The sequence below is a fragment of the Acidimicrobiales bacterium genome, assembly GCA_036270875.1.
Lineage (GTDB): Bacteria > Actinomycetota > Acidimicrobiia > Acidimicrobiales > AC-9 > AC-9.
Genome location: DATBBR010000078.1, coordinates 1 through 56,092, shown reverse-complemented (window position 1 = coordinate 56,092; position 56,092 = coordinate 1). Strand labels below are relative to the sequence as shown.

The 56,092-nt window shown below is 70.5% G+C and carries 59 protein-coding genes (1 of these 59 cut by a window edge); 30 read left to right on the top strand and 29 right to left on the bottom strand.

What is annotated here, in order from left to right:
• A protein-coding gene (locus VH112_09585) for a TlpA disulfide reductase family protein (protein HEX4540485.1) crosses the window boundary here: on the top strand, positions 1-957 show its 3' portion. It extends 81 nt beyond the left edge of the window; the window shows 957 of its 1,038 coding nt (coding positions 82-1,038); its start codon lies off the left edge, out of view; it ends in the stop codon at positions 955-957.
• A gap of 104 nt (positions 958-1,061) precedes the next feature.
• Positions 1,062-1,652 (top strand): hypothetical protein, encoded by a 591-nt coding sequence (locus VH112_09580; protein ID HEX4540484.1) that lies wholly within the window; start codon positions 1,062-1,064, stop codon positions 1,650-1,652.
• A gap of 87 nt (positions 1,653-1,739) precedes the next feature.
• On the opposite strand, the gene VH112_09575 is transcribed toward VH112_09580, so the two are convergent.
• Complete coding sequence (locus VH112_09575) at positions 1,740-2,489, bottom strand: AIM24 family protein (GenBank protein HEX4540483.1); 750 nt, start codon at positions 2,487-2,489, stop codon at positions 1,740-1,742.
• A 132-nt stretch (positions 2,490-2,621) separates the two neighbouring features.
• Here VH112_09575 and VH112_09570 point away from each other — a divergent pair, with 132 nt between their 5' ends.
• The 3 genes from VH112_09570 to VH112_09560 all read left to right on the top strand — a co-directional run bounded on the left by VH112_09570 (position 2,622) and on the right by VH112_09560 (position 6,626).
• Entirely contained in the window at positions 2,622-3,494 is an 873-nt protein-coding gene (locus VH112_09570; GenBank protein ID HEX4540482.1) for a sterol desaturase family protein, read from the top strand.
• Positions 3,495-3,565: 71 nt separating this feature from the next.
• Entirely contained in the window at positions 3,566-5,836 is a 2,271-nt protein-coding gene (locus VH112_09565; protein ID HEX4540481.1) for an arylsulfatase, read from the top strand.
• A 121-nt stretch (positions 5,837-5,957) separates the two neighbouring features.
• Positions 5,958-6,626, top strand: coding sequence for a response regulator transcription factor (locus VH112_09560; protein ID HEX4540480.1), 669 nt, complete (start codon positions 5,958-5,960; stop codon positions 6,624-6,626).
• A gap of 6 nt (positions 6,627-6,632) precedes the next feature.
• Here the strand turns inward: VH112_09560 and VH112_09555 are convergent, their stop codons facing one another.
• Positions 6,633-7,808, bottom strand: coding sequence for a YbhN family protein (locus VH112_09555; protein HEX4540479.1), 1,176 nt, complete (start codon positions 7,806-7,808; stop codon positions 6,633-6,635).
• A 65-nt stretch (positions 7,809-7,873) separates the two neighbouring features.
• Positions 7,874-8,170, bottom strand: coding sequence for a UBP-type zinc finger domain-containing protein (locus VH112_09550; protein HEX4540478.1), 297 nt, complete (start codon positions 8,168-8,170; stop codon positions 7,874-7,876).
• 86 nt (positions 8,171-8,256) lie between these two features.
• Between VH112_09550 and VH112_09545 the strand changes: the two genes are divergently transcribed.
• Positions 8,257-8,664 carry a nuclear transport factor 2 family protein gene (locus VH112_09545; protein ID HEX4540477.1) on the top strand — a complete coding sequence of 136 codons (408 nt, stop codon included), beginning with the start codon at positions 8,257-8,259 and terminating at the stop codon, positions 8,662-8,664.
• Between the two features lie 17 nt (positions 8,665-8,681).
• On the opposite strand, the gene VH112_09540 is transcribed toward VH112_09545, so the two are convergent.
• Together VH112_09540 and VH112_09535 are read right to left on the bottom strand one after the other, a co-directional pair.
• Positions 8,682-10,889, bottom strand: a complete 2,208-nt coding sequence (locus VH112_09540; GenBank protein HEX4540476.1) for an MMPL family transporter — start codon at positions 10,887-10,889, stop codon at positions 8,682-8,684.
• Between the two features lie 34 nt (positions 10,890-10,923).
• Positions 10,924-12,555 (bottom strand): MFS transporter, encoded by a 1,632-nt coding sequence (locus VH112_09535; GenBank protein HEX4540475.1) that lies wholly within the window; start codon positions 12,553-12,555, stop codon positions 10,924-10,926.
• A 119-nt stretch (positions 12,556-12,674) separates the two neighbouring features.
• On the opposite strand from VH112_09535, the gene VH112_09530 reads away from it, so the two are divergent.
• The 4 genes from VH112_09530 to VH112_09515 all read left to right on the top strand — a co-directional run bounded on the left by VH112_09530 (position 12,675) and on the right by VH112_09515 (position 16,869).
• Entirely contained in the window at positions 12,675-13,307 is a 633-nt protein-coding gene (locus VH112_09530; protein ID HEX4540474.1) for a helix-turn-helix domain-containing protein, read from the top strand.
• Between the two features lie 49 nt (positions 13,308-13,356).
• Positions 13,357-14,160 (top strand): adenylate/guanylate cyclase domain-containing protein, encoded by an 804-nt coding sequence (locus VH112_09525; protein HEX4540473.1) that lies wholly within the window; start codon positions 13,357-13,359, stop codon positions 14,158-14,160.
• A gap of 73 nt (positions 14,161-14,233) precedes the next feature.
• The gene (locus VH112_09520) at positions 14,234-16,321 is read left to right on the top strand and encodes an ATP-dependent helicase (GenBank protein ID HEX4540472.1); all 2,088 of its coding nucleotides are present in this window, start codon (positions 14,234-14,236) and stop codon (positions 16,319-16,321) included.
• Positions 16,322-16,401: 80 nt separating this feature from the next.
• Positions 16,402-16,869 (top strand): VOC family protein, encoded by a 468-nt coding sequence (locus VH112_09515; protein ID HEX4540471.1) that lies wholly within the window; start codon positions 16,402-16,404, stop codon positions 16,867-16,869.
• 5 nt (positions 16,870-16,874) lie between these two features.
• On the opposite strand, the gene VH112_09510 is transcribed toward VH112_09515, so the two are convergent.
• The 3 genes from VH112_09510 to VH112_09500 form a co-directional block, all read right to left on the bottom strand.
• Entirely contained in the window at positions 16,875-18,014 is a 1,140-nt protein-coding gene (locus VH112_09510; protein HEX4540470.1) for an epoxide hydrolase, read from the bottom strand.
• The gene (locus VH112_09505) at positions 18,011-18,427 is read right to left on the bottom strand and encodes a PaaI family thioesterase (protein ID HEX4540469.1); all 417 of its coding nucleotides are present in this window, start codon (positions 18,425-18,427) and stop codon (positions 18,011-18,013) included. The genes VH112_09510 and VH112_09505 overlap by 4 nt, the downstream gene beginning before the upstream one ends.
• Before the next feature lie 65 nt (positions 18,428-18,492).
• On the bottom strand, positions 18,493-19,131 hold the full coding sequence (locus tag VH112_09500; protein ID HEX4540468.1) for a helix-turn-helix domain-containing protein: 639 nt from the start codon (positions 19,129-19,131) through the stop codon (positions 18,493-18,495).
• Between the two features lie 59 nt (positions 19,132-19,190).
• On the opposite strand from VH112_09500, the gene VH112_09495 reads away from it, so the two are divergent.
• A complete protein-coding gene (locus VH112_09495) occupies positions 19,191-20,756 on the top strand; it encodes an MFS transporter (protein ID HEX4540467.1) in 1,566 nt (521 codons plus the stop codon).
• A gap of 5 nt (positions 20,757-20,761) precedes the next feature.
• Here VH112_09495 and VH112_09490 read toward each other — a convergent pair whose 3' ends face one another.
• A complete protein-coding gene (locus VH112_09490) occupies positions 20,762-20,962 on the bottom strand; it encodes a hypothetical protein (protein HEX4540466.1) in 201 nt (66 codons plus the stop codon).
• Between the two features lie 139 nt (positions 20,963-21,101).
• On the opposite strand from VH112_09490, the gene VH112_09485 reads away from it, so the two are divergent.
• The 3 genes from VH112_09485 to VH112_09475 all read left to right on the top strand — a co-directional run bounded on the left by VH112_09485 (position 21,102) and on the right by VH112_09475 (position 25,407).
• Positions 21,102-22,373 carry a dolichyl-phosphate beta-glucosyltransferase gene (locus tag VH112_09485; GenBank protein HEX4540465.1) on the top strand — a complete coding sequence of 424 codons (1,272 nt, stop codon included), beginning with the start codon at positions 21,102-21,104 and terminating at the stop codon, positions 22,371-22,373.
• On the top strand, positions 22,370-24,469 hold the full coding sequence (locus tag VH112_09480) for a glycosyltransferase family 39 protein (GenBank protein HEX4540464.1): 2,100 nt from the start codon (positions 22,370-22,372) through the stop codon (positions 24,467-24,469). Before VH112_09485 ends, VH112_09480 begins: the two co-directional genes overlap by 4 nt.
• 134 nt (positions 24,470-24,603) lie before the next feature.
• Positions 24,604-25,407: a 5'/3'-nucleotidase SurE gene (locus VH112_09475; GenBank protein ID HEX4540463.1), complete on the top strand. Its 804-nt coding sequence runs from the start codon at positions 24,604-24,606 to the stop codon at positions 25,405-25,407.
• A gap of 14 nt (positions 25,408-25,421) precedes the next feature.
• Here VH112_09475 and VH112_09470 read toward each other — a convergent pair whose 3' ends face one another.
• Positions 25,422-25,634, bottom strand: a complete 213-nt coding sequence (locus tag VH112_09470) for a DUF2277 domain-containing protein (GenBank protein HEX4540462.1) — start codon at positions 25,632-25,634, stop codon at positions 25,422-25,424.
• On the opposite strand from VH112_09470, the gene VH112_09465 reads away from it, so the two are divergent.
• Both VH112_09465 and VH112_09460 read left to right on the top strand, forming a co-directional pair.
• The gene (locus VH112_09465) at positions 25,633-26,520 is read left to right on the top strand and encodes a methyltransferase domain-containing protein (GenBank protein ID HEX4540461.1); all 888 of its coding nucleotides are present in this window, start codon (positions 25,633-25,635) and stop codon (positions 26,518-26,520) included. The two genes, VH112_09470 and VH112_09465, sit on opposite strands and share 2 nt — an antisense overlap.
• A 32-nt stretch (positions 26,521-26,552) precedes the next feature.
• A complete protein-coding gene (locus VH112_09460) occupies positions 26,553-27,464 on the top strand; it encodes a hypothetical protein (protein HEX4540460.1) in 912 nt (303 codons plus the stop codon).
• Between the two features lie 31 nt (positions 27,465-27,495).
• Here the strand turns inward: VH112_09460 and VH112_09455 are convergent, their stop codons facing one another.
• From VH112_09455 to VH112_09415, 9 genes are read right to left on the bottom strand one after another with little or no spacing between them, the layout of a single operon-like run.
• Positions 27,496-29,055 carry an acyl-CoA carboxylase subunit beta gene (locus VH112_09455; GenBank protein HEX4540459.1) on the bottom strand — a complete coding sequence of 520 codons (1,560 nt, stop codon included), beginning with the start codon at positions 29,053-29,055 and terminating at the stop codon, positions 27,496-27,498.
• Positions 29,048-29,710, bottom strand: coding sequence for a lysophospholipid acyltransferase family protein (locus tag VH112_09450; GenBank protein HEX4540458.1), 663 nt, complete (start codon positions 29,708-29,710; stop codon positions 29,048-29,050). Before VH112_09450 ends, VH112_09455 begins: the two co-directional genes overlap by 8 nt.
• Before the next feature lie 5 nt (positions 29,711-29,715).
• A complete protein-coding gene (fabI, locus tag VH112_09445) occupies positions 29,716-30,483 on the bottom strand; it encodes an enoyl-ACP reductase FabI (GenBank protein HEX4540457.1) in 768 nt (255 codons plus the stop codon).
• Between the two features lie 17 nt (positions 30,484-30,500).
• On the bottom strand, positions 30,501-31,919 hold the full coding sequence (locus tag VH112_09440; GenBank protein ID HEX4540456.1) for a carboxyl transferase domain-containing protein: 1,419 nt from the start codon (positions 31,917-31,919) through the stop codon (positions 30,501-30,503).
• On the bottom strand, positions 31,916-33,169 hold the full coding sequence (gene fabF, locus VH112_09435) for a beta-ketoacyl-ACP synthase II (protein HEX4540455.1): 1,254 nt from the start codon (positions 33,167-33,169) through the stop codon (positions 31,916-31,918). The genes VH112_09440 and fabF overlap by 4 nt, the downstream gene beginning before the upstream one ends.
• Positions 33,166-33,417 (bottom strand): acyl carrier protein, encoded by a 252-nt coding sequence (gene acpP / locus VH112_09430; protein ID HEX4540454.1) that lies wholly within the window; start codon positions 33,415-33,417, stop codon positions 33,166-33,168. The genes fabF and acpP overlap by 4 nt, the downstream gene beginning before the upstream one ends.
• A 28-nt stretch (positions 33,418-33,445) precedes the next feature.
• Complete coding sequence (locus tag VH112_09425; GenBank protein HEX4540453.1) at positions 33,446-34,447, bottom strand: beta-ketoacyl-ACP synthase III; 1,002 nt, start codon at positions 34,445-34,447, stop codon at positions 33,446-33,448.
• On the bottom strand, positions 34,444-34,716 hold the full coding sequence (locus VH112_09420; GenBank protein ID HEX4540452.1) for a hypothetical protein: 273 nt from the start codon (positions 34,714-34,716) through the stop codon (positions 34,444-34,446). Before VH112_09420 ends, VH112_09425 begins: the two co-directional genes overlap by 4 nt.
• Positions 34,717-35,631, bottom strand: a complete 915-nt coding sequence (locus VH112_09415) for an ACP S-malonyltransferase (GenBank protein HEX4540451.1) — start codon at positions 35,629-35,631, stop codon at positions 34,717-34,719.
• A gap of 163 nt (positions 35,632-35,794) precedes the next feature.
• Between VH112_09415 and VH112_09410 the strand changes: the two genes are divergently transcribed.
• Positions 35,795-36,556, top strand: coding sequence for a MerR family transcriptional regulator (locus VH112_09410; GenBank protein ID HEX4540450.1), 762 nt, complete (start codon positions 35,795-35,797; stop codon positions 36,554-36,556).
• A gap of 41 nt (positions 36,557-36,597) precedes the next feature.
• Here the strand turns inward: VH112_09410 and sppA are convergent, their stop codons facing one another.
• From sppA to VH112_09385, 5 genes are all read right to left on the bottom strand, one after another.
• Positions 36,598-38,475, bottom strand: a complete 1,878-nt coding sequence (gene sppA, locus VH112_09405; protein HEX4540449.1) for a signal peptide peptidase SppA — start codon at positions 38,473-38,475, stop codon at positions 36,598-36,600.
• Complete coding sequence (locus VH112_09400; GenBank protein HEX4540448.1) at positions 38,472-38,939, bottom strand: nitroreductase family deazaflavin-dependent oxidoreductase; 468 nt, start codon at positions 38,937-38,939, stop codon at positions 38,472-38,474. Before VH112_09400 ends, sppA begins: the two co-directional genes overlap by 4 nt.
• Before the next feature lie 16 nt (positions 38,940-38,955).
• The gene (locus tag VH112_09395) at positions 38,956-39,255 is read right to left on the bottom strand and encodes a CBS domain-containing protein (GenBank protein HEX4540447.1); all 300 of its coding nucleotides are present in this window, start codon (positions 39,253-39,255) and stop codon (positions 38,956-38,958) included.
• A gap of 204 nt (positions 39,256-39,459) precedes the next feature.
• The gene (locus tag VH112_09390; GenBank protein HEX4540446.1) at positions 39,460-39,663 is read right to left on the bottom strand and encodes a rhodanese-like domain-containing protein; all 204 of its coding nucleotides are present in this window, start codon (positions 39,661-39,663) and stop codon (positions 39,460-39,462) included.
• Between the two features lie 120 nt (positions 39,664-39,783).
• Positions 39,784-41,280 carry a DHA2 family efflux MFS transporter permease subunit gene (locus tag VH112_09385; GenBank protein ID HEX4540445.1) on the bottom strand — a complete coding sequence of 499 codons (1,497 nt, stop codon included), beginning with the start codon at positions 41,278-41,280 and terminating at the stop codon, positions 39,784-39,786.
• A gap of 75 nt (positions 41,281-41,355) precedes the next feature.
• On the opposite strand from VH112_09385, the gene VH112_09380 reads away from it, so the two are divergent.
• From VH112_09380 to VH112_09365, 4 genes are all read left to right on the top strand, one after another.
• Positions 41,356-41,847 (top strand): MarR family transcriptional regulator, encoded by a 492-nt coding sequence (locus VH112_09380; protein HEX4540444.1) that lies wholly within the window; start codon positions 41,356-41,358, stop codon positions 41,845-41,847.
• Positions 41,848-42,099: 252 nt separating this feature from the next.
• Positions 42,100-43,020: an NAD(P)-dependent oxidoreductase gene (locus tag VH112_09375; GenBank protein ID HEX4540443.1), complete on the top strand. Its 921-nt coding sequence runs from the start codon at positions 42,100-42,102 to the stop codon at positions 43,018-43,020.
• Between the two features lie 32 nt (positions 43,021-43,052).
• Positions 43,053-43,508, top strand: a complete 456-nt coding sequence (locus tag VH112_09370; protein ID HEX4540442.1) for a hypothetical protein — start codon at positions 43,053-43,055, stop codon at positions 43,506-43,508.
• Positions 43,505-43,807 (top strand): DUF3817 domain-containing protein, encoded by a 303-nt coding sequence (locus VH112_09365; protein HEX4540441.1) that lies wholly within the window; start codon positions 43,505-43,507, stop codon positions 43,805-43,807. The genes VH112_09370 and VH112_09365 overlap by 4 nt, the downstream gene beginning before the upstream one ends.
• On the opposite strand, the gene VH112_09360 is transcribed toward VH112_09365, so the two are convergent.
• Positions 43,804-44,277: a peroxiredoxin gene (locus VH112_09360; protein HEX4540440.1), complete on the bottom strand. Its 474-nt coding sequence runs from the start codon at positions 44,275-44,277 to the stop codon at positions 43,804-43,806. The genes VH112_09365 and VH112_09360 overlap by 4 nt on opposite strands.
• A 94-nt stretch (positions 44,278-44,371) precedes the next feature.
• Between VH112_09360 and VH112_09355 the strand changes: the two genes are divergently transcribed.
• Entirely contained in the window at positions 44,372-45,124 is a 753-nt protein-coding gene (locus VH112_09355; protein ID HEX4540439.1) for a sulfite exporter TauE/SafE family protein, read from the top strand.
• 8 nt (positions 45,125-45,132) lie between these two features.
• Here VH112_09355 and VH112_09350 read toward each other — a convergent pair whose 3' ends face one another.
• Positions 45,133-45,423 (bottom strand): DUF3039 domain-containing protein, encoded by a 291-nt coding sequence (locus VH112_09350; GenBank protein HEX4540438.1) that lies wholly within the window; start codon positions 45,421-45,423, stop codon positions 45,133-45,135.
• Between the two features lie 216 nt (positions 45,424-45,639).
• On the opposite strand from VH112_09350, the gene VH112_09345 reads away from it, so the two are divergent.
• From VH112_09345 to VH112_09310, 8 genes are all read left to right on the top strand, one after another.
• A complete protein-coding gene (locus VH112_09345; GenBank protein ID HEX4540437.1) occupies positions 45,640-46,278 on the top strand; it encodes a UdgX family uracil-DNA binding protein in 639 nt (212 codons plus the stop codon).
• A gap of 623 nt (positions 46,279-46,901) precedes the next feature.
• Complete coding sequence (locus VH112_09340) at positions 46,902-47,678, top strand: transglycosylase family protein (GenBank protein ID HEX4540436.1); 777 nt, start codon at positions 46,902-46,904, stop codon at positions 47,676-47,678.
• A 181-nt stretch (positions 47,679-47,859) separates the two neighbouring features.
• Complete coding sequence (locus tag VH112_09335) at positions 47,860-48,384, top strand: universal stress protein (GenBank protein ID HEX4540435.1); 525 nt, start codon at positions 47,860-47,862, stop codon at positions 48,382-48,384.
• Between the two features lie 38 nt (positions 48,385-48,422).
• Positions 48,423-49,601, top strand: a complete 1,179-nt coding sequence (locus VH112_09330; GenBank protein HEX4540434.1) for an acyl-CoA dehydrogenase family protein — start codon at positions 48,423-48,425, stop codon at positions 49,599-49,601.
• Positions 49,598-50,551: a bifunctional MaoC family dehydratase N-terminal/OB-fold nucleic acid binding domain-containing protein gene (locus tag VH112_09325; protein HEX4540433.1), complete on the top strand. Its 954-nt coding sequence runs from the start codon at positions 49,598-49,600 to the stop codon at positions 50,549-50,551. The genes VH112_09330 and VH112_09325 overlap by 4 nt, the downstream gene beginning before the upstream one ends.
• Entirely contained in the window at positions 50,551-51,669 is a 1,119-nt protein-coding gene (locus tag VH112_09320) for an acyl-CoA dehydrogenase family protein (protein HEX4540432.1), read from the top strand. The genes VH112_09325 and VH112_09320 overlap by 1 nt, the downstream gene beginning before the upstream one ends.
• The gene (locus VH112_09315; protein HEX4540431.1) at positions 51,666-52,103 is read left to right on the top strand and encodes a MaoC family dehydratase; all 438 of its coding nucleotides are present in this window, start codon (positions 51,666-51,668) and stop codon (positions 52,101-52,103) included. The genes VH112_09320 and VH112_09315 overlap by 4 nt, the downstream gene beginning before the upstream one ends.
• Positions 52,100-53,284, top strand: a complete 1,185-nt coding sequence (locus tag VH112_09310; GenBank protein ID HEX4540430.1) for a lipid-transfer protein — start codon at positions 52,100-52,102, stop codon at positions 53,282-53,284. The genes VH112_09315 and VH112_09310 overlap by 4 nt, the downstream gene beginning before the upstream one ends.
• Here VH112_09310 and VH112_09305 read toward each other — a convergent pair.
• From VH112_09305 to VH112_09295, 3 genes are all read right to left on the bottom strand, one after another.
• Positions 53,281-53,778, bottom strand: a complete 498-nt coding sequence (locus VH112_09305) for an SRPBCC domain-containing protein (protein HEX4540429.1) — start codon at positions 53,776-53,778, stop codon at positions 53,281-53,283. The two genes, VH112_09310 and VH112_09305, sit on opposite strands and share 4 nt — an antisense overlap.
• Positions 53,750-54,118 (bottom strand): metalloregulator ArsR/SmtB family transcription factor, encoded by a 369-nt coding sequence (locus tag VH112_09300; protein HEX4540428.1) that lies wholly within the window; start codon positions 54,116-54,118, stop codon positions 53,750-53,752. Before VH112_09300 ends, VH112_09305 begins: the two co-directional genes overlap by 29 nt.
• Before the next feature lie 62 nt (positions 54,119-54,180).
• Positions 54,181-55,836, bottom strand: coding sequence for an AMP-binding protein (locus VH112_09295; GenBank protein HEX4540427.1), 1,656 nt, complete (start codon positions 55,834-55,836; stop codon positions 54,181-54,183).
• Positions 55,837-56,092: the final 256 nt, after the last annotated feature.

The following is a 56,092-nucleotide window of genomic DNA, read 5'->3' as shown; positions in this document are numbered from 1 at the left end:
GAGCGACTGGTCGACGCCCTCGGCTGGGAGCTCAAGCCTGAGGGTCTGTGCCAGGAGGACGTTTGTGTACCAGTGCGCGATCGGGCGTCGTTGTTCGTGGGGAACGACGTGGACCTGGCGGGTGTCGCCGGCGCTCTGGGGCGAGCGGCCGTCGTCGACACCGTCGCGGGGATCGCCGCCGTGGCGATGGATGCCGGGGGCCGTCGTCAGGCGCTCGACTCGCTCCGCGCGCCCACCTTCGCCCTCGACGACCTCGATGGCCACCCGCGCCGCCTCGAGGAGTGGCGCGGCCGCAAGAAGCTGTTGGTCGCCTTCGCGTCGTGGTGAGGCTGCCGCTACGACCTGCCCGGGTGGCAGGCGCTGCAGGACGAGCTCGCCGGCGACGGCCTCACGGTGGTCGGTGTCGCCATCGACGACTCACCTGACGACGTGCGCCCCTGGGTCGAGAACATCACGTTCCCGGTGCTCATCGATCCCAACCACGTGCTGACCGAGATCTACGCCATCAGCAACGTCCCGACGGTCATCTGGATCGACGAGGACGACCAGATCGTGCGGCCGAACGGCGTCGCCTTCGGAACGGACATGTTCAAGGACTTCACGGGCGTCGAAGCCGCCCCGCACATGGAGGCCGTGAGGCGGTGGGTTCGCGGCGGTGAGGTGCCGATCGTGCCCGACGACGCCCGCCGGGCGGTCGGTGACCTCACTCCTGACGAGGTGCTGGCCCGCCTGCACTTCCGCATCGCCGCGCAGGCCCGCCGGCAGGGCGACGAGGTGACGGCGCGCCGCCATTTCCAGGAGGCCGGGGAGCTGGCCCCCAACGACTTCACGATCCGACGTGCCACCATGCCGCTCGTCGGTGAAGACCCCTTCGGGCAGGAGTTCTTCGACCTGTACCAGGAGTGGCAGCGGGCGGGCAGCCCGTACCACGGCCTCTCAGCGGGCCAAGCCACCTGAGCGCGACCCGCAAGCCCGCGACAACTCAACCGGACAAGGCGGCCAGGCCGGCGCGCCGGGCGACCCCCGCCGCCGCCGCCCGCGAGCTGGCCACCAGGGACCCGGTGATAGCCCGCTTCCTCGACGCCGTCGGACCGCCGCGGTTTCGAAAGCCGATGGACAGCCACTTCGCCGCCCTGGTGCGGTCAGTGACCTACCAGCAGCTCGCCGGGGCGGCAGCGGCCGCCATCCACGGCCGGCTCGTCGCCGCCCTCGGCGGCGACGTCACCCCCGAGGGCGTGCTCGCGCTGTCCTCGGAGGCCCTGCGGGCGGCAGGACTCTCGGGCAACAAGGCGGCGTCGCTTCGGGACCTCTCGACGAAGGTCCTCGACGGCACGGTAGTGCTGGATCCCCGAGGCCTGTCACGTGAAGGCGACGAGGAGGTCATCACCCGGTTGTCGAGCGTCCGCGGCATCGGCCGCTGGAGTGCCGAGATGTTTCTCATGTTCCAGCTGCGCCGTCTCGACGTGTGGCCCACCGGCGATCTCGGGGTACGCCGGGGTTACGGCCTGGCGTGGGGCATCAACATGCCGACGCCCCGCCAGCTGGAGCCGCTGGGGGACCCGTTTCGGCCCTATCGCACCGTGGTCGCCTGGTACTGCTGGCGGGCTGCCGAGCTGTACGCGGGCACGGCCGCGAGCGCCGTCACCCGGTAGGCGTGAGCATGCCGTGGCGAGCACGGTGTCACTCCTTCGATGCTCGTCGATACCACCTCGACGAGCACGCCACCCGGCGGGCGGCTCTCAGTCGTTGTCGCTGCCGAAGTGGATCCCGCTTCCGCCTCCACCGTTGCCCTTGGCCTCCGGGTGGACGATGTAGGGGTTGATGGCGGCGGCCAGGTTGGGCAGGGGCAGCGTCTGCAGCCACACCTTCCCGGGGCCGGTGAGGGCGGCCAGGAAGAGGGTCTCGGCCCCGAAGACGATGTTCTTCACGCCCTTGATGCGATCGATTGTGAAGCTCACGGTGGCGTCCAGCATGCCGATGTGGCCCGGATGGACCCGCATGGTCTCGCCCGGCCCCAGCTCGTAGGTGACGACCTCGCCGTCGAGCTCGACCCACGCCTGTCCCTGTCCACTGACCTTCTGGAGGACAAAGCCGGCCCCGCCGAAGAGGCCGGCCCCGAGCTTCTGCTGGACGGCGATGCTCAGCTCGACGGCGGGCTCGCCGCACAGGTACCCACCGCGGTGGATGAGGTACTCGTTGGCCCCCCCGACCTCGACGGGCAGGATGTGTCCCGGCACCTTGGTGGCGAAGGCCACCATGCCGGCGCTGCCGTTGGCCCGGTACTCGGTCATGAAGAGGGAGCCACCGCCGATGGCGCGCTTGACGGCGCCGAACAGACCCTTGGACCCCGCCGTCTTGCCAGCCGATGTCGACAGCTCGATCGAGCCGTTCATCCACGAGAGCTCGCCCGACTCGGCGACGACGCTTTCGCCCGAATCCAGCTTCATCTCCAGGACGGGCATGACCGTCCCGATCACCTGATGGTCCACGACTTCGCCTCCTGCTCGTCGGCGCCGCTTCAGGGTAGCGATCCAGGAGGGCGCCGGCCCGGCCACGACCTCCTCACGCGATGCTCATACTTCTCTGCGCCCTACCTCACACCACATTGGCAAGATCGATCCGTGGCGTTGACCGAGGCCCGCGTCCCTAGGCAAACCGCGGCCGACAACGCCAGCGAGCGCCCCCGGGTCGTTCCCACCGTGCTGACGCTGGCTCTGCTGGCTGTGGGCGTTGTGGTCCGCGGTCACCTGCTCTTCGGATTCGTGGTGCTGGTCGCCATCTTCGTGCCCATGGAGAAGCTCTTCTCCCTGCAGCCCCGGAAGGTGTTCCGACGGGGCTGGGCCACAGATCTCGTCCACTTCTTCGTCACCAACCTCTTCATCACGGCTGGCTTCCTGGCCGCGGCGGCGATCTTCGCCACGGTGCTGCGGGTCGCCCTCGGAGACGGGCTCGCCCGTGTCGTCCACACGCAGCCGAAGGGCGCCCAGGTCGCCGAGGGCCTCCTCCTCGCGGAATTCCTGTTCTACTGGGCCCACCGCGCGAGCCATCGCCTCGGCCTGCTCTGGCGCTTCCACGCCATCCACCACAGCATCACCGAGATGGACTGGCTGGCGGCAGCCCGCCAGCACCCCCTCGACGCCGTGTTCCACCGGGTGTTCGTCGCCATCCCGCTGTTCCTCCTGGGCTTCACCCGACTCACAGTCGGCGTGGTGGTGCTGTTTGCCGCCTTCAACGCGCTCTTCATCCATTCGAACGTGCGGTTCCGCTTCGGACCTCTCCGCTGGGTGGTCACCACGCCCGAGTTCCATCACTGGCACCATGCCAACGAGGCCGAGGCGGTGAACAAGAACTTCGCCGGGGGACTGCCGCTGCTCGACGTGCTGTTCGGCACCGCCTACCTCCCGAAGGGTCGGGTGCCGGCGGCATACGGCATCGACGAGCCCGTCCCGGGCGAGTACCTCCGTCAGCTGACCCATCCATTTCGCCGCGCCTAGTGTCCCCGGGTAGTCGGCCCGGGAGGCCGGCTGAGGGAACGGCGTTCGGACGAACAGGGGGTGCGGCATCCGTGGAGCCAGGGGAGTTCAGAGGTGTCATCGGCCGCGACTATGCGGAGTCGACGGCGTGGTGGCCACAGCCGGTGCGGGCGCCCGAGGGCGCGCCCAACATCGCCTTCATCGTCCTCGACGACGTCGGGTTTGCCCAGCTCGGCTGCTTCGGCTCCGACATCGACACACCGGTCCTCGACGGGCTCGCCGCCCGAGGGCTCCGGTACACGAACTTCCACACCACCGCCTTGTGCTCGCCGACGCGAGCGTGCCTGCTCACCGGGCGCAACCACCACGTCAACGGCATGGGCCGGATCATCGAGCTGGCGACCGGCTTCCCTGGCTACGACGCCCGCATCCCCGCCGCCAACCGGTTCCTGCCGGAGATGCTCGTCCCGCACGGCTACGCCGCGTACGGGGTGGGGAAGTGGCACCTCACACCCGAAGAGGAGTGCCACCCCGCCGCGCCCCGCCACCGCTGGCCGTTGGCGCGGGGGTTCGAGCGCTTCTACGGCTTTTTCGGCGGTGAGACGCATCAGTTCGTACCGGCGCTGGTCTCCGACAACCACCATGTCCGGCCGGGAAGGAGTCCCGAGGAGGGTTACCACCTGACCGAAGACCTGGCGGACCACGCCATCGAGGTCGTCCGGGACCTGCGGGCCACGGACCCTGACAAGCCGTTCCTCCTGTACTTCTGCACCGGCGCCTGCCACTCGCCGCACCAGGCGCCGCCGGAGTGGATCGAGCGCTACCGCGGCGCGTTCGATTCGGGATGGGACGCCTGGCGTGCCGCCACGCTGGCCCGCCAGGTCGAAGCCGGCATCCTGTCGGAGGGGACCGAGCTCTCGCCGCGTCCGGACTGGGTACCGGCCTGGGACTCGCTCTCGGCGTCGGAGCGCCGGCTGTATGCCCGCTACATGGAGGCCTTCGCCGGGTTCTTGTCCCACACGGACCATCACGTCGGGCGGCTGCTGGGATATCTCGACGAGATCGGCGATCTGGACAACACCATCGTCTTCGTGCTCTCGGACAACGGGGCCAGCTCGGAGGGTGGCCCGACCGGGTCAGTGAACGACCTGCGGCTTTGGAACATGGCTCCCCGCGACGTGGACGAAGCCCTGGAGCGGATCGACGAGATCGGCGGGCCGTACTGCCACAACAACTATCCGTGGGGATGGACCGTGGCCGGCAACACGCCGTTCCGACGGTGGAAGCGCGAGGTGCATGAGGGTGGAGTCGCCGATCCGCTGATCGTCCACTGGCCGGCGGGCATCGGCGACAGGGGTGGTCTCCGCCGGCAGTACGTCCACGCAATCGATCTGGTGCCGACCGTGCTGGAGGCGTTGCAACTCGATACCGCCGACGCTCTCGGCCATGCCGACCAGCGCCCGCTCGATGGGATTGGGTTCTCGGACAGCTTCGGAGATGCCCGGGCGCCGGGACGCCACGAGACCCAGTACTACGAGATGTTCGGCTGCCGGGCCCTGTACCACCGCGGATGGAAGGCGGTCACGTACCACCCCATACAGGACACCAGGGTGGGCTTCGAGGACGACCACTGGGAGCTCTACCACGTCGACGAGGATCCGTCCGAGTGTCACGACCTGGCCGAGCAGCACCCGGCGAAGGTGCGCGAGCTGATCGAGCGCTGGTGGACCGAGGCCGGCCGCAACCAGGTGCTACCCCTCGACAACCGGCCCTTCTCCGAGCTGGTGTTCGAACGACCGGCCGCCGTCCAGGCGCGGTCTCACTACGTGTGCCGCCCGGGCGCGGCCGCCGTCCCCGAGACGGTTGCAGTGAACGTGCACAACCGATCCCATGCCGTCACCGCCGAGGTGGAGATCCCGTCGTGGGAGGCGGATGGCGTGCTCGTCGCCCAGGGATCGGGTCTGGGTGGATGGTCCTTCTACGTGGCCGATCGACGCCTGGCCTACGTCCACAACTTCGTCAGCCTGGAGGAGCATCGCGTGCGGTCCGACGTCGAGCTGTCCCCCGGCCGCCATCACCTTGGCTTCCAGTTCGAGCGGACGGGGGACCACGAGGGAACCGCCCGTCTGCTGGTGGACGGCGCGGTCGTCGGCGCAGGCCGAATCCCGCGCTTCACCCCGACCCGATTCTCACTGACGGGAGCCGGCCTCACGTGCGGCTACAGCGACGGGCTACCCGTCACGCGGGACTACCAGGCGCCGTTCTGGTTCACCGGCCGGATCATCCGGGCGGTCGTCGACGTCGACGGGCCCGAGTTCATCGATCCGGAGGGGGAGGCCCGCGCCGCCATCGCCAGCCAGTGAGCGCCGCCCCAATCAGGTTGGGTTCCCCGAAGGTTGGATAGAATACGCAAAAGCGACCAAATGGGAACCCGAATGGCGGGTCTGGGGAGGTAGATGGGGCGGGCATGGGGAAGGAAAACCTGTGAATGCCCGAACGCTTGTGGTCGAAGACGAGCAGGTGGTCAGGGACCTGCTCGTCGCCGTCCTGCGGGCTGAGGGCTACGAGGTCGCGGCGGCGTCCGAAGGCAACGAGGCCCTCAGGGAGGCCAAGTCGTTCGCGCCCGACCTCGCCGTCGTTGACGTGCGGCTGGGGAAGGGGCCCGACGGGTTCACCGTGGCCCGACGGCTGCGGGAGCAGTCCGACGTGGCCCTCCTGTTCCTCACCGGCGCCGACGAGCCCGACGAGCTGCGGGCCGGGTTCGAGGCGGGTGCCGACCTCTACGTCACCAAGCCCTTTTCGGTCGACGCCCTGCTCGTCCAGGTCGAGGCGGTCCTGGCCAGGAACGGCAAGTCACGAGGCGGCAAGTGGGAGGTCGGTGACCTGGTCGTTGACGAGGGCTCCCGGGTCGTGACCCGAGGTGGCCACCACCTCGACCTCACCCACGTCGAGTTCGAGCTGCTGTGCCGGCTCGTCCGGCGCCCGGGACGGGTGCTCACCACCACCCAGCTGTTGTCCGAGCTGTGGGGCTACAAGGGCTACAGCCGCAACGTGGTGGAGCGCCACGTGAGCGCCCTTCGGCGCAAGCTCGAAGAGCACGGACCGCGCCTGATCCACACCGTCCGCAGCAGCGGCTACGTGCTGCGGGGATGAAGGTCCCTACGCGGCCGGAGTGCTGCTGACGACGTCCTCGTCGTCGTCGCAGCCCCAGCACGGCTCGGGCGGGACCACACGACCCATGCCCTCCCGGGCGAGCGCGGGGTTGGCCGGGGCGGGGCCGTGGAGGTGGACGGCCCAGGGGTGCGAGCGGGTCCGGTGGCCCCGCCGCTGTGAGACCTCGATCGCCGACCACACCGCCCAGCCAACGGGAACGAGGGCCCAGAAGCTCACCAGCCGGTAGAGCAGCGTCGCCGCCACCGCCCGGTCGAGCGGCATGCCATAGGCCACGAGCAGGGCGGCCAGGCTGCCTTCGACCACGCCGAGGCCCCCAGAGGTGATGGGGAAGCTGGCCGCGATCTGGGTGAGCGCGTAGGCCACCAGGACCCCGCGCCAGGGCACACCGCCGCCGAGCGCCAGGATGCAGGCAGCCAGGGCGACGGCGTCCCAGACCCAGTTGGCCAGGGCCAGGCCGAAGGCCCCGAGCCATCCCAGCGGCGTCGGCCGCACGGTCCGGATCCGAGCCCACACGCGCCCTAGGGCGTCCTCGGCCGACTTCACCCTGGGGTGCCGGGCTTCGGCCTCCCAGAGGTGGCGGACCCTTGCCCGCAGCGCCGGCCAGCGGGCGAGCAGCACGGCCCCGATGCCGACGGCCACGGGGATGGCAGCGAGCACGGCTGCCAACGGCCGCAGATCGGCGACGGGGCCCCTCGAGCCGGCCACGAACGAACCCACCGCCACGATGACGAACAGGGCGAAGGCGGCCAGGGCGCCGGCCACCAGGATGACCCACCCCGAGAGCACCCGGTCGGCGCCCCGACGCCGGAGCTGGCCGAAGGCCCAGGTTGCCGACCACGCCGCCCCGCCGGGCAGCGTCGTACCCAAGGCGTTGCCGGCGAGGGTGATCTCGATCATTGAGCGAAGCCCCATGCGCACGCCTCCGGCCCGCAGCAGCCAGCGCTGGAGGCGGGCGAACACGACCATCGAGGCAGCCTCGGCTCCCACTGCCAGCACCAACCAACGCCAGTCGAGGCGGGAAAGGAAGTGGGATGCCGATGTCAGATCGTGGCGCTTGTCGACGAGGGCGGCGAGCGCCAGAGCCAAGACGGCGACGCCCACGAGGTTCCGGAGCAGGTGCATGCCGCGGTGCCTGGGATGCGTGGCAGCGGCGACAGCCATGTCGTTTCCAACGGAAGACTGCCCGCTCATCTTCCCTCCACCCCCCCTAGGGCCACCGGAGACCGTTACGGATGCGACGGGGCTGGAGGTGCTCCCTCGAGCATGAAGGCGAGGTCGTCCTCGTAGCACCAATACCAGTCCTCTCCTGGCTCGTAGGACCGGATGATGGGGTGGGTGATGGTCTTGTAGTGGGCGGTGGCGTGGCGACCGGGGGAGTTGTCGCAACAGCCGACGTGGCCGCAACGCTGGCAGACGCGTAGGTGGACCCAGTTCCGATCGCCGGCGGCGAGGCAATCCTCACAGCCCCACGACGACGGCTCGACTGGCTGAATCTGGTCGAGATGAGCGCATGTCTGTGGCATCCGAGCGGCTCCTGGTGCGCGGTCGTCATCGAGCGTAGTCGTGCACCCGTTTGCCACCGGCTGCGCCCTGGTCCAGGCTGGCAGTCGTGGACTGGCAGGCGTGGGCACGCAGGTTCGAAGCCGTCGACGACCTCGATTCGTGGGCGGCCCTCTTCGCCGAGGAACGGGCCTTCCGGGATCCGGTGACGCCTTGGACGTCCGACATCCACGGCGTCGCCGAGCTGACCCGGAGCATCTTTCCCGACTGGACCCAGCGCGTCGACAGCATCCGCGGCGAGGCGCGGTGGGCCGTGTTCGAGTGGACTGGTCGCGGCACCTACCGGGGGCCCGGAGCGGAGGACACCCCCGGCGTGGCCGTCGTGATGGAAGGCGCCACGATCGTCGAGGTCGACGGCTCGGGCAAGGTCACGAGCTGGCGCGACTACCTCGACACCAACGAGTCCATCCAGCAGATCCAGGCCGGGCTCGACGCGTCGTCGCCGGCGTCGTCCTGAGCCACCGGCGAGCGTGGTCATCCGCGCGCTGCGCCAGCCCCCACCAATTTCGGCTCCACCTCGTCACCCGGTTCGAGCTCGGGCTCCATCGAGATGCGCGGCAGCCGCCGGTCGAGCCAGGACGGGAACCACCAGTTGGCCCGACCGATCAGCAGCATGATCGCCGGTATGGCCACGCTGCGGATGACCACGGCGTCGACGAGGATGGCGGCAGCGAGGCCCAGTCCGAACTCCTTGATGACCCGTTCGCCCCCGAGAATGAACGATCCGAAGACCAGCACCATGATGGCGGCCGCGGCGGTGATCGTCCGTCCGGTGGCGGCGAGCCCTCGGCGCACGGCGGCGCCATTGTCGCCTGTGCGCAGCCACTCCTCGTGGATCCGGGTGACCAGGAACACCTCGTAGTCGGTCGACAAGCCGAACAGGATCGAGAACAGCATCACGGGTAGGAACGCCTCGACCGGGCCGCTGCGGCTGATCCCGACCACCGAGCCCAGCCAGCCCCACTCGAAGACGGCCGTGATGATGCCGAAGGCGGCGCCCGCCGACAACAGGTTCATGATCGCCGCCGTGACCGGGATCACCAGGCTGCGGAACACCACGACGAGCAGCAGGAAGGACAGCCCGACGATCACGCCGACGAAGATGGGGAGCTTGGATCCCAGGACATGGCTGAAGTCGGAGAAGATGGCCGTGTTGCCTCCGACGTACACCACGAGGTGGGACCCAGCCACGGCGGGCGGGATCACCTGGCTGCGGAGGTGTTGGATGAGGTCGGTCGTGGCCGCGTCCTGAGGCGCCGAGCGGGGGTAGGCGTTGACCAGCGCCACCTGGCCACCGCCCGGCGCGGGCACGAGTCGCGGCGCGCTCACCCGCGCCACACCCGGCTGGTCGCCCACGGCGGTGACGACCCTCTGGAGGGCGGCCGCCTGGCTCGGGTCGTGCACGACGCTGGTCAGCTGGAGGGGGCCGTTGAAGCCGGGCCCGAACCCGGTGGCCAGCAGGTCGTAGGCCTGACGGGTCGTCGTCGTCGTCGGGTCGTTGCCCTGGTCGGACGCGCCGAGTCGGAGCGAGAAGAAGGGCAGGGCGAGGACGACGATCACCGCGACCGCGGCCACCGCGGGCACCAGCGGCGCCCGCTCCAGGCGGGCGGACCAGCGGGCCCACCTGCTTCGGTCGCCGTCATCCACCCGTCCGGCGGTGGCCAAGGCGGCGCGCTGGCGGCGCGACAGGACACGAGGACCCATGAAGCCCAGCAGGGCCGGCAACAGCGTGAGGGATGCGGCCATCGTGAAGAGCACGCCGATGCTGGCCGCCACGGCCAACCCGTTGAGGAAGCTGATCCCGAGGGCGAACATGCCCAGCAGGGCGATGCAGACGATGACGCCGGCGAAGAGAACGGCGCGTCCCGACGTGCGGAGAGCAGTCGTGAGCGACGACTGGACGTCACGCCCGGCGAGGAGCCCCTGCCGGTGGCGGGTCACGATGAACAACGCGTAATCCACGCCGACACCGAGCCCGATGAGAAGGACGAGCTGGGACGAGAACTCGGGCATCTTGAGCACGTGGCTGAGCAACCCGATCAGCGAGATGGCCGTGCCCAGGGATACCAGGGTCGAGATCAATGGAAGGGCCATGGCGAGCAGCGAGCCGAAGACGAGGAACAGGACGACGGCGGCGGCGATGATGCCGATGCCGCTGCCGCCCAGGCCCGGGCGGTTCGCCTTCTCCGCCACCTGGCCGGACACGGCGACCTGGACGTTGCTGGCGTCGGCCGACTTGGCCACGTTGACCAGCGTGGTCGCCTCGTCGGTCGGGACGCTCTGGCCCAGCTCGTCGAAGGTGACCGTGGCGAAGGCGATCGTGCGGTTCGAGCTCACCTGGCTCGCCCCCGCGGGGCCGTAGGGGGAGACGACCGTCGTCACGTGTGGAAGCGCCGACACCCGGGCCAGCATGGCGTTCACCTGTGACTGGACGGCGGGGTCCTCGATCGTCACCCCGCCCCTGGTGCCCACCACGATCTGCTCGGTGTCGCCCGACTGTCGGGGCGACGCCGCCTTGAGCAGGTCGATTGCCTTCGTCGAGTCCGTGTGAGGAAGCGTGAAGGAGTTCGAGTACGCGCTACCGGCGGCGCTGGAGAGTCCGAAGAGGGCGACGAGGCCCAGCAGCCAGGCGGCAAGGACGATCCGCCGGTGGCGGAAGCACCAGGTGGCGATGGTGTGCACGCGTCAGTCTCCTGTTGCGACGGGGTCTAGGGGCTCAGGCGGCCGCCGCCGGCTCCGGCATGATCTCCACCGCTGACGGCGACGGGGCGGGGCTTCGGAAAGCGACGAACGCGACCAGCGCGGCCACCAGAGCCACGGCCGACCCCACCAGGAAGGCTGTCTCCAGCCCGCTGGTGAACGAGGTGAGCGAGGCGTTGGTGACTGCCCGGGTGACCGTCGGGCTGCCTGCTGCCGTGGGCACGATGCCCTGGGCCACGGCGTGGGAGGCCGAGGCCAGCTGGTGGGCCGTGGCGGTCGGCACGCCATCCGACACCAGCTTCCCGGTGAACACCGAGGCGACTCTGCTGGCCATGATCGTGCCCAGGATCGAGGTGCCCAGGACCGCCCCGATCTGGAGAGCGGTGGTCTGGACGCCGGACGCGATGCCCGCGCGGTCCCTCGGCGCGCTGCCGACGATGGCCTGGGACGCCCCCGTCTGGACCATCCCGACGGCAAGGCCCATGAGCACGAACCAGGGCCAGATGCCCAGGTAGGAGGAGCTCGGGCCGAGCTGGGACAGCCCGGCCAAGCCGCCTGCGATCAGCAAAAAGCCGGCGGTGAGGGGAAGGCGCGGGCCGATCCTGCCGACGATCGTGCCGCCGAGCGGCGCGCTCACGCCGATCACGGCCGTCAGGGCCAGCATCCTCACGCCGGCCCCGACGGGCGAGTAGCCGTGGACCCGCTGGAGGTAGAGGGTGATGTAGAAGAGCACTCCGAACAGACAGAAGGCCACGGCCACGACGAGACCGACGCCCGCGGAGAAGCGCGCCGAGCTGAACAGGTTCAGCGGGATCAGTGGCGATACCGCCACGCGTTGGCGGACGACGAAGCCGGCCAGCAGCACGGCCGCCGCAACCAGGAACGACAGCACCGCGGTGCTCCCCCATCCGTGCGTCTCGGCCTGGATGAGACCCCATATCAGGCTGAAGAGCCCTCCCGAGAGCAACAGCACGCCGGGGAGGTCGAAGCCCCGACCCGAGCTCAGGTCCTTGGAGTCTCTGATCACCCACGAACCGACGGTCACCGAGAGGGCGGCGACGGGCAGGTTCACGAAGAAGATCGCCTGCCACGAGACGTGCTCGACCAGCAGGCCGCCGATGATCGGCCCCGAGGCGATGGCCACTGAGGATGCACCGGCCCAGAAGCCGACCGCCTGGGCGAGGCGCTCAGCGGGGAACGTCGCCCGCAGGATGGCCAGGGTCTGCGGCAACAGCATGGCCCCGAAGAGCCCCTGGACGACGCGAAAGGCGACCAGCTGGCTGAGCGAGGCGGACAGGCCGCAGGCCAGGGAGGCGAGGGCGAACCCAGCCGTTCCGATCAGGAATATTCGCTTGCGCCCGAACCGGTCGCCCAGCTTGCCCCCGGTGATCAGTCCCGTCGCCACGGCGAGGAGGTAGGCGTTGGTCACCCACTGGAGCCCGCCCAGGCTGGCGCCGAAGTGACGGCCGATCGTCGGGTTGGCGACGGCGACGATCGTGTTGTCGAGGCCGACCATCATCAAGCCGAACGAGACCGCCACGAGGGTGAGCCACGGATGGCCGTAGCCCCGACGCGCCGGCCGCGGAGCCGCCTCTCCACCATCGAGCACGGCCAGAGGAGCGGGCCCATTGGTCGTTCGGTCCGTCACGTGCGCACCCCTCGCTGCCCCTGTCATACAATCGGAGACGTGGTTCCGTTTGGCAACATACGGAGCGTTGGTTCCGGTCGTCAAGGGATTTGGGCGTGACACATGTAACAGCGGGTCGGATGCGCTCCGACGCCCGCCGCAACCGGGAGCGAGTGCTCGAAGCCGCTGAGGACCTCTTCGGCGAGATCGGGCTGAAGGCGCAGATGGACGACGTCGCCGAGCGGGCCGGTGTCGGTGTGGGCACCGTCTACCGCCACTTCCCGACCAAACGGGCGTTGCTCGAGGCCGTCATCACCCTGCGGGCCGAGTCGATGCTGCGCGACGTACAGGCCGCCGCCAGCGACCCGGATCCGGGCAGGGCGCTTCGCCGGTACGCGTCGGCCATGGCCGATCAGCAAGCCCGCAATCGGGCGCTGGCCGAAGAGATGGCGTCCGAGTTCGACCCGCCGGCGGTGCTGGGGCGCATCAAGGAGTCGCTCCGCCAGACGGTGACCGAGCTCGTCACCCGCGCCCAAGCGGCAGGGGCGATCAGGTCCGACATCGGTCCTTCGGACATGGCCATGCTGTTCTCCGGCATCGCGCACGCAGTGGAGCTCGCTGGCGACCTCGGGCCGACCCTCCGCAAGCGCTACCTCACGATCGTCCTCGACGGGCTGCGCCCCGCCCAGGCCTCGCCCCTCCCGGGTCGGCCCCTCGACTTCGCCGAGCTCCATCGCCTCGTGCACAAGCACCGGCCCTGCGAGCGCGACTGATCCCGGCCGGACCGTCAAGCGGGACGGGCCCGAGCCGTAGGCTGCGGTCATGGCCAAGCCGACCCGCGCCGCCAGGGCCACGGCCGTCACCACCGTCCAGGCGTTGCGCAGGGCCGTTTCCCGGAAGGCCGCCGACCTCATCCGCAGCGACCCGGAGACAGCGGCCACCGCCCTCGAGGTGGGCCTGGTCGACCGGCAGTGGCTGGACGACCCCGAGGCCCACCCCATCAGCTCGGGGACGCCGACAGGGGTCCTGGAGCGCTTTCTCGAGCGTTCAGTGGAGCAGCGACCGTCGCGGCTGGCGGAGCTGGGCCTGAGCGCCGTGCAGCTGCTCTCGTCGACCGAGGGCCAAGTCGACGGCGAGTCCCGGCCGGTGACCGTGGTGTTCACCGACCTCGAGGGATTCACGGCCTTCACCGCCGAGCACGGCGACGCCGCCGCATCGGCGCTCGTGCAGGATCACCGTCGCGCCGTGGGGCCGATCGTGCGGAGCTGGCACGGCCGGGTGGTCAAGCAGCTCGGCGACGGTTTCCTGTTGTCGTTCGACGAGCCCAAGCCGGGTGTCCTCGCTGCGCTCGAGTTGCTGGGGACCGACACGGCCCCGTTGCGCCTCAGGGCCGGCGTGCACGTCGGCGAGGCGGTGGTGAGCCGCACCGATCTGGTCGGTCATGCCGTCAACGTGGCCGCTCGCGTCACCGAGGCCGCCAGAGGCGGCCAGGCGCTGGCGACCACCGATGTGCGCGACGCCGTCGGCGGAGCGCCGGGCGTTCGGTTCGGTCGGGCCCGCACCCACCGGCTGAAGGGCGTGTCCGAGCGCATCGGGCTCTGCAGCGTCTCGCTCGCCGGCGGCTGACGCCGATCGGGCGACGAGCCGGCCTGCCGGGTCGCGCTGGACCGCACCTCGTCGGGCATGGGAACATACGTTCGTGACGTGGGAGCTCAATCCCCAGCAGCGACGATCCGTCGAGCACGACGACCGCCCGCTCCTGGTGCTGGCGGGGGCCGGGACGGGCAAGACGGCGACGCTGGCTGCTCGCCTGGCCCACCTTCTGGAGCGGGGAGCCCAGCCCGAGCGGGTGTGCCTGGTCACCTTCTCCCGTCGGGCGGCGGCGGAGATGCGCACCCGGGCGGGGCACATGGTCGATCCGGCGCTCGCCGCCCGGGTCGTGGGCGGCACGTTCCACTCCGTCGCGCAACGGCTGCTCCGTCATCATGGGCGGCTGATCGGGCTCGACCCGAGCTTCAGCGTGCTCGACGCCGCCGACAGCACCGAGCTGATCGGCCTCGTCAGGAGCGAGTCCGACGTGTGCGGTCGTGACGGCGCCCGCTTTCCCCGCAAGGAGACGCTCGCCGCCATCCTCAGCCGCGTAGCCAACGCCCAGGTCCGCCTGTCGGAGGTCGTGGCCCGGTCCTTTCCGTGGTGCAGCCGGGACATCGACGCCATGCGGGCCGTCTTCGCCGCCTACACCAGCCGCAAGCGGGCGCAGCAGCTGTGCGATTTCGACGACCTGCTGCTGCTGGTCCGGGCTCTTGGCGGCTCCGAGGTGGGTCGAGGCATGTTGTCGGGGCTGTTCGACCACGTGCTCGTGGACGAGTACCAGGACGTGAACCCCCTCCAGGCGGACCTGGTGGACCTGCTCCGGCCCGGTGGCTGCGGGGTGACGGCGGTGGGCGACGACGCCCAGGCCATCTACGGATTCCGGGCCGCCTCGACCGTCGCCATCCTCGACTTTCCGCGCCGGTACGCCGATGCCGCGGTCGTGAGGCTCGAGCACAACTACCGCTCCACCACGCCGATCCTGGCCGTGGCCAACCAGGTGATGGCCGACGAGCCTGGCGGGACGGTCAAGGCCCTGTGGTCAGAACGGCCCGGGCGGCGGCGACCGCTGCTGCGGAGCTGCGCCGACGAGGCGACGCAGGCCGAGGCGGTGTGCGCCTCCGTGCTGGCTCATCGCGAGGACGGAGTGGCGCTGCGGTCGCAGGCGGTGCTGTTCCGAGCCGGTCACCACTCCACGACGCTCGAGGTGGCGCTCGGGCGGCGACGGATCCCGTACGTCAAGTACGGGGGGCTGCGGTTCGTGGAGGCTGCCCACGTCAAGGACCTGCTGGCGTTGCTCCGCCTGCTCGACAACCCGTGGGACGAGATGGCCTGGTTCCGCGTCCTGCGGCTGCTCGAAGGAGTTGGTCCGGCTACCGCGGGACGGGTGCTCGGCCAGCTCGGAGTGCGTCGTCCCGACGCGACATCCGATGTCGGGCCGGTGACCGACCCAGGGGCCGCGTCGCCGCTCACCCGGCTCCTGGCTGCCGCGCCGGCTGTCCCTGGGCCGGCACGCGAGGACCTCGCCGGGCTGCGGGCAGCACTCGCCGAGTGCAGCGGCGCGGCCCCGGCGGTGGACACGGCGCCTCCGGTCGGGGCTCAGGTCGACCGGCTCCGACAGTGGCTCGGTCCCGTGGTCCTGCGCCGTTACGACGCTCCCGCCGCCCGCTGCAGCGACCTCGAACGGCTGGCCGAGCAGGGAGCCGCGGCGTCGAGCCGCACCGGGTTCGTCTCCGACCTGACCCTCGATCCGCCTGTCGTGACCGGTGATCTGGCCGGCCCCCCGTCGCTGGACGACGACTGGCTCGTGCTCTCCACCGTCCATTCGGCCAAGGGTGGCGAGTGGGACGTGGTGCACGTGATCCACGCCGCCGACGGCATGTTCCCGTCCGACCTCGCCACCGGCGACGAGGCGGCGCTGGCCGAGGAGCGGCGGCTCTTCTACGTCGCTGTGACGCGAGCGCGGAACGCGCTGGAGGTCAGCATGCCGCTCCGGTACCACCGCCATCGCCATGGGCTCGACGACCGCCACGGCTACGCGCCGGTGAGCCGCTTCCTCAGCCCCGCCGTGCAGTCGCTCATGGATGCCGAGTCAGCCGTGCCGTCCTCGGACGTCGTGCCCGCCGGCGCTGTCGTCTCTGGCCCCGCCGGGGGCGTGGCGGCGGTCGACCGCCTGCTCGCCGAGCTGTGGTCCTGAGGACGGAAATCTGGGCCTTGTCGATCGCGCCCGGGGCCGCTAGGTTGCAAACGTACGTTCGGAGCGACGAGGAGGACACCATGGCGGAGGTCAAGCCAATCCCTGAGGGGTACCCGCAGGTCATCCCCTACCTCGCTGTCGATGGCGCAGCGGCAGCGATCGACTTCTATGGCAGGGTGCTGGGCACGACCGAGCGGATGCGCATGCCGGCGCCGGACGGCAAGGTCGGGCACGCCGAGCTCCAGCTCGGTGACTCCATCATCATGCTCGCCGACGAGTTCCCCGAGATGGGCAACCGCGGCCCCAAGAGCGTCGGTGGCAGCCCGGTCACCATCAGCGTCTACGTCGAGGACGTCGATACCGTCTTCGACAAGGCGATCAAGGGGGGCGCCACGAGCCTACGGGCCGTGGAGAACCAGTTCTACGGCGACCGGAGCGGCCAGTTCGAGGACCCCTTCGGGCACAGGTGGAGTGTGGCGACCCACGTCGAGGACGTGCCGCCCGAGGAGATGGGCAAGCGCGCCGCCGAGGCCATGAGCGGCGGGTAACCGCGCTAGCGCACGAGGCGGAAGAAGGCGCGCAGCTCGTCGACGAATGTCTCCGGCTGCTCGAAGGCGGCGAAGTGGCCGCCCTTGTCGAGCTCGTTCCAGTGTCGGACGTCCGAGAAGCGCTGTTCGACCCAGCGGCGGGAGGACCGGATGATCTCCTTCGGGAAGATCGAGCACCCCGTGGGCACGGCGACGGGCTCCCGGTCGAAGTGACGGAAGCTCTCCCAATAAAGTCGGCCCGACGAGGCGCCGGTGCCCGGGATCCAATAGAGCATCACGTTGTCGAGGAGCTCATCCCGACTGAGCACGTTCAGCGGATCGCCCTCACAGTCCGTCCACGACCAGAACTTCTCGACGATCCAGGCGCACTCTCCCGCTGGTGAGTCGACCAGGCCGTAGCCCAGCGTCTGCGGCCTGGTCGACTGCTGCTTCGAGTAGCCGCTGTCCCACTGGTCGTAGTGCGTCAAGGCGGCGAGGGCAGCCTGCTCGCCCTCGCTCAGCTCGCCCATGGTGGCGGGGTCGGGCAGTGCCACCGGCATGTTGAGGTGGATGCCCGCGAGGTGCTCGACATCCTGGTGGCCCATGCTCGTGGTGACGGCCGCTCCCCAGTCGCCGCCCTGGGCGCCATAGCGCCGGTACCCGAGTCGTGCCATCAGGTCCGCCCACGCCCGGGCGATGCGGTCCACGCCCCAACCGGGGCGGGCGGGCTTGTCGCTGAACCCGTATCCAGGAAGCGACGGGCACACGACATGGAAGGCGTCGGCCGGGTCGCCACCGTGCGCCGCCGGGTCGGCCAGCGGACCGATCACCTTGTGGAACTCGACGATCGAGCCCGGCCAGCCGTGGGTGATGACCAGCGGCAGGGCGTCCTGCTGCGGCGAGCGAACGTGGACGAAGTGGATGCCGAGCCCGTCGATGGTGGTCCGGAACTGCGCGAAGGCGTTCAGGCGGGCTTCCGACTGTCGCCAGTCGTACCCGTCGGCCCAGTAGCGGCACAGGTCCTTCAGGTAGGCGAGGGGCATCCCCTGGGACCAGTCGTCGACCGTCTCCGCTTCAGGCCACCGTGTCCGCCGCAGCCGCTCGTCCAGGTCAGCGAGGACGGCGTCGGGCACATTGATGCGGAACGGCGTGATCTCTCTGATCATGCCGGACGCAGCACGGCCTGCGACTGGGTCACCCGGGCCACGCGTCGATCCTCGGCGTCGGTCACATCTGTCTCGATGACTATCACCGTCCGGCCTGCGTGCAGTGGGTGGGACTCGGCCTCGATGTGGCCGCCGCGCACGGCCCGGAGAAAGTTGGTCGTGGATTGGATGGTCGTCGTCCCGTTGGCGCCTTCGGGCAGGTTGAGGAACGCGCATACCCCGCCTGTGCTGTCGGCGAGCGCCATGATGACGCCGCCGTGGAGGACGCCACCGCTCGTGCACAGCGACTCCGCCCAGCTCAGCCGAGCCCGTACCGCGCTCGGGGTGTTCACGAGAGTCTCGATCCCCAGTGTCTTGGCCAGGGGCATGACCTGCTCGAGGGAGTCTCCTGGGAGCTCACCGGCGCTCGCCACGGCGCTGACCACCTTCCCGGTCGCGTACGGAGTGCCCGTGTTCTAGCGGGCGCGCCGAAGTCGGTTCAAGCTAGCCCGAAGCCCTGGCGGAGCCGGGCGAGGGCGTCGCCGTCGCCGTCGATCGTCACCTTGCGCCCCTGCCGGCTGCCGGGCTCGAGGAACCCCATCACGACACCCAGGACAGCGTCGGGCGGACCGCGCAGGATGGCGTCGGGCTCCGGCGCGGTGCCCGTGCGGGCCCGGACGTGTCCGCCGCTCGCCTCGATCACGAGCGGTTCGTCGCCCGTATCCACCTGGACGACGACGTCGGGCGTCTCGGCCCCTGCGCGGTTCAACAGTGCCTCGATGGGCTCCACCAGCCAGCGGCTCCGGAACTCGTCGTCTCCGGCCGGCTCGAGCATAAGCGGCGCTCCCCACCGCAGGAGCTGGTGGACAACGGGGCGCAGCTGCTCCCCCCGGTCGGTGAGGCGGTACAGGGTGGTGGCGACCGGCGGCTCCGGCTCCTCACGCTGCACGATGCCCTCGGCCTCCAGCTCGCGCAGCCGGTCGGCGAGCAGGTTGGTGGCGATGCCAGGAAGCCCGTCTCGCAGATCCGTGTACCGGCAGGCCCGGATGAGCAGCTCGCGGACGATCAGTAGCGTCCAGCGGTCACCGACCACGTCCAGGGCTCGGGCCAACGCGCAGAACTCTCCGTACGACCTCATGGCGCCCACGCTACCACGGTGGTTGACTTTAAGCAGCAGATACTTTACTTTCTTGTCCCATGACACGTCGTGGACCCGTGCTCCTGGCACTGCTGCTCGCCGCCTTCATCATCAACCTGGACACCACCATCGTGAACGTGGCCCTTCCGAGCCTCGTGCGCCAGCTGGGAGCCTCGACGACCGACCTCCAGTGGGTGGTCGACGCCTACAACCTGGTCTTCGCGGCGTTCGTGCTGGCTGCGGGGAGCCTGAGCGACCGGCTCGGTCGCAAGGGCATGCTCCTCAGCGGCCTGGGGCTGTTCGGCGCCGCCAGCCTGGCCGGCTCCTTCGCCACCTCGGCCGGCCAGCTCGTCGCCGCCCGGGCGGTGATGGGCGTGGGCGCCGCCCTCATCTTCCCGGCGACGCTGTCGCTCATCTCCAACGTCTTCACCGAACGCCGGGAGCGGGCCAAGGCCATCGGGCTCTGGGGCGCGACGGTCGGCGTTGGCATCGCCACGGGCCCGATCGTCGGGGGCTGGCTCCTCGAGCAGTTCTGGTGGGGGAGCGTGTTCCTCTTCATGGTCCCGATCGCAGCAGTGATCGCAGCGTTGGTCGCCGCCTTCGTGCCGCCCTCCCGTGACCCGAGCACGCCGCCGCTCGACCTTCGGGGGTTGCTGCTCTCGGCGGCCGGCATGGGAACGCTCGTGTACTCGGTCATCGAGGCTCCCAACTGGGGCTGGGGCTCCGCCCGCACCGCCGCTGGCTTCGCGGTCGGCGTGCTGCTGCTCGGCGGGTTCGCGGCCATCGAGCGCCGGATACCCCACCCGATGCTCGACGTGCGGTTGTTTCGCAATCTTCGCTTCACGGCCGCCAGCGGGTCCGTGGCGATCTGCTTCTTCGCCTTGATGGGCTTCATCTTCCTCATCACCCAGTACTTCCAGTTCGTGAAGGGCTTCACTCCCTTCACGACGGGCGTCCGCCTGCTACCTGTGGCCCTCTCCGTGGGGGCGTCCTCGGTCCTGGGCACGAGGCTCGCTGTCAGGGTGGGCAACAAGGCCATCGTCACCACGGGGATGGTGCTGTTCGGTGGCGCCCTGCTGTGGATCTCGACGGCGACGGAGGGCACCAGCTACGGGATCATCGCCGCCCAGATGCTCGTCCTGGGGACGGGGATGGGACTGACCAGCGCCCCTGCGACCGAGGCGATCATGGGTGCCGTGTCCACGGAGAAGGCCGGGGTTGGCTCGGCCGTCAACGATGCAACCCGCCTGCTGGGGGCGACGCTCGGCGTGGCCGTCATCGGCAGCGTCGCCGCCTCGCTCTACAGCTCGCGGCTGACGTCCACCTTGCCGCGCGGCCTTCCCGGTCAAGCCGTCTCGGCCGCCCAGGGCTCCGTCGGCGGCGCCGTGGAGGCGGCCCACCGCGTGGGCCAGGCAGGGCTGGCAGGGCTGGCCCACCAGCTCAACGAGGCGGGGGTGCTGGCGTTCATGCACAGCCTCGTGGGCGGTTGCCTGGTCGCCGCCGGGGTCGCCCTGGTGGGCGCCGTCGTGGCGGCCATGTGGCTGCCAGCCCGGCCTCGGGTCGAGACGGAGGACGAGGTGCCGGCGGTCGTCGGGCGCGACCTCGACGAGGTGACCGCTGGCTGATCGGATCAGCGGCCGCCGGCTTCGTAGCGTTGAGCCCGGCGGGCGAGCCGGTCCAGGAGGTCCCGGTCCTGGGCGGCAGCCCGACTGAGCGCCTCCTGCACCTCCCACTGGTCGCGGAGGACGCGAAAGCCGCCTGGTGGCTGTCGGGAGTCGTCGGGAGCGCCCACTTCCTCCGGTGCATCGTCTGGATATCTGAATAGCCGCATCGTTCACCCCTTCCGGACGTGCACACTCTGGCGGGCGAGCCTGGGGATCTGCTGGGAGACAGCCACGAGAAGCCTTTGAATCGCGTTGGCGGCGCTTCGGCCCGAAGCTGTGAGTAGACGCCCACGGTGGGCTCAGCTGATGCCCAGGTGGGTGCTCGATCGTGTCGCCATGTCCACAGCTCAGGATGTGCAGCATCCGTCCGAGGCGCGAGACGCGACCACCACGGTCGAGATCGCCGTTCCGGTCAACAACGAGGAGCGCCATCTCGAGCGCAGCGTGCGACGGCTGCGCCACTACCTCGACACCCGCTTTCCGCTCTCGACGGTCGTAACCATCGCCGACAACGCCAGCACGGACGCCACCTGGTCGATCGCCGAGCGCCTCGCCGGCGAGCTCGAGGGCGTGCGGGCCGTGCGCCTCGATCGCAAGGGCCGGGGCCGGGCGCTTCGGGCAGTGTGGACCGCCAGTCGGGCGCGCGTGGTGGCCTACATGGACGTCGATCTCTCCACCGATCTGGACGCGCTGCTCCCGCTGGTCGCCCCGCTCATCTCCGGACATTCGGACCTCGCCATCGGCACGCGCCTGGCGCCGGGGGCGCGGGTGATCAGAGGGCCGAAACGCGAGGTGATCTCCCGCTGCTACAACCTGATCGTCAGGACGGCGTTGCGAAGTCATTTCACCGACGCGCAGTGCGGTTTCAAGGCGGTCCGGACGGACGCGGCCAGAGCGCTGCTGCCGTTGGTCGAGGACGACGAGTGGTTCTTCGACACCGAGCTCCTCGTCCTCGCCGAGCGCAACGGCCTCCGCATCCACGAGGTCGCCGTCGACTGGATCGACGGCACTGACTCGGGCGTCGACATCGCCCAGACGGCTGCCGCCGACCTGAGGGGCATCGGGCGCCTCGTTCGCGGATCCGCCTCGGGGCGAGGGGGAGCCGGGGCCCCGGCGGCCGGTCTTGGGCGCCCGTACCCGGGCGACGAGCTGGCGAGCTTCGCCCGCATCGGCGTCCTCAGCACGGCCGCATGGTTGCTGCTGTGGCTGGCGCTCCGGCCCGCGCTCGGTGCCTTTGCCGCCAACACCGTCGCCCTCCTCATCTGCTGGCTGCCGAACACCGCCGCCAACTGGCGGCTCACGTTCGCCGGGCGCCGGCCCTTCGGTCGTCAGGACCAGGTCGTGGGCGCGCTGGCCGTCCTGGCGGCGAGCCTCGTGGCGACCACCTTCGGCCTGGCCGTGGCGGTCGGCGCAGGCGCCACGTCAGCTGCCGCCGAGGGCGTCGCCCTTCTGCTCGCCAACGGAGTCGTCGCCTTCATCCGCTTCGTGCTCTTGCGGGCCTGGGCCTTCCGCGGCCGGGCCCGCCCGGAGGGCCGGCCCGGCTATGACGCCTCCCGTGCCAGGAGCGCCGAGTCATGAGCATGCCGAGCGTCATCGTCAGCCAGCCCGGCCGCGAGCCGCACACGGACCCGTCATCCGCGGCGCCGCCCGAGCGGCAGGCCTGGTGGATACGCTCCGGGCGGCCGGCCTGGGCGCTCCCGGCTCTCGGTGCGATCCTTGTCGTCGCCGCGGGGCTGTACACGTGGGACCTGTCGAGCAACGGCATGGGCAACACCTTCTATGCCGCCGCAGTCAAGTCCGGCACGGAAAGCTGGAAGGCGTTCCTCTTCGGGTCGATCGACCCGGGATCGTTCATCACCGTGGACAAGCCGCCGGCTTCGCTGTGGGTCATGGAGCTGTCGGGCCGCATCTTCGGGTTCAGCTCGTGGAGCATGCTCCTTCCCGAGGCGCTGGCCGGCATCGGCTCGGTGTACCTGGTCCACCGGACGGTGCGGAAGTGGGCGGGGGAGCTGGCAGCCGTCCTGGCCGCCCTGGCGCTCGCCGTGACGCCGGTGGCGACTGTCATGTTCCGGCTCAACGACCCTGATGCGTTCCTCACCTTCCTGCTCGTGGCGTCGGCGGCCGCCCTGTGGGCTGCCCTCGAGTCGGGCAGGACCAGGTGGCTCGTGCTGTGCGGGTCGCTGATCGGCTTGGCCTTCATCACCAAGATGCTCGAGGCCTTCATCGTCCTGCCCGCCTTCGGGCTCGTGTACCTGATCTGCGCCGATAACCCGCTCAAGCGCCGGGTCGTCCAGCTCCTCTGGGCGGGTCTCGCCTTGGTCGTGTCGTCAGGCTGGTGGGTGGCCCTGGTCCAGCTGTGGCCGGCGGGGTCGCGGCCCTACGTGGGGGGGAGCACCGACAACTCCGAGCTGAACCTCATCTTCGGGTACAACGGCTTCTCCCGGGTCTTCGGCTCCAGCGGTGCGGGGCCCGGTGGAGGAGGCGGCGGCGCGGGGTTCGGTGGCTCTCCGGGCGTGCTGCGAATGTTCAACGACATCGTGGGCGGCCAGATCTCCTGGCTCATCCCCTTCGCCGTCGTCGGTCTCCTCGCCGGACTCTGGCTGACCCGGCGGGCCGGCCGCACTGATCTGGCCCGAGCCGGGTGGATCCTGTTCGGGGGCTGGATGGTGGTGGAGATGGCCGTGTTCAGCCAGGCCAAGGGCATCTGGCATCCCTATTACACCGTCGCATTGGCGCCTCCCGTCGCGGCCGCCGCAGGTGCCGGTGCGCTCGCCATGTGGCGGGCCGGGCGTCAGACGCGCTGGCTCGCGTGGATCCTGCCCGGGGCCGTGATCGCCACTGCGGCGTGGGCTGCTGTCCTGCTGGGGCGAACGGCCGATTACGACACGTGGCTGGGGCCGCTGATCCTCGTCGGCGGCATCGGCTCGGCCATCGTGCTCGGGCTTGTCGCCCTCGGCTACACCCGCGCCCGCCTGTTGGCGGCCGGTGCCGGACTCGTGGCCGCCGCCAGCCTGCTGGCCGGCCCGGCCGCCTACTCCCTCACCACGGTCGGTGGGCCGACCACGGGACCGCTCGCCTCGGCGGGCCCCGCCCGGGTCGCCGGTGCTCAGGGCGGCGGTCCCGGTGGTGGGGCCCCGCCTGGCATCGGCGGCTTCGGTGCCCCGCCCTCCGCCGGGGCGAGAGGTGGCCTGGCCGGCCGGGACACCGTCAGCGCCGGTCTGATCTCGTACCTCCGATCCCACCAGGGCTCGTCCAAGTACCTCGTCGCCGTCAGCGGCTCGCAGCAGTCGGCGCCGATCATCTTGGCGTCGGGCCAACCGGTCGTGACCATGGGTGGGTTCAACGGCTCCGATCCAGCTCCCACGCTGGCCCAACTGCAGGCGCTGGTGTCGTCAGGCCAGGTCCACTATGTCCTGCTCGGCGGCGGGGCCCCGGGGGGCGGCGGCTTCGCCCCTGGACTCGGCGGCGGCCTCCCAGGCGGCTTCCCCCGCGGCTTCGGCGGCTCCGCTGCGGGCCCGAGAGGCGCCGGCGGCCCACCAGGGACCGCCAACCAAGCGGGCAACGCCGACCGTTCCGCCATCGAGCAGTGGGTGACGGCCAACGGCACCGTGGTCCCCGCCTCGGCTTACGGCGGTAGCGGCAGCGGCAGCGGGACGCTGTACCACCTCGGCTGACCGACGCGGCTCGTCACCGAGGTTTCGTCCCTGCGTGGGGCTCCGGCCATCTCCTGGTCGAGCTGCCGCCACCTTGTCCTCGTATCGTCGCCATCAGCCACAGGCCGAGCGAGCCGAGCGAGAGGAACGCCTCTGTGCGAGTGCTGGTGACCAACGACGACGGCATCGATGCTCGCGGCCTGGATGAGCTCGCCACCGCCCTCGACGGCCAGGGCCACGATGTGGTCGTGGCGGCCCCCGCCCATGACTGCAGCGGCAACGGCGCCGCCATCGGTCCGATCCATCTGACCGGACAGGTGGCGTTCAAGGAGGTGAGGGTGGGCGACCTCGGCCACGTGCCTGCCTACGCCATCGACGGCCCGCCGGCGTTGGCCGTGCTCGCCGCGTGCCAGGGCGGATTCGGGATACCGCCGGCGCTCGTCGTCTCGGGCATCAACGCCGGGGCCAACACCGGGGGGGCCATTCTGCACTCGGGGACCGTCGGAGCCGCGCTCACCGCCGCCAACCTCGGCTTCCCCGCCGTCGCCGTGAGCCTCGCCCACGGCGCCGAGTCGGCCTGGTCCACGGCGGCCGCGGTGTCAGGGTCGATCGTCGAGTGGCTGGGAGACGTCGGCGGCTTGAACCAGCCGATCGTGCTCAACGTGAACGTCCCCAACCTGGCCCTGCGCTGGCTGCGCGGCGTGCGGATCGCCACCGTCGCCAGCGGAGGGATCGCCCAGGCGGGCTTCGTCCCTGCCGCCGGGGGACACCTTCAGCTCGAGATGACATCGCCGGGTCTGCCGCCTCCGCCCGGCACCGACAGCGGCCTCGTGGCGGCGGGCTACGTGGCTGTCACCGAGCTCCAAGGCATCCGAGGCCATCACGACACCAAGCTCGGCCCTCTGCCCGCTCAGATCGAGGACGCCATCCAGCGAACCTTCCACTGCGTCTCGTCATAGGGGACATCGCCGTGTCAGGCGGAGCGCCTGCTGGTGGTGGAGATGTCAGTGAGGAGGCGACGCACCGACTCCGAGATGTCGTCGACGGCGCCCTCGAAGGCGTCCTTGTTGGCTTGGGAGGGCTGACGGTAGCCGGAGACCTTGCGAACGAACTGGAGCGCAGCCGCCCTGACCTCCTCGTCGCTCGCCTCCGTCGGGCCTCTCAGCGTCACGATGCTTCGGCACATGCCGCAGAGCCTCGCACAGAACGTGACTCTTGACGACGTCACTGGCCATCGATACCGTCACATCGGCGGAAAGCGGACCGGCGATCTCAGCAATGCCAAGGGGGCGGCCATCATCGACGAGCTGAAGCTGTGCCGCGCCCTGTCCGACGAGCGCGATGTGGTCTCGCTCGTCCTGGGCGACAGCTATCACCCAGGGGGAACCGACCTGACGCGGCGACTGGCTCGCGCCCTGGAACTGCGCCCGGGGATGCGCGTTGCCGTCCTCGCCAGTGGTCCTGGCGCCACTGCCTTCCTGCTGGCCTGCGAGTTCGGCGTCGACGTCGACGGCGTCGATCCGGCCGACCAGCTGGTGGCGGGGGCCAACGCCGAGGCGGCGGAGCTCGAGCTCGACGACTGCGTCACCTTCTGGACGGGTGACGCGGAGCGTCTGCCGTTCGACGACGCGTCGGTCGACGTCCTCATCTCCGAGTGCGCGTTCTGCACCTTTGCCGACAAGTCGACGGCGGCGGCGGAGATGGCGCGGGTCCTGCGGCCGGGAGGGCGGGTTGGCATCAGCGAGGTGGCCCTCGACCCCGACCCGCTCGACGAGGAGCTCGGGAGCCTGGCGGGATGGGCCGCCTGTCTCGCCGATGCCCGACCCGTGTCGGCATACCGCTCCCTGCTGGGCGCCGCCGGTCTCGAGCTGACCTTCGTCGAGGCTCACGACGAGGCCCTGGCCTGCATGATCGAGCAGATCGACGCCGGGCTGGCAGCCGTCGGTGTGGCCGAGGGGCCGGCGCTCGCAGGACTCGACTTCGAGCTGGCTCGCGAGCGCACCGCCACGGCGGCGCGTGCCGTGCGGGATGGCGTCGCCAGCTACGCCCTCATGGTCGCCGAGAAGGGCTGACCCTTCGGCGGATCCTGGGCAAGACTCGAAGAATGGCCCTCGAGGACGTGGTCGACGAGCTCTACGGGGTCGACGCCGCCGAGTTCGTCGCCATCCGGGACAAACGCGCCCGGGAGGCCCGTGACGCCGGTGACCGGGCGCTCGCCGACCAGGTCAAGGGGTTGAAGCGACCCTCGGCCGCCGCCTGGGTGGTCAACGTCCTCGTCCGCCATCGCCCCGGGGAGATCGAGCGGCTGCTGAGCTTCGGGCAGTCGTTCCGGGACGCGCAGGCGAACCTGGCCGGCGACGAGTTGCGCCGGCTCGGTCGTCAACGGCACCAGGTGCTCGGCGCTCTCGGCCAGGAGGCGCGCCGTATCGCCCAGGAGCGAGGTCAGTCGGTGAGCCAGGCCGTCCAGCGAGACGTGGAGAGCACCCTCGACGCCGCCCTGACCGACCCCAGCGCCGCAGATGCAGTTCGCTCGGGCCGGCTGCTGCGCTCGATCAGCCACGCCGGCATGGGTCCCGTCGATCTGAGCGGCTCCCTGGCGGCGCCGGAGATCGCCGTCCGCTCGTCGACGGGGATCCCAGGGCTGGCTCCCGACGACAGCAAGCAGGGTCGGCCCCCGGAGGACGAGAAGATCGCCGCCGCCCGCGAGGCCCTGGAGGACGCCGACGCCGACGTCGAGCGGGCGGATCACGGCCTCTCCAGGGCCGAGCGGACCGCCGAGGAAGCCCAGGGGCGCAAGGCCGACGCCGAGCAGCGGGTCCGAGCGTTGGAGGAGGAGGTTGCCCGCGCTGACGATCGGCTGCGCACGGCGACCGCCGAGGCCGCGCAGGCCGAGACGGACCGCCGGGCTGCCCGAAAGGCGCTGGAAGGAGCCCGTCGTCAGGCCAACCGGGCCCGGGCACGACTCGGGCGCCTCGACCAGACCGGGCTCCACGTCGTCCGCGACACCGATACCTGACCGCCCCGCGTTCGCGGCAATGGGGGCCCGGTCAGAGGGGGACGTTTCCGTGCTTGCGTGCCGGCGGCTCCTGGACCTTGGTCGAGAGCAGGTCGAGGGCGCCACTGAGAACGGCCCTGGTGTCGGCGGGGTCGATGACGTCGTCGACGTAGCCGCGCTCGGCGGCCAGGTAGGGGTTGAGGTGGCGGTCCCGGTACTCGGCCACGAGCGTCGCCCGGTGGCGAGCGGGGTCCGGCTGTCGGGCCAGCTCCCGGCGGTAGAGGAAGTCGACCGCCCCCTCCGGGTCCATCACGGCCAGCTCCGCTGACGGCCAGGCGTAGGCGAGATCGCTGCCGAGCGACTTGGAGCCCATGACCACACCGGCGCCGCCGTAGGCCTTGCGGGTGATCACCTGGATACAGGGGACGCTCGCCTCGGAGTAGGCGTAGAGGAGCTTGGCTCCGTGGCGAATGAGGCCTCCGTGCTCCTGGTCGCTGCCCGGCATGAAGCCGGGTACGTCGACGAAGCTGACCACCGGAATGTTGAAGCTGTCGCAGGTGCGCACGAAGCGGGCACCCTTCTCGGCCGCGTCGATGTCGAGGATGCCCGCCAGCACCTGGGGCTGGTTGGCGACCACGCCGACGACCCGGCCGCCGATCCGCGCCAAGGCGCAGACGAGGTTGGTGGCCCAGTCCCGGTGGTATTCGAGCAGCTCGCCGTCATCGACGACGGCCGTCACGACCTGCTTCATGTCGTAGGGCTGGTCCGACCGAGACGGCATCAGCGCGGAGAGCTGTGGCGTCCGGCGCCGAGAGTCGTCGCCACTGTCGACGATGGGTGCCGCCTCCCGGCTGTTGGCGGGGAGGTAGCCGAGCAGGCTGCGGACGTCGTCGAGACAGGCCTTCTCGTCGGCGGCGACGAACGTGGCCACCCCCGACTTCGTGCCGTGGGTCGTGGCGCCGCCGAGCTCCTCGAGTGACAGGTCCTCGCCGGTCACCGTCTTCACCACGTCGGGACCGGTGATGAACATGTGGGCGGTCTCACGGACCATGAAGACGAAATCCGTCATGGCGGGCGAGTACACGGCGCCACCCGCGCACGGCCCCATGATGACGCTGATCTGAGGGATCGTCCCCGACGCCAGGACGTTGCGCCGAAAGATCTTGGCGTAGCCGTCGAGTGAGACCACGCCCTCCTGGATGCGGGCCCCGCCGCCGTCGTTGATGCCGATCAGCGGCACCCGGATCGAGGTGGCCAGGTCCATCAGGGCGTGGATCTTCTCGGCGGTGACCTCACCGAGGGTCCCGCCGAAGACGGTGAAGTCCTGGGAGAACACGCACACCTTGCGCCCGTCGATGGCGCCGAAGCCGGTCACGACCCCATCGGTGTAGGGCCGGTCGCCGTCCAGGCCCACACCATTGGTCCGGTGACGGGCCAGCATGCCCAGCTCATGGAAGGATCCCGCGTCGAGCAGGTACTCGACCCGCTCCCGAGCCGTCATCTTGCCCTTGGCCCGCTGGCGCTCGACCGCCTTCTCCGAGCCGGCGTGCCTGGCCTCCTGCCGGCGCCGGGCCAGCTCGTCGAGCAGCCCGGCCATGGCGCGCTCAGACATCGGCGCCGAGCACGTGCTCGGGGGACGCGCCGGCCCGGTACTCCTGGCCCGACAGGTCCGCGATGGCGTGCATCAGGCGGTCGGTGGCGCATTGAAGCTCGGCCTTGCGGCGCCGGGCCCGCTCCGGGGCCGGCAGGCGGTGGGGAGGGCCGAAGCGCACGGTTACGGGCCTGAACAGATGGGGGAGCGATTCGTCGGGGGCCTGGACGGCCTCGGTGCCGATCAGGCCGACGGGCACGATGGGCGCCCCGAAGGCCAGGGCCAGGCGCGCCGCTCCGGTGTTCCCAGGGAGCAGTGCCCCGTCCCGCGACCGCGTGCCTTCGGGATAGATGCCGATGACACCGTGTCCGGACAGGATCCGGCCGGCGCGGACCATGGCCTCGCGGGCGCCGGTGGCGCTGCCCCGGCGGAGGGGGATCTGGCCCGTCGCCCGGAACATCCACGCCGTGCGCCAGCTGTCCCAGTACTCGGCCTTGGCGATGAACGTGATCGGTCGGGGTGTCACCAGGGCCAGGAAGATGGAGTCCATGAACGACCGGTGGTTGGCGGCCAGCACCATCGGCCCGCGCTCGGGAACGTGGGCCAGCCCCTTCACGTCGACCCGGTAGCAGCGGCGGAGCGCCGCGCTGACCAGCGACTTGGTCAGCTGGTACACCACCCTCACGCCCCCACGGCGTGGAAGCCGCCGTCCACGTGGACGATCTCGCCCGTCGTGGCCGGGAACCAGTCGGACAGCAACGCCACGCAGGCCTTGCTGACCGGGCCTGCGTCCTCGGGCCGCCAGGGCAGCGGCGACCGCGACGACCAGGCGTCCGCCAGCTCGGCGAAGCCGGGCACGCCGCGTGCGGCCACCGTGCGCACAGGTCCTGCGGCCACCAGGTTGACCCGGATCCGGTAGCACCCGAGATCGCGGGCGAGGTACCTCGTGGTGGACTCGAGGGCCGCCTTGGCCACTCCCATCCAGTCGTACGACGGCCACGCCTGGCGGGCGTCGAAATCGAGCCCGACGATGGCCCCGCCCGCCTCTTTCATGAGGGGCAGGGTCGCCTCGGCCAGCGACTTCAGCGAGTAGGCGGAGACGTGCAGCGCCGTGCCGACCTGCTCCCAGTCGGCGGCCAGGAAGTCCCCGCTCAGACAGACGGGCGGGGCGTACCCGATGGCGTGCAGGACGGCATCGATGCGGCCCCACCGACGCTCCAGCCTCGCGGTCAGGTCGGCCAGGTGGTCGGGCCTGGTGACGTCGAGCTCCTCGACGTCGGCTGGCCGCGGGAGGCGCTGGGCGACCCGCTGCGTCAGGCTCAGGGCCCGGCCGAACGAGGTGAGCACCACGTCGGCCCCCTGTTCCTGTGCCAAGCGGGCGACCGAGGTGGCGATCGACGCCTCGCTGAGCACCCCGGTGACGAGGACCTTCTTGTCGGCAAGCAGCATTGCTGTCCCTCCTCGACCTAGAGGGGCGTGTTCGAGTGACGGCGGGACGGCAGGTGCTCGCGCTTGGCCGCCAGGTGCCCGAGCGCGCCGGCCAGCACCCGCCTGGTCTGCAGCGGATCGATGACGTCGTCGATGTAGCCCCGCTCGGCGGCCACGTACGGGGCGCAGTAGCGGGCCGTGTACTCGGCCTCCAGGGCCGCCTTCTCCTGCTCTCGGGCGTGCTCGTCGAGCGTCGCGAGCTGCCGTCCGAAGAGGATCTGCACGGCGCCCTTGGCCCCCATGACCGCGATCTCGGCGCTCGGCCAGGCGGCGCAGAAGTCGCTTCCCAGGCCGCGCGAGTCCATCACGATGTAGGCGCCGCCGTAGGCCTTGCGCACCACGAGACACAGCCGGGGTACCGTCGCCTCGCCGTAGGCGAATACGAGCTCGGCCCCATGGCGGATCATCCCCCGCCATTCGAGGTCCTTTCCGGGCTCGAACCCGGGAGTGTCGACGATGGTGAGCAGCGGGATGTTGAAGGTGTCGCACGCCTGGACGAAGCGCGCCGCCTTGCGCGACGCCTCGATGTCGATCGTGCCCGCTCGGTGATGGGGTTGGTTGGCGACGATGCCGATGGGCCGCCCGTCGAGGCGGCCGTAGCCGGTCACCATGTTGGGCGCGTAGCGGGCCCGCACCTCGAGGAAGCTGGAGGCGTCGATCACGTCGGTCACCACGGCGCGGATGTCGTAGACGGCTCGGGACCCGGCTGGCACCGCCGATGCCGCGGCGACGCAGTCCCGGGTCACCGGATCGTCAGTGGTGGCGCGCGGCGGCTCCGCCATGGTGTTGCCGGGGAGGTAGGCGAGAAGATCGGCGACGGCGGCCAGGGCGTCGTGTTCGTCCTCTGCCAGCAGCGACACGACGCCGCTCTTGGCGTCGTGCACGGCGGCGCCACCCAGGCCGACGGGATCGAGGACCTCGCCCGTGAAGCCCTCGACGGCGCGGGGCCCGGTGACATAGGCGAAGGCATCCACGGTCATGACCACGTGATCGGCCATGCCGGCGAGCAGCGCCGGTCCCGAGACGTAGGGGCCGATGACGGCGAGGATGATCGGCACCGTGCCCGACGCGCGCGCCAGGCGGCTGGCGACCCGCCCCCAGGCGTGCAGGGACGCGATCCCCTCGTCCATGTCCGCGCCCGAGCTGGAGACCACGCCGACGATGGGCACGCCCTCACCCATGGCCACCTGCACCAGGCGCTCGATGGCTTCGCCTTCGGCCGGGCCGAGGGCGCCGCGGTGTGGCCCACCCTCGAGCCTGAACAACGCGACCGGGCGTCCGTCGATGTCGTCCAGCCGGGCCTCGACCACCGAGCCCTGCCCGGCCTCCAGGGCCGAGCGCCGCGCCCGTCGGGCGTCGATCGACACCGGCCGGCCGGTGAGCTCCTCGGACCTCACGCCGCCGGCGAGAGGATCAGGGCGGCGTTGTGGCCACCGAAGCCGAACGAGGTCGACAGGACGGGCCGGGAGGCGACCGCCCAGGGCTGGCCAGCGACGACGTCGATGTCGAGGGCCGGGTCGGTGCGCTCGTGGTTGGCGGTGGGCGGCACCAGGCCGTTGGAGGCCGCGAGCAGGCTGGCCACCGCCTCGGCGGCGCCGGCCGCCCCGATCAGGTGGCCGGTCACTCCCTTGATGGAGGTCACGGGCAGCTCGTGCTCGCCGAACACCTTGACGATGGCCTCGGCCTCGGCCGCGTCGTTGAGCGGCGTCGACGTGCCGTGGGCGTTGACGTGACTGATGTCGTTCGGCTCCAGAGTCGCGTCCCGCAGCGCCATCTGGATGCACGACGCCGCGCCCCCACCGCCCGGGGAAGGAGCAGTGACGTGGTAGGCGTCGGCGTTGCGTCCGTACCCGGCCACCTCGCCCCAGATGCGGGCTCCCCTCGACGCGGCCTGGTCCCAGCGTTCGAGCACCGTGAACGCCCCACCCTCGCCGATCACGAAGCCGTCCCGGTCGATGTCGAAGGGCCGAGACGCCAGGGCGGGTGCGTCCTGGCGGCCGCTCAGGGCTCCCATGCGCGCGAAGGCAACGAGGGCGATGGGGCTGATCGGGGCCTCCGATCCACCGGCGAGCACGACGTCCGCGGAGCCGTCGCGGATCAACCGGGCGCCCTCGCCCACGGCGTGGGCGCCCGCGGCACAGGCGGTGGCGACGCACACGTTCGGCCCTGTCCAACCGAGCTGCATGCTGATCAGGGCCGCGGTGGCGTTCGGCATCATCATCGGCACCAGGAACGGGCTGACCCTGCTGGCGCCTCGGTGGACGAAGATCCGCTCCTGCTCCTCCTGGGTGCTCAGACCGCCGATGCCCGTGCCCGCCACGACTGCGCAGCGGGCGGGGTCGACCGTCATCGGGCCGGCGTCGTCCAAGGCATCGGCGGCCGCCGCGAACCCGAGCTGGGCCACGCGATCGACGCGACGGGCCTCCTTGGCGTCCAGGTAGCGGGCCGGATCGAAGCCGTGCACCTGGCAGGCGATACGGACCGGCAGGTCCGCATCGTCGAGGCCGACGATCGGCGCGGCAACCGACCGGCCGGCGAGCAGGCCGCTCCAGAAGGTCTCCAGATCCTGGCCGGCGGGCGTCTTCACCCCCATGCCGGTGATGGCGACCCGAGGTCGGCCTCGCGCGTCGACGGTCTGTGGCGTCACGCCCGCGCCGAGAGCTTGTCCGACACGAGCGCCACCGCCTGCCCGACGGTCAGGACGTTCTCGAGATCGTCCTCGGGCACGGATATGTCGAACCGCTCCTCGAGCGCCATCACCAGCTCGACCAGGTCGAGACTGTCCGCGTCGAGATCCTCCTTGAACCGCGCCTCGTCGACGACGGCGTCCGGCTCCACGCCGAGGACCTCGACGGCGAGCTCGGTTACCGCACCGAAGATCTCAGTTCTGTCCATAGGTCGTTGCTCCTTTCGTACGTGCGATTCAGGGCCGTCCCCATCGGACGACGACGCTGGCCCACGTCAGGCCGGCGCCGATGCCGCCCAGCAGGACGATGTCGCCGTCGGCAAGCCGGCCCGCCTCGACCGCCTCTGTGAGGGCGAGGGGGACCGATGCGGCCGACGTGTTGCCGTAGCGGTCCACGTTGACCGCCACACGCCCGCGATCGATTCCCAGCCGCGCTGTGCAGGCGTCGATGATGCGAACGTTCGCCTGGTGCGGCACGAACAGGGCCACGTCGTCGGGCGCCAGGCCAACCTTGGCCAGCGCCGCGGCGCCCGAGTCGGCCATGACCCGCACCGCCCGGCGGAACAGCTCCGAACCGTCCATGCGCAACCAGTGACCGCCTGCTGCGACGGTCTCGACGGTGGCTGGCGTCCGACTGCCGCCGGCGGGGACCTCGAGCAGCGAGTAGCCCGTGCCGTCCGAGCCGAGATCCCACGCCAGCACGCCAGGGCCCTCCTTGTCACCAGGCCCGGCGATCAGGCTCATGGCGCCGGCGCCGTCCCCGAAGAGCACGGCGGTGTTGCGGTCTGCCGGGTCGACGATGCGGGTGAAGGTGTCGGCCCCCACCACCAGCGCGGCGCGTCCCCCGCCCGCGGCCAGGATCGACGTCCCCACGACCAGGCCGTAGGTGAAGCCGGCGCAGGCGGCGCCCAGGTCGAAGGTCCCACAGGTCAGGCCCAACCCGTCGGCGACGAGCCCCGAGGCGCCCGGCAACGGTTGGTCGGGCGTCGCGGTGGCGACAACCAGTACCTCGATGTCATCTGGCGTGAGGCCGGCGTCCTTCATCGCCGCCGCTCCGGCGGCGATGGCCAGCGTCGAGGTCGACTCGCCCGGTCCGGCGACGCGTCGCTCCCGGATCCCCGACCGCTCGACGATCCAGCGGTCATCGGTGTCCAGGCGGGCCTCCAGATCGAGGTTGGTCAGGCGCTCGTTGGGAACGGCCATGCCGCAGCCACCGGCCACCACCTGGGTCACGATCACGCCACCCTGAGCCAGGCCAACGGCTGACCCTCCCGGACCCGCTCGCCCGTGTGGGCCAGCATGCCCATGAGCCGGCCGTCGAAGGGGCTGTGGACGGGCCGGGTCCGGTCGGGAAGGTCGAGCACGCCGATCTGCTGGCCGGCGACCAACCGACCGGCGTCGTCGCCGGCCCCCGCGGGGGCGACGGGCCGGAACCGACCGGCGGTAGGGGCGATGATCACCCGCTCGCCGACGTGCAGCTCTTCACCGCGGCACAAGTGCGCGTGCATTCAGACGACCTCTCCCAACGCGGGCAGATGAGCGGGCGTGCCGACGGTCACGACCAGTGCTGACGGCACGGTCCGCCGTGCCATCCCGGACACGCTCGAGCCGGGACCGAGCTCCACGAACTTCTTGACGCCCAGCTCGACGAGGGTGTGGATGGACTGACGCCACCGGACCGGGGAGACGAGGTGGCGCACCAGTCGCCGCCGCCAGCTGTCGCCGTCCGAGTAGATCTCCGCGTCGTCGTTCGAGACGACGGGTGCAGCAGAGGGTCGGAGCGGGACGGACTCCAGCGCTCGGGCGAAGGGATCGCAGGCGTCTTCCATGAGCGGCGTGTGGAACGCCGCCTCCACGTTGAGCGAGATCATCCGACGGACGCCGTTGTCGAGCGCGTGGCGCGTGGCGGCGTCCACGCCCGTCGGCGTGCCGCCGACCACGAGCTGACCGGGCGCGTTGTCGTTGGCCAACCAGCATGCGCCGTCAGCCGCCGAGCACGCCCGGGCGGCGTCGTCGGTCGAGGCACCGAGGAGGGCCGCCATCCGACCGGGATGGGCAAGGGCAGCCTCCTGGGTGGACCGCCCTCTGGCGTCCACCAGGCGGACACCGTCCTCGAGGGTCAGTATCCCGGCCGCGACCAGCGCCGTGACCTGGCCGAGCGAGTGGCCGGCAAACGCGGTCGGCTCGCCGAGGCGGTCCTTGGTCGCCTCCCAGGCCAGCAGCGAGGCCAGGAACACGCCGAGCTGGGCCGACCGCGTCCGGTTGAGGACGGCGGCCGGGTCTTCCAGCAGGAGCGGCGCCAGCCGCGTACCGAGGGCTTCCTCCGCCCGCTCGACGACCGACCAGGCTCGATCGTGTTGCCACTCACGACCCATGCCAGGTGTCTGCACTCCCTGTCCAGGGAAGAGGACCGCCAAACCCACGTGCTGTCTCCGGATCTCGTAGACGTGATCACTGCTCCCAGCGCTCCCCCCGGTACAGCGATCTCATCCTTACACACTTCGTCATACATTGGGAAACGCTCATGTAACCGTTGGGTGAACGGTGTGTTTCCAGCTCGGGAGCAGCACCTATGCTCTTGCGGACATGGACTACCGGGTCGATGAGCTCGCCGAGGCAGCCGGCATCAGCGTCCAGCTCGTCCGCTCCTACCAGTCGAAGGGACTGCTCAGGCCGCCACACCACGAGGGGCGGATCGCGCTCTACGACGGGAGGCACCTCGAGCGCCTCCGCGAGATCAACGAGCTGAAGCGGCGCGGCTACTCGCTCCGGGTGATCGGTCAGCTGCTGGAGTCGGGACCTCCCCGAGCCGATCCCACCGACGGAGACGTGGCCGAGATCGTCGACGAGGAGACGTTCGACCTGCGCGAGCTCGCCGACCGCAGCGGAGTGCCCACCCCGATGCTGCGCTCGCTCGAGGCCTCGGGCCTGATCCGGTCCCGTCGCCTCAACGCCGAGGGTCGGTACACCCACGCCGACGTCAGGGCCGTGTCGATCATCCTCACCCTGGTCGGCGGAGGGCTTCCCCTCGAGGAGCTCATGAAGGTCGCCCGCATCCAGCTCGAGGCGGCCGAGGACGTGGCCGAGGGATCCGTCAGCCTCTTCATGTCCCACGTACGCGCCCCGTTGCAGGAGATGGGGCTGTCGCAACGCGAGCACTCGGATCGCCTCGTCGCCGCACTGCGCCTCATGCTGCACAGCTCGGCTGCCCTGCTCGCCTACAACTTCCAGCGCATGGTGCTGAACGCCATCCAGGAGGAGATCAACGAGCTCGGCACGCGCAGCGAGCGATCAGCGCTTCAGCGCGAGATCCTCCGCCGCCTCGAGCTCGACGTCCTCGCTCAGTGAAGCGGGCGTGGGCCCGCTGCGTGCACGGCTGACCGGGCTGGTCAGCGGATGAGCCAGCTGTGCGGATCCGCCTGCATGTGCAGCTCCCCGCGGGCGTCCGACAGCCCGAGCGCGCCCGCCAGCTGCCGCAATGGCCCGAGCGCGTCGAGGACCCCGTGCAACCGCGCTCGCAGGTCGTCGCTGCTGTCGCCCTTCGGGCCCCGCAGCGCGGCGAGCGGACTGACCCGCTTGGGGAACGGCTTCGTACGCAGCCGGGCGCCGCGCTCGAGCCCCGCCAGCTCGCGGGCTGCGGCGAGGGCCGCCGGGAAGCCGCCGAGCGTGTCGACGAGGCCGACGGCCGCTGCGTCCTCGCCCGTCCACACCCGGCCACGAGCCACCTCCTGGACCCGCTCCTTGGGCAGGCTCCTTCCCTCGGCCACTCTCGTGACGAAGGTGTCGTAGATCACGTCGAGGGACTTGGAGAAGCGCTCCTGCCCGCTGTCGTCGAAGGCGCGGTTGAGTGACCACAAGAGCGCGTTCCTGCTGGTGTGGGCCTCGTCGACGCTGAAGCCGATGCGCTCCTTCGCTCTCGCCAGCACGGGCTTGCCGGCGATGACGCCGATGGAACCGGTGACCGTCCCGGGTTGGGCGATGATGCGATCGGCGGCGGTCGAGATGTAGTACCCACCCGATCCGGCGACGTTGCCCATCGTCACCACGAGTGGCTTGCCCGCCTGGCGGGCGAGCACCGTCTCGCGCCAGATGGTGTCGGACGCCACTGCTGAGCCCCCCGGGCTGTCGACCCGCATGACGATCGCCCGCACCTTGCGGTCGGCGGCGGCCTGGCGAATGGCCTCCGCGGTGCGCTCGGCCTGGATCTGGTCGACCCCGGTCAGCGGATTGGGCGTGGCGCGGCGCCTGACGATGGCTCCGGTCGCGGTGACGACCGCCACTGTCGGTCGTCGGCCTCGGCCACCCCGGCGGCGGCCCCGCTTGGCGTACCGGTCGAGGAACAGCAGGGACGCTCCCTCGCCGGCGCGCTCCTTGGCGCGTGACCTGGCCTCGTCTCGGTACCCGAGCCGGTCGACCAGTCCCGCGGCGCGGGCCTCGTCGGCCGTGAGCGGCCCGGTGTCGGCGAGCCGGCGCGCCGCTTCGAGCGAAAGGCCTCTAGCCTCCGCCACGCCGGCCACGATCTGTCCGAACTGGGAGTCGAGGATGCGCTGGAGCTGCTCGCGCTCGGGCTCGGTGAGCGACGTGTGGAGCAGCTGGCTGGCGGCGCTCTTGTACTCGTGGCGCCCCTCGAAGAGCGGATCGACGCCGATGCGGTCGAGGGCCCCCCTTACGAAGTTCATCTCCCGGGCCAGGCCGACGAAGCCGACGTCTCCCGACGGCTGGAGGACGATCTCGTCGCAGGCCGTGGCCAGGTAGTAGGGCCCGTTGCCGCCGCCGAGCTCGCCGAACGTGTCGCTGAAGGCCACCGCCGCCTTGCCGGCCCGGCGCAGGTTCAGGATTGCGTCGCGCAGCTCCTGGATCTGGGCCAACCCGCCGCGGTCGAACGTGGTGTACACCAACAACCCCGACACGCGGCGGTCGGTCGCCGCCCGCTCGATGAGCTCGACCGTCTCGCGCATCGACAGGGGCCGGCGGCCCCGGGCCTGAGTGAGCAGGTTCGAGCCGACCGCCTCCGGGGGGAGCTGGGCGATGTCCAGCTCCAGCACGGTGCCCGGCGGAAGGCCGGGACGCAGCGCCCGCGCCACCACGCCCAGGACGATCGCCCCGACGACCACGATGGCCGTGACCTCGATGAACCCGTTGACGTGGTGGGCGAGCCGGTTGGCTGCGATACCCAGGCCGAGCACCAGGCCGATCGCCACCGCCAGGACTGCGGCGCCCAGGAACAGCCGGCGGCCGCTGTAGAGCCATGATCGGATCAGGCTCACCGGTCGGGCCGCTTCGTCAGGGCGAACGCCGGGTGCCTGTGGGCGATCCCGCGGATCTCCTCGTCGCTCGAGTCGGGGCCCACTCCCTCGAAGAACTGGCCCACCTCGGCCTTCCATCGCCGAAGGTAGGCGCGCAGCACGGGGACCTTCTCGTCGTCGGAGAGCTCGCGCGCCTGCCAGTGCTCGCGCCGGCGACCCACCAGCAGGTCCAGTTGACCATCGGCGGCGCGGACGTTGCGTACCCACTGACCCTCACCGCGTGCCGACACGAGGTAGTCCTTGCCGTCGAGGGTGAGCAGGTTGACCGGGGTCCGCTGGGGTTGGCCGCTGCGCCGACCTCGCACCTCGAGGACCCGGCTTCCCATCACGCTGATCCCGGCGCTGGTGATGCCCCGGACGGCTCGGTTGAGGACGTTGCGGGTGAACCAACCCGGCTCGCGATAGTGCGGCTGGGCGTCGGACATGGCAGTGCTCCTCTCGTCAGGTGTCGGAGGCGTCTTGCTTCGACTCGAGCGCGGCCTGGTCGGCATCGGTGCGCATGAGGAGGCCGACCAGCCGGCCGTCGGAGGTGGTCACCGGTGAGCTCTCGAGGTTGTGCTCTGCCATGTACGCGGCCATCTCGGTGATGGCGACGTTGGGACGGAACGTGCTCGGCCCTGGACGCATGGCCTGCTCGATCGAGCGCGCCGGGTCACCGGCGAGCTGGTCACCTCGCAGCAGGCCCATGACGACCCGCTCGCTGTTCACGACCACGCAGGCGTTCCACCCCGCCTGCTGCACGCGCTGGCTGACCGACCCCAGTTCCTCGTCGAGGCGACACGTCGGGACGTCGGCTCGGGCGACGGTCCCCGCTCGCCGGCTACCAGCGATGGTGCCCTCGGTCGGCAGCCCCGCTGCGAGCCAGTCCTTCTTCCCGGCGGCGTAGTCGTTGACCTCGCCGTACCCGAGGCTTTCGAGCCGCCACGCGGCCCGCGGAGAAAGGTCTCAAGCCGAGTCCCAGCAGTACACGACGATCGGACTCCCCCGATCGAGCGCCGTGATGGCCTCGGTCTCCAACCGCCGCAGCGGAAGGTTGATGGCCCGAGGGAGGTGCTCCTCCTCGAACTCCTTCTGCGGCAGCACGTCGACCAGCTGCGCTCCTCCTTCGAGGAGGCGCCGAAGCTGCGCTCGGTCCACGGTGACTGGCATGGCTCCGCACCATCCTATGGAGTCGCCCGGTTCCGAGGGCCGCGAAACCCGCCCAGCCGGCTCCGGCTCCGTCTGATCGGAGCGGGAGCCGGCCGGTTGCCACCACCTGACAGGCAGGTGTCACACGGGCTCGAGGACCGCGGCCTCCTCCTCGTCCATCTGCTCGACGTCGACATCCTTCGGCTTCGACTCGAGGACGAAGGCTGCAGCTACGGCCCCGACAATGGCAAGTGCCGCCAAGACGTAGAAGGCGATCTCGAACCCGTAGGTCAGGGCGCTGCCGCTGAGGAGGCTGCTTCCGGGGTGGCTGTTGACGTAATGGGCTGTGTAGGTCGTCGCCACGGTGGCGGCCGCGGCCAGCCCGATCGCCCCGCCGATCTGCTGGCTGGTGTTGATCAGGCCCGAGGCGATCCCGGCGTCACGCTCCTTGACGCCGGTGAGCCCTCCGATCGAAGCCGGCACGAAGGTGAATGCCAGGCCGACGCCGCTCAGCAGGAAGGGCGGGAAGATGTCCCAGAAGTACTGTCCGTGCACCGGCAGCTGGGTGAAGAGCAGGAGCGCGGCACCAGAGATGAGGAGCCCTGCCGGGAGCACCCGGCGCACGCCGATCCGCGTCGTCAGCACCTGGGCGACGTTGGAGAAGGCGATGATGGAGAACGTCAGCGCGATGTAGGCCACGCCGGTCTTGATGGCCGAGTAGTGGAGAACCTGCTGCATGTAGAGGGTCAGCAGGAAGAACATCGAGAAGACGGATGCTCCGCTGAGCAGACCGGCGAGGTTGGAACCGGCCAGGGTCCGCAGACGGAACAGACGCATGGGCAGGAGCGGGGACTTCGAACGCAGCTCGATCACGATGAAGCCCGCGATGAGGCCGACCGCGGAAGCGAGCAGCCCGATCGTCTCGGCCGTTCCCCAGCCGATCTGCGTGGCGCGGGTCATGGCGTAGACGAGCAGCATCAGCCCACCGGTGATCGAGACGGCGCCTGCGACGTCGAAGCTGCGGTGCTGGAGCTGCGCTCGACTCTCCCGGAGCAGCCGGGGAACGAGAGCGATCAGCAGGACGGCCACTGGGACGTTGATGAAGAAGATCCACTGCCAGCTGAGGTAGGACGTGAGGACTCCGCCCAGGAGGACGCCGGCGGCCCCGCCGCTTCCGGCGGCGGCCCCGAAGACACCGAGGGCCACGTTCCGGTCCCGGCCTTCGGCGAAGGTCGTCATCAGCAGGGCCAGGGCGGCCGGAGACAGGAGCGCCGCGCCGAGCCCCTGCAAGCCGCGAAACGCGATCAAGGAGCCCTCCGACCAGGCCAGCCCGGATAGGAGCGAGGCCGCTCCGAAGAGGGCGATGGCCCCGATGAACACCCGACGCCGGCCGAGCAGGTCGGCCAACCGGCCTCCGAGGAGCAGGACGCCACCGAAGACGATGGAATAGGCGGTCACCACCCACTGCAGGTTCACCTGCGAGAAGTGGAGGTCGGTCTTGATCGACGGCAGGGCCACGTTCACGATGGCGATGTCGAGCACGACCATGAACTGGGCGGCGACGATAACGGCGAGGGCCAGCCAGCGACCCCTGTCAGATCGAGCGGCGGCGCGTGGTGCTTGGAGAGCGGTCGTCATCGGCGCGTACCCCTATCATTGAGAGAACCCACGATCGTTTGGGACAACGATGGGTTCGGGTAGACTATTTCCGTGGTGACACAAGACACATGCGCTGGAAAGCTGCCACTGGCGGGAAGGCCAAGGGAGCTGCTCGACAGCCCCGTGTTCCTGCTGGGGTATGTCGGCTCGTCCGTGAAGGCGTCCGCCAATGAGGCCTTCGAGCGAGTAGGGGCGAACCTGTACGACCTCGGCATCCTGGCCCTGCTCGACGAGGGGGCACGCGACACGCAGGCGTCCATCGCCGATGCTCTCGGCCTTGATCGAGGTCAGCTGGTGGGAGTGCTCGACGACCTGGAGGAGCAGGGGCTGATCGAGCGGCACCGCGATCCCAAGGATCGCCGTCGCCACATGGTGAGCCTGACTCCAGCGGGCAGGCGCCGGCTGGCGAAGCTGCGGACCGTCCTCCAGGAGCTGGAGGACGACGTGCTGCAGCCGCTCGGCACCAAGGGCCGCTCGACCTTGCACACGCTGCTTCTCGACGTCGGGCGGCACGAAGCGCCCGACGCCACGGTCCGGGCAGGCTAAGGGCCCGGGAGCGGCTGCGGGCGGTTGACCGGCCCTGCCGCAGGGGTACCCACTTTCGGATCAACCATTGTCGGGAGGCCTCCCTGGCTCTACGCTCGGGAGCGAGAGGGGAGCTCGCCCGATTTGCGAGTTGGCGGGATCGGGGGGGTCGCAGCGCCAGCAGGCAGGCGGAAGGGGGATCTGAGCTTCGCCCCCTTTTGCCGCGCCCGGTGCGGGCTCCGGCGTAACGGCCATCCTCTAACCTCCCGCTCCATGGCAACCCTGCAGGGCGAGAAGATCCTCTTCACCGGCCCCACGGGCCAGGTCGGCAAGCCCCTGGCCCTGGCGCTGGCGGCGGACAACGAGGTGTGGGGCCTCGCCCGCTTCAAGGACCCGGTGGCCCGGGCCGAGATCGAGTCGGGAGGCGTGACGTGCGTAGCCCACAACCTGGCCACCGACGACTTCAGCGCGCTACCCGACGATTTCACGTACGTGCTCAACTTCAGCGTCGTCAAGAGCGGGCGCTGGGACCGCGACCTGGCGGCCAACGCGGAAGCGGTGGGTCTGCTGATGCAGCACTGTCGCCGGGCCAAGGCCTTCCTGCACTGCTCGTCGACCGCCGTCTACCAGCCCGACGACCATCGTCGGCTCGCCGAGACCGATCCGCTGGGGGACAACCATCGGGTGCTCATGCCCACCTACAGCATCACCAAGATCGCCGCCGAGGCCATGGCCCGAGCCGGGGCTCGCCAGTGGGGACTGCCGACGACCATCGCCCGCCTCAACGTGCCGTACGGTGACAACGGCGGGTGGCCGCTGTTCCACCTCGAGATGATCCTGGCCGAACAGCCGATCGCCGTGCATACCAATGCCCCGAGCATCTTCAACCCCATCCACGAGTCGGACATCATCGCCATGGTGCCCCGTCTGCTCGAGGTCGCAGGCGTGCCGGCGACGATCGTGAACTGGGCTGGGAAGGACGCGGTGAGCATCGAAGAATGGTCGGCGTACCTCGGCCGCCTCGTCGGCAAGGAGCCCCGCTTCGAGCACACCGAGCAGGTGCTGGAGAGCGTCACGACCGACAACACCCGCCTGCACGAGCTGGTCGGCGAGACGACCGTGGACTGGCGCGACGGGATGCGGCGCATGGTGGCCGCCCGCCACCCCGAGCTCACGCTGGCCGGCGCCGAGTGACCAGGTCGCAGGGGCCGGAATAGGCTTGCGGCGTGCGCAGCACCTGGCTCTCGTCTCGGGCCATCCTCCTGCACCTCACGATGACCGTACTGGTGGCGGCGATGGCCGGTCTGACCTGGTGGCAGGCGAGCCGGGCGCTGTCAGGGAACACGCTGAGCTACGTCTACGCCTTCGAGTGGCCGCTCCTGGCCGGCGTCGTCGTCTACATGTGGTGGGACATGCTGCACGAACGCCCCGATCGTGGCAGCCGCCAGGCGCGGCGGGCTGCCGCTGCTAGCACCAACGGCGTCGCCGCCAGCACGAACGGCGCTGCCGCCGCCAGGACCAACGGCGTCGCCGCCAGCACCAACGGCGCTGTCGCAGCCGACGCGAGCCCGGTCGTCACCAGCTATCGCGACGACGAGGACGAGGAGCTCGCCGCCTACAACCGGTACCTGGCCGAGCTCAACGCCAGCGGCCGGCGCAAGACCTGGCGGCATCCCACATGAGCGGCGCGCTCCTCCGCTACCGCGTCATGGCCTACGTCGTCGGGGTGGGCCTGCTGGTCCTCGTGCTCGTCGGCGTTCCCCTGAAGTACGCGGCGGGATCGCCAGGCGTGGTCGCTGTGGTGGGGCCCATCCATGGCATCTTGTACATCGTCTACCTGGTCACCGCCTACGACCTGGCGCGCCGCGGCCGATGGACGCTGGGCCAGATGGCGGAGGTGGTGGGCGCCGGCTTCGTGCCCTTTCTTGCCTTCGTGGTCGAGCGTCAGGTCACCCGCCGCGTCGAGCGGGAGCTGCGCTAGCCGCCCGTGGTGCTCTGACCGGCCTGGGCGGCCCGCAGGACCGCCAGCGCCTCGTCGGCGTGCTTGTCCATGTTGAGCTCGCTGGCGATGCTGGCCAGTAGGCGCCGATCGGTGCCGATGACGAAGCTGGCACGGCGGTTGAACAGCGGCCCCGGCCGCTTGACGCCGAACGCCTTGGCGACCCGACGGTCCGGATCCGACAGCAGCGGGAAATCGAAGTCATGCTTGGCCGTGAACTGCTGCTGGCGCTCGACCGAGTCGGCGCTGATGCCGAGCCGGCGGGCGCCGAGCGCGCCGAACTCGGCTCCGAGGTCGCGGAAGTGGCAGCTCTCCGCCGTGCATCCCGGCGTCATGGCCTTGGGATAGAAGAACAGCACCACCGGGCCCTGACCCAGCTCCTCGTAGAGACGGACTGTTTGGCCTTTGTCGGCCACGAGCTCGAAGTCCGGTACCTCGTCACCGTTGCGCACGACACCTCACTATAGGGGCGGCCCCGTTCGCTGGCGGCTCGCCCGCCCTGGACGGGGCTCGACATCCTCCGGCGCCGTGGCCTAGACCGGCGCCATGTCCGCGTCGACCGCCCTGGCGATCCTCGCGGCCGGGCTAGCCGCCGGGACGATCAACACCATCGTGGGCTCCGGCTCGCTCATCACCTTTCCGACGCTGCTGGCGGTCGGGTACCCGGCGGTGACGGCCAACGTCAGCAACACCGTCGGGCTCGTGCCCGGCGTGGTGAGCGGGAGCGTCGGCTACCGCCGAGAGCTGACGGGTCAGCGCCGGCGGCTGGCGGTCCTGGGCGTGCCGGCGGTCGCCGGGGGGATCACCGGAGCGGTGCTGCTGCTCGTGCTTCCGAGCTCGGTGTTCCGCCACATCGTGCCGGTCCTCATCCTCGTCGCCTGCGGCCTGGTGCTCGCCCAGCCTGCCCTCAGTCGGCGCCTCGCGGCGCGGAGGGGGAGCGACGAGCACCACGGTGGGGTCGGACTGTATGTCACGGTCTTCGCGACGGGCGTGTACGGCGGCTACTTCGGCGCCGCCCAGGGCGTCATGCTGATCGCCCTCCTCGCTATCTTCCTGTCCGACGACCTCCAGCGGCTGAACGCGGCCAAGAACGTGCTGGCGATGCTGGTGAACGGCGTCGCAGCCGTGATCTTCATCGCCGTCGCCCACGTGGCCTGGGGAGCGGCGGGCCTGCTCGCCGCGGGCTCGGTCATCGGCGGACAGGTCGGCGCCACGGTAGGTCGACGCCTCTCCCCGGTGCTGCTGCGGACGGTGATCGTCGTCGTCGGCGTGGCGGTCTCGATCGACCTGCTCGTCTAGGGCGGCTCTCAGCCCGCGGGCACCTGCCAGCCGTAGGACTGGGCGATCTCCTTGCAGGTGGGGCACAACGGGTAGCGGCGGGGGTCCCGTCCCGGGACCCAGACCTTGCCGCACAGGGCCCGGACCGGGACCTGGTTGATGATGCCCTCGGCCACGGTGGTGCCGGTCGGCACGAAGTCGCCCTCGTTGGTATGCAAGCCGCCGAGGACGATGTGGGTCATCCGCTCGTGGTCGCCCTCATCGGCGAGGGGATCGGTGTTGACGGGGGCGACGTCGGGCGAGGTATCGACTTGGCTCACAATGCCCCAAGCGTAGCGACACACCGACAGAGCGGAGCCCCAAGGAAATTTCCTCCGGGCCGGCCCTCGAGGTCTCCCTCTCCGGCTGGCCCTTCGGTCGTCCCCTCGGGGCTCCAGCCGTGAACATACGCCCGGGACCTTCGGTCGTCAACGGAAAAAAATCACCGAGATCGCAAGTCTCGTGGCGCCGGTGCGCTGCCGGGGTAGATCTGCCCCGTGACCTCGTCTACGGCGCAGGAGCTCATTCCCGACCATCCCACCCTCGACAGCCTGCGAGCGGCCGCTGCGTGCTGCACCGCCTGCTCCTTGCACAAGGACGCCACCCAGACCGTGTTCGGGTCCGGGAGCGGTGACGCTCCGGTGATGCTCGTGGGCGAGCAGCCCGGAGACAAGGAGGACCTGGCCGGCGAGCCGTTCGTGGGTCCGGCGGGCAAGCTTCTCGGCCAGGCGCTCGGAGAGGCCGGCATCGACCGCCGCCGGGTGTACCTCACCAATGCGGTCAAGCACTTCAAGTTCACCCGTCGCGGAAAGCTGCGCCTCCACAAGAAGCCCAGCGCCCTCGAGGTGGCGGCGTGCCGCCCGTGGTTGGAGGCCGAGCTGGCGGTCGTCCGGCCGCAGATCGTGGTGCTGCTCGGGGCGACCGCCGCCCAGGCCCTGCTGGGCTCGAGCTTCCGTGTGACCAAGGAGCGCGGTCGGTTCGTGGACTGGCCCTACGAGCCGAAGGTCACCGCCACCGTGCACCCTTCGTCCATCCTCAGGGCGCCCGACGAGGGCTCCCGCCAGGCCGAGCTGGCCCGGTTCGTCCAGGACCTCGAGATGGTGGCTGCCGCCCTGGCCGACCGAGACGGCCGCTGACCAGGGCGAGCGACGGTGAGGTTTGGATTCTGGGGAGTGGGTAGAACGTCGACGGCTTCGCCTCGGTCCCAGCCCTCGATCCCCCATTGCCCCACACGTCCCAACTTTGAGCAGGCCTCGTGGTGCTCCAGGGAGAAAGCCTTGAACGCAATGCGAATGGTCTCTAACGTCGATTTGGCGTCACGATCGCGGTATCGGCGCGTTCACCTGGGCTTTTTCTCCCGATTTGCGTCGCTGCGGGGTGGTTGTCTAACTTAGCGCCCGCTGCACATATGCGCGCGCCGTCGAGATCGATGGCCCCGTGTGGCCACGTCCCAACAACAGAGTCCGACTAAACGCGCGCAGCCAACAATCCACCCAAAAGCTCTTCGTCACAACTCAAACACGAACGAACGCGGCCAGCGGCCAAGGAAGTGGCTCGCTGCGGCCAACGAAAGGAGGAGTGCCCCTCGGTCCAGCGAAACAGGGTTTTCCGTCCGCACCTCGTACGGACCTCACATCCAGGGCCGAACGCTGGGGATCCAGTTTGGCTCGCGAGCCGCATGCGTTCCGACGGTCTGCCCGCATTTTCACGCCACACCTGAAGCCCTCCAGGGTTTCCGTGACTTCAAGGAGGCGCATAAATGCGCAAGCACCGACTCACCGCATCATTCGCAAGCTCGGCGGTCGCCGCAGGGGCCGCGATTGGTACTGCCATTGCTACTGGCCAGCCGGCCACCGCCGCACCCGCCACTCCCGGCCCGAAGCCGGCGAGTCCGGAGATCGGCGATCTCGTCCTCGCAGCCATCCCGCATTTCCCCGTCCTGGCCGCGACCACTGGGTTCAGTCGCGACCTCTCCCTCAGCGCGCCTTGGCAGGTTGGCCCCGACGTGCGGGCCCTCCAGTCGGGCTATTCCGCCCACGGGGTCAATCCTGGCCCCATCGACGGGATCTTCGGTCCGCTGACCGAGGCCGCGACCCGGTCCTTCCAGGCCTCCAAGGGCCTGGCTGTGGACGGCGTCGCGGGCCCGGCAACCTGGGCCGCCGCCGTCGGGGGCCCCGTTAGCGCTCCGGCCGCCCACTGGGCGCCGGCTCCCGCTCCTGCTCCCGTCCAGCACACCTTCTCGGCGCCGGCCGCCCCGCAGCAACAGGCGGTCGCGTCGTCGTCCAACTCGAGCGCCGCAGGCGGTGTGTGGGCGTGCATACGGCAGCATGAGTCAGGTGGCAACTACTCCGCGAGCACAGGCAACGGCTACTACGGGGCCTACCAGTTCAGCCAGCAGACGTGGAGTGGTTTGGGCTACCCCGGTAGTCCTGCCTCGGCCTCGCCTGCGACCCAGGATGCGGCTGCTCAGAAGCTCCAGGCCCAGAGCGGTTGGGGCCAGTGGCCGGTCACGTCCAGGGCTTGCGGCCTTCGCTGAGCCGACCGGCTCAAATCCTCCGGCTCGACGCCGGACCGTGACCCACCGACCGGGGTTCCCACGGGGCCCCGGTCGGTGCGCGTCCGGGCCTGCGGACGGGCCCAGAGTGTGTGCTCAATGCTGGCGTCGACGCCGCTGATGCGGTCGAATTGGCCGTCGCGCCAAGGAAAGGTGGCTGGCCATGCTCGAAGGCGAAGCGTCGCAATCGGGAGGCCGGCCCAACCGTGGAAGGGTCGTCGTCGGGGTGGACGGGTCCTCCGGGTCCCGGCAGGCCCTGAGCTGGGCCCTGGCCGAGACGAAGCTGCGGGGCGCGGCCTTGGAGGTCGTCCACTCCTGGAACTACCCCGATCAGGGGACGAAGGCCTCAGCCGCCTCGGGCCCGGCAGTCCCGGTCGAAGCGCTCGAGGAGGACGCGCTCGAGGTGGTGGAGGAGAGCCTCGCCGGCCTCCCCGTCGGCGAGGGACTCGATCTCCGACGCCACGTGGCGCCGGCGCCGGCGGCCCTGGCGCTGGTGGAGGCGGCCGAGGGTGCCGACCTGCTCGTCGTCGGGGCGCGGGGCAGAGGAGGGTTCGCCGGACTGCTGCTCGGCTCGGTCGCCCAGCAGTGCGCCCAGCACACGCCGTGTCCGCTCGTGATCGTGCCTGCGCCCGGCGAGCGCTTCGAGTTCGACCCCGGCCGCGCCCGGGCCGAGCTCGCCTCGTTGTAGGCCTGACGCTCTGTTAGGTTTCAGCCGGACCGCTCGTCATGTTCCTCGACTACACGACCGAGCAGAAAGACCTGCGCCAGCAGCTGCGCCAGTACTTCGCGCGCCTGCTGCCCGACGACGTGCGCACCGAGCTCGGCGGCCCCGGCGAGGGCGGACCGCTCTACCGCCGCCTCGTGCGCCAGATGGGAGCTGACGGATGGCTGGGTATCGGCTGGCCCCGGGAGTACGGAGGTCAGGGCCGGCCGCCGACCGACCAGTTCATCTTCTTCGACGAGGCGCAGCGGGCGGGGGCGCCGATCCCCTTCGTCACCCTCAACACGGTCGGGCCGACACTGATGAGGTTCGGCAACGAGGAGCAGAGGGCGCGCTTCCTGCCCGGCATCCTCGCTGGTGAGATCCACTTCGCCATCGGCTACACCGAGCCCGAGGCGGGGACCGACCTGGCGTCGTTGCGGACCAGGGCCGTCCGCGACGGCGACGAGTACGTCGTCACCGGCAGCAAGGTCTTCACCAGCGGGGCCAACGACGCCGACTACATCTGGCTGGCCGTCCGCACTGACCCCGACGCGCCCAAGCACAAGGGGATCTCCCTCCTGCTCGTCCCGACCGCCGCGCCCGGCTTCAAGGTCTCGCCGATCGTCACCGTCGGCGGCGTCCGCACCAACGCCACGTACTACGACGACCTGCGGGTGCCGGCGGCCAATCTCGTGGGGCGGGAGAACGAGGGCTGGCGCATGATCACGACCCAGCTCAATCACGAGCGGGTCGGCCTGGCCGCCATGGGTGGCATGGCCCACCGCCTGTGGGACGAGGTGCTGTCGTGGGCGGCGTCCACCCCCGCCGACGGCGGGGGCACCGTGCTCGACCAGCCGTGGGTGCAGATGGACCTGGCCAGGACGCACGCCCGTCTCGAAGCCATGAAGCTGCTCAACTGGCGGATGACGGCCGACACGGCGGCCGGCACGCTCAACCCGGGGGACTCCTCGTCGGTCAAGGTCTACGGCACCGAGTGCCTGATCGACGTCTACCGGACGCTCCTCGGGATCCTGGGACCGCTCGGGTATCTGCCCGCCTCCGAGGCGGGCGCCGTGCTCCACGGTGACCTCGAGCGCGCGGCGCGGGCCGCCCAGGTCAACACCTTCGGCGGCGGGGTCAACGAGGTCCAGCGGGAGATCGTCGCCAGCGTGGGCCTGGGCATGGCCCGCGCACCGCGGTGAGCGACGCGTTCCTGGAGAAGGCGCGGTCCTTCGAGGGTCGCCCCGTCGGGCCTCCCGAGCCGGGCGCCGACCCCGTCAACCAGCCCATGATCCGCCACTGGTGCGAGGCCATCGGCGACGACAACCCGATCTACACCGACCCGGAGGCGGCGGGCCGGTCGGTCCACGGCGGCGTCGTGGCGCCTCCGGTCATGCTCCAGGCGTGGGTCATGCGCGGCATCAAGCCCCGCCCAACCAGCGGCGGGAACGCGCGCGACGAGCTCATGGCCATGATCGATGCCGCCGGCTTCAGCTCGGTGGTCGCCACCGACTGCGAGCAGGACTATTACCGGTACCTGCATCCGGGGGACCACCTGTCGATGACGTCGACGATCGAATCGATCTCGGAGGAGAAGAAGACGGCGCTCGGCGCCGGCCACTTCGTCACGACGCGCAGCGACTACCACGACCAGGGGGGCGAGCTCGTCGCCAGCATGCGCTTCCGGATCCTGAAGTTCCGACCAGCGGCGCGCAAACCGGCCAAGCCAGAGGCGAGCGACCGGCGCCAACGACCGCGGCGGCCGCGCCCGGCCGTGACCCCGGACAACGCCTTCTTCTTCGAGGGCGCCCGCCGGGGCCAGCTGCTGATACAGCGCTGCGCGTCCTGCGGCCTCCTGCGGCATCCCCCCCATGCGATGTGCTCGCAGTGCCGGTCGTTCGACTGGGACACGGTCGAAGCCAGCGGGCGGGCGACGCTGTACAGCTTCGTCGTCGTCCACTATCCCGAGGTCCCCGCCTTCGACTACCCCCTCGTCGTCGGCCTGGTGGAGCTGGAGGAGGGCACCCGGCTGGTGACCGACGTGATCGGCGTCGACCCGAGCGACGTGCACATCGGCATGCCGCTCGAGCTCGAGATGGTCGCCTTCGACGACGAGCTCACCCTGCCCCAGTTCCACCCGGTGGCGAGCTGATGGACTTCACGCTCTCGGAGGACCAGCAGGCGATCGCCGACCTGGCGGCCAGGATCTTCGAGGACCAGGCCACGCCGGAGCGGGTGAAGGAAGTCGAGGGGGGAACCGACCGCTTCGACCGTGCCCTGTGGACCAAGCTCGCCGAAGCCAACCTCCTTGGTATCGCCCTACCCGAGGACGTCGGCGGCAGCGGGTACGGGATCGTCGAGCTGTGCCTGCTCCTCGAGCAGCAGGGCAAGCGCGTGGCGCCGGTACCGCTGCTCCCCACCCTGGCCATGGGGGCGCTGCCCATCGCCGAGCTCGGCACGCCCGAGCAGCGGGCGCGCTGGCTGCCCGGCGTCATCGAGGGCCACACCATCCTCACCGCGGCGCTGGCCGAGGTCGGGTCCGGCACGCTGGGCCCGGGCGTCACGGCCGAGCCCGACGGCGTCGGCTGGCGCCTCGACGGCACGGCGATGAGCGTCCCCGCCGCCCATCTCGCCGCCCGGGTGCTGGTGCCGGCCCGCATGCCGGGCGGGGATCTCGGTGTCCTCCTGGTCGACCCCACCGGGCCTGGCATAACGCGCCAGCTGGCCCGGACAACCGACCGGGCGATCGCCGCCCACCTCTCGTTCGCCGGCGCGTCGGTCGGGCCCGAGGACGTGCTCGGGAGCCCCGACGGCGCCAGCCCCGTCGGCCGGGTCCTCGACCGGGCCGTGGTGGCCCTGTGCGCTGTGCAGGTGGGGGTCGCCGAGGAGGCCCTCAGGATGGCGGCCGAGTACACGTCAGGCCGTCATCAGTTCGGTCGGCCGCTGGCCACCTTCCAGGGGGCGGCCCTCAAGGCGGCCGACGCCTACATCGACACCGAGGCCATGCGGGCGACGATGTGGCAGGCGGCGTGGAGACTGTCGCAAGGCATGGACGCGACCGACGCGGTGGCGGTGGCCAAGTGGTGGGCCGCCGACGCCGGACACCGGGTCGTGCACACCACCCAGCACCTGCACGGTGGCCTCGGAGCAGACGTGGACTATCCGATCCACCGCTACTTCCTGTGGGGCAAGCAGATCGAGGTGACCCTGGGCGGCGCCAGCCAGCAGCTGGCCCGGCTGGGCCGCGAGATCGCCGCGGCCGCCAGATGACGACCACGACCACCCTCGCCTACGACGACGTGAGCGTCGGCGACCAGCTGCCCGAGCTGTCGATCCCACTCACCCGCACGCTCATCGTGGCCACCGCCATCGCGTCGCGCGACTACCAGGACGTCCACCACGATCCCGGCCTGGCCCATGAGCGCGGGTCCAAGGACATCTTCATGAACATCCTCAGCACCAATGGCTTCGTGGGCCGTTTCATCACCGACTGGGCCGGTCCCGACGCCGTGCTCGAGCGGGTGAAGATCCGCCTCGGTGCTCCCAACTATCCCGGCGACACGATGGTGATGACCGGCACGGTCACCGCGAAGCAAGAGGTCGACGGCAAGGGCGTCGTCGAGGTTGCGGTCAAGGGGGCCAACAGCCTCGGCGACCACGTGTCGGGCACCGTCCGTCTGGCCCTGCCGCGAGCGACGCCGTGACGAGCGCCAACGAGCTGGCCGACAAGGCGGCGATCGTCGGGATCGGCGCCACGGAGTTCTCCAAGGACTCCGGGCGCAGCGAGATGCGCCTGGCCGTCGAGGCCACCGCGGCCGCGCTCGACGACGCCGGGATCGACCCGGCGCAGGTCGACGGGATGGTCACGTTCACCATGGACGGCAACCCCGAGATCGAGATCGCCCGCAACCTCGGGATCGGTGCGCTCACCTTCTTCAGCCGCATCCACCACGGGGGAGGGGCCGCCTGCGCCACCGTCGAGCAGGCGGCCATGGCCGTCGCCACCGGTGTGGCCGACGTCGTGGTCTGCTACCGGGCGTTCAACGAGAGGTCGGGTCGACGCTTCGGGGCCGGCGTGCAGGACCGGCCTCCTATGCCGACGGCCGAGAGCGCGCACTTCAGCTGGTACGCCCCCTTCGGCCTCCTCACGCCGGCGCAATGGGTCGCCATGTTCGCCACCCGCTACATGCACGAGTACGGAGCCACCAGCGAGGACTTTGGCCGGGTGGCCGTGGCCGATCGCCGACACGCGGCGAGCAACCCGGCGGCCTGGTTCTACGAGCAGCCCATCACCCTCGAGGACCACCAGCGGTCCCGCTGGATCGTCGAGCCCCTGCACCTCCTCGACTGCTGCCAGGAGAGCGACGGCGCCCAGGCACTCGTGGTGACCAGTCGCGAGCGGGCCACCGACCTTCGTCAGCCCCCGGCGATCATCCGGGCCGCTGCCCAGGGCGCGGGCGAAGACCAGGACATGATGACCAGCTACTACCGGGACAGCATCAGCGGGCTGCCCGAGATGGGACTGGTCGCCCGTCAGCTGTGGGCGACGGCGGGCATCGGGCCCGCCGACATCCAGACGGCGGTCATCTACGACCACTTCACCCCGTTCGTGCTGTGCCAGCTGGAGGAGTTCGGCTTCTGCGGCCGGGGTGAGGCGAAGGACTTCGTTCGCGACGGGAACGTCGAGCTGGGCGGCGCCCTACCGATCAACACCCACGGCGGGCAGCTCGGTGAGGCCTACATCCACGGCATGAACGGCATCGCCGAGGGCGTGCGCCAGGTGCGCGGCACCTCCGTCAACGAGGTCAAGGGCGTCGAGCACGTCCTCGTCACCGCCGGAACCGGGGTGCCGACGAGCGGGCTGATCCTCGGCGTCGATCGTTAACCTCGATCGGGCGGTCCGATAGTCGCCGCCTCGGGCCCGAACTGCTCCACGTAGCGAGAGTGGACCTGGCTCCATCGCTCCCCCCAGGCCCGTGGCGGCGTTCCTTCCAGGTGGTCCTCGAGATGGTCGAGGCACTCGTGCCAGCCGGCGGCATCGCGCGCCGCCTTGCCGAGCTCGTCGAACGTGTCGGTCAGTGTGAACGTGCAGCCGTCGCCCTCGGGGATGATCTCGAGGCGGAGGGTGTCGGGCCCCCATCGGAACTCGAGCAGCGAGCCCTCCTCGACGGCCAGAACCGCGCCGTCCATCATCGGGTACTCGCCATGGAACTCGAGCCTGGAGCCGACGATCCACTGGCCGACAATTCGGCCCGGGAACCAGGCCTGGAGGTGCTCGGGCTCGGTGATGGCCCGCCACACCTTCTGCGGCGAGTGCGCCAGCCGGCGGCTGAACCGCAGCCGGAACCGGTCATCCGTCTGGAGCAGCTGTCCTTCCATGTCGTCGATCTCCTTTCGGGGAGGGAGAGTTGTGCATGTCGTCCATGTCGTCGAGATGACGTTCGAGGGCATCGAGGCTGGAGCTCCACATCGCCCGGTAGGGCGCGATCCAGTCGTCGATCTCGCGGAGCGGCGCAGCCCGTACCCGGTACAAGCGGCGCTGGGCGTCGACCCGAGCCTCGACGAGGCCCGCGTCGCGCAGCACACCGAGGTGCTTCGACACCGCCGGCTGGCTCACGGCCAGCGCGTGGACCAGGTCTCCGACCGGGCGTTCCCCATGGCGGAGGAGGTCAAGGATGCGTCGCCGGTTGGGCTCGGCCAGTACCTCGAACGCCATCATCGGCCTTCACTATGCCTTAGCAGCTATATATCTGTCAAGGGATATAAGTGGCCGCTCGTCCCTCAGCCGGCGTCGAGCGAGCTGAGCCGTCCCCGGACCGTGAAAGCAGCCCGCAGGTCGGAGATGTCCTCGGCGGTCAGGCGGCGGAACTGCTCCGCAGGGGTGGGGCGCCACCACACCGGGTCGCGGCACTCCCAACGCTGGCGTCGCAGCACCCTCTTGAGGACCTTGCTCGTCGGCGTGACGGGGAGCTGGTCGGTGACCCGTACGAAGCGCGGCGCCCATTTTGTGCCCAGATCCGGCTGCGCGGCCAGGAACGCGGCCAGCCCGTCGGGATCGAGCTCGCGCCCGGGTCGCAGCTGCAGGGCGGCCATCACCTGGTCGCCCACCTCGGGGTCGGGGATGGCGTACACCACCGCCAGCAGCACGTCGGGATGGCGGGCGAGTATGCGCTCGACGGGGGCGGCGGCGAAGTTCTCGCCGTCCACCCTCAGCCAGTCGAAGCCTCGCCCCGCAAAATAGAAATAGCCCTCGGCGTCGCGGTAGGCGAGGTCGCCGGTCCGGTACACGCCGTTCTGCACCCGCTCGGCGTCGGCTTCCTCGTTCTTCCAGTAGCCCTCGAACGCGGCGATGGGTGAGCGGGACGACAGCTCGCCGATCGCCGCGTCCGGGTTGACCAACCGTCCGTGCTCGTCGAACTCGGCCGGCGCGCATTCTCCACCCGTCTCCAGATCGAGCACCACCGTGCCCTCGGGCGCCCGACCGAGCGCGCCCGCCGGCATGTCGGGCGTGCGCCCGACGGTGACCCCGCCCTCGGTGGACCCGTAGGCGTCGACCACCGTGCACCCGAACCGGACGCCGAAGCGCTCGAGGTCCAGGTCCGCCCCTTCGTTGCCGAAGGCGAGGACGAGCGGGTTGTCGGCGTCGTCGGGCGCCTCGGGCGTGGCCAGGATGTAGGACAGCGGCTTGCCCACGTAGTTGAAGAAGGTGGCCCCGAACCGGCGTACGTCGGGGAGGAACCCCGACGCCGAGAACCTCCGCCGCAGGGCCATGGCCGCGCCAGATGCCAAGGTCGGAGCCCAACCCGCCATCAGCGCGTTCGAGTGGAACAGGGGCATGACCTCGTAACAGACGTCGTCCGGCGTGAGGCCGAAGTTCTTGCCGGCCGCCTGCCCGATGCGGGCCAGCCGCCCCTGCGAGCAGATGCAGGCCTTCGGCTGTCCGGACGTGCCGGAGGTGAACAGCAGGAGGTAGCGTGACTGCGGCGCTGGCCGCTCATCGGGAAGGGCCGTACCCCGCATGTTCGCCAGCAGCGCGTCGTACGGCCTCGACTCGATGTCCAGCACGCGCTCCTCGGACATTCGCAGGTCGAGCCCGTCGAGAAGGGGAAGATGGGCCGGCTCGGTGACGATCAGCTGGCATTCCGTGTGGGTGATGTCGCGCTCCAGCTCGCGGCCCCGGCGCGTCGGGTTGATTCCGACGACCGTCGCGCCTGCCAGCGCCGCCGCACCCAGCCACATGGGGAACTCCGGCACGTTGTCGAGCAGGACGCCGACATGGAATGGGCCCGGCTGGCGCAGCCCGACGAGGGCCGACGCCCGGTCGGCGCAGGCCTGGGCGTACTCGGCCCAGGTCCAGGTCTCGTCCTCGAAGAGGAGCGCCGGCCTGGTGCCGTGCTCTTCGGCCCGGCGGAGAACGAGCTCGGCGATCGTGGTCATCGGCGCAGTCTGCACCTCGCGGACGAGTCGGCGCCCGGCAGGTCGGAGAGTCCACCATCCGGGAACGGCGCGACGGTAGCTTCCCCGCGGACATGGCGGCGCAACGCAGCGGTTGGTCGGGAGCACTGGCGTACGTGCCCGCCCTGGACGGCCTCAGGGCGGTGGCCGTGCTCGCCGTCATCGCCTACCACCTCAACTTCGGGTGGGCCCAGGGCGGCTACCTCGGCGTCGACCTGTTCTTCGTGCTCAGCGGCTA

Coding starts and splice junctions, on each gene's coding strand:
- VH112_09555 (HEX4540479.1), bottom strand. CDS start 7,808: ATGGCTGTCGCCGCTGCCACGCATCCCAGGCACCGCGGCATGCACCTG.
- VH112_09550 (HEX4540478.1), bottom strand. CDS start 8,170: ATGCCACAGACATGCGCTCATCTCGACCAGATTCAGCCAGTCGAGCCG.
- VH112_09530 (HEX4540474.1), top strand. CDS start 12,675: ATGCGCTCCGACGCCCGCCGCAACCGGGAGCGAGTGCTCGAAGCCGCT.
- VH112_09525 (HEX4540473.1), top strand. CDS start 13,357: ATGGCCAAGCCGACCCGCGCCGCCAGGGCCACGGCCGTCACCACCGTC.
- VH112_09515 (HEX4540471.1), top strand. CDS start 16,402: ATGGCGGAGGTCAAGCCAATCCCTGAGGGGTACCCGCAGGTCATCCCC.
- VH112_09510 (HEX4540470.1), bottom strand. CDS start 18,014: ATGATCAGAGAGATCACGCCGTTCCGCATCAATGTGCCCGACGCCGTC.
- VH112_09500 (HEX4540468.1), bottom strand. CDS start 19,131: ATGAGGTCGTACGGAGAGTTCTGCGCGTTGGCCCGAGCCCTGGACGTG.
- VH112_09495 (HEX4540467.1), top strand. CDS start 19,191: ATGACACGTCGTGGACCCGTGCTCCTGGCACTGCTGCTCGCCGCCTTC.
- VH112_09490 (HEX4540466.1), bottom strand. CDS start 20,962: ATGCGGCTATTCAGATATCCAGACGATGCACCGGAGGAAGTGGGCGCT.
- VH112_09485 (HEX4540465.1), top strand. CDS start 21,102: ATGCCCAGGTGGGTGCTCGATCGTGTCGCCATGTCCACAGCTCAGGAT.
- VH112_09480 (HEX4540464.1), top strand. CDS start 22,370: ATGAGCATGCCGAGCGTCATCGTCAGCCAGCCCGGCCGCGAGCCGCAC.
- VH112_09465 (HEX4540461.1), top strand. CDS start 25,633: ATGCCGCAGAGCCTCGCACAGAACGTGACTCTTGACGACGTCACTGGC.
- VH112_09470 (HEX4540462.1), bottom strand. CDS start 25,634: ATGTGCCGAAGCATCGTGACGCTGAGAGGCCCGACGGAGGCGAGCGAC.
- VH112_09460 (HEX4540460.1), top strand. CDS start 26,553: ATGGCCCTCGAGGACGTGGTCGACGAGCTCTACGGGGTCGACGCCGCC.
- VH112_09455 (HEX4540459.1), bottom strand. CDS start 29,055: ATGTCTGAGCGCGCCATGGCCGGGCTGCTCGACGAGCTGGCCCGGCGC.
- fabI (HEX4540457.1), bottom strand. CDS start 30,483: ATGCTGCTTGCCGACAAGAAGGTCCTCGTCACCGGGGTGCTCAGCGAG.
- acpP (HEX4540454.1), bottom strand. CDS start 33,417: ATGGACAGAACTGAGATCTTCGGTGCGGTAACCGAGCTCGCCGTCGAG.
- VH112_09420 (HEX4540452.1), bottom strand. CDS start 34,716: ATGCACGCGCACTTGTGCCGCGGTGAAGAGCTGCACGTCGGCGAGCGG.
- VH112_09410 (HEX4540450.1), top strand. CDS start 35,795: ATGGACTACCGGGTCGATGAGCTCGCCGAGGCAGCCGGCATCAGCGTC.
- VH112_09400 (HEX4540448.1), bottom strand. CDS start 38,939: ATGTCCGACGCCCAGCCGCACTATCGCGAGCCGGGTTGGTTCACCCGC.
- VH112_09390 (HEX4540446.1), bottom strand. CDS start 39,663: ATGCCAGTCACCGTGGACCGAGCGCAGCTTCGGCGCCTCCTCGAAGGA.
- VH112_09385 (HEX4540445.1), bottom strand. CDS start 41,280: ATGACGACCGCTCTCCAAGCACCACGCGCCGCCGCTCGATCTGACAGG.
- VH112_09375 (HEX4540443.1), top strand. CDS start 42,100: ATGGCAACCCTGCAGGGCGAGAAGATCCTCTTCACCGGCCCCACGGGC.
- VH112_09365 (HEX4540441.1), top strand. CDS start 43,505: ATGAGCGGCGCGCTCCTCCGCTACCGCGTCATGGCCTACGTCGTCGGG.
- VH112_09355 (HEX4540439.1), top strand. CDS start 44,372: ATGTCCGCGTCGACCGCCCTGGCGATCCTCGCGGCCGGGCTAGCCGCC.
- VH112_09340 (HEX4540436.1), top strand. CDS start 46,902: ATGCGCAAGCACCGACTCACCGCATCATTCGCAAGCTCGGCGGTCGCC.
- VH112_09335 (HEX4540435.1), top strand. CDS start 47,860: ATGCTCGAAGGCGAAGCGTCGCAATCGGGAGGCCGGCCCAACCGTGGA.
- VH112_09330 (HEX4540434.1), top strand. CDS start 48,423: ATGTTCCTCGACTACACGACCGAGCAGAAAGACCTGCGCCAGCAGCTG.
- VH112_09320 (HEX4540432.1), top strand. CDS start 50,551: ATGGACTTCACGCTCTCGGAGGACCAGCAGGCGATCGCCGACCTGGCG.
- VH112_09315 (HEX4540431.1), top strand. CDS start 51,666: ATGACGACCACGACCACCCTCGCCTACGACGACGTGAGCGTCGGCGAC.
- VH112_09305 (HEX4540429.1), bottom strand. CDS start 53,778: ATGGAAGGACAGCTGCTCCAGACGGATGACCGGTTCCGGCTGCGGTTC.
- VH112_09300 (HEX4540428.1), bottom strand. CDS start 54,118: ATGATGGCGTTCGAGGTACTGGCCGAGCCCAACCGGCGACGCATCCTT.
- VH112_09295 (HEX4540427.1), bottom strand. CDS start 55,836: ATGACCACGATCGCCGAGCTCGTTCTCCGCCGGGCCGAAGAGCACGGC.